The following is a 56,174-nucleotide window of genomic DNA, read 5'->3' as shown; positions in this document are numbered from 1 at the left end:
CGACATGGAAGCGCTTGCCGCCCAGCGGGCCAATGACGAGGCGCTCGACCACGATGATCCGGTGGAGGAAGTTTTCGAGGATCAGGTCGCCTGCGCCGATCTTATCGTGTTGACCAAGGCCGATCTTCTCGATGATGCCGGTCTCGACAAGGCGAAGGCCCATATCCTTGAGCATCTGCCGAAGGCGGCGAAGATCGTCGTCGCTTCGAATGGCGCCATCGACCCTGCCGTGCTGATCGGCCTGGGTCTTGCGGTGGAAGAGGATATTGAAAACCGCCGCACGCATCATGATGGCGCGTTTGACCATGAACACGACGATTTCGACAGCTTCGTCATCGACCTGCCGGCCGTGAGCGATCCGGAAGCGCTGGCGGCCCGCATCGCCGAGACGGCGGCTGCGGAAAATGTTTTGCGTATCAAGGGTTTCATCGAGGTTTCCGCCAAGCCGATGCGCCTGCAGGTGCAGGCTGTCGGTAGCCGCGTCAATCATTATTACGACCGTCCATGGGCGGTGGGTGAGGAGCGCCGCAGCCGGCTCGTTATCATTGGTGAAAAGGGCATCAACCGCGAAAAGATCGAACGGATGCTGGCCGCCTGACACTTTTTAATGGAAATGCTGTAGATGCATATTCTCGCCACCACATCCTCGTCTCTGGACGATCTGATCGAGCCGGTTGATCTCAACCAGCCCCGCTCGGATGTGGTGGTGCTGTCTTTTTCGGCAAGCGATCTTGCCGGGCTGGAGCGGGCGTGGCGGGAAGCTGGAGATACTCTCCCTGCGCTCTCCGCCGCCAACCTCTCCGAGCTTCGCCACCCCATGTCGGTCGATCTGTGGATCGAAAAGACGGCGGAGCACGCCCGCGTTATCCTTATCCGGATTCTCGGCGGGGCGGATCGATGGCGCTATGGCGTCGATCAGCTTGCCATTATGGCCCGCCGGCGCGGCTTCAAGCTTCTATTTTTGCCGGGCGAGTGCAGCGATAGGGACGAAAAACTCGAAGCGGCGTCGACCGTGGACATTCAGATACTGGCCTCTGCCCTTTCCTTTTTTCGTGAAGGGGGAAGGGCGAATATGGGCAGCCTTGCAGCTGGTCTTGCGGCTCTCGCAAAGGATAGCGCGTGGCCGGATATCCAGGCTGAACCATTGCCGAAGGCCGGATTTTACCGGCCCGGGCATGGCGTCGTCAGTCAAGCGGAGGCCAGTGCCGCTTTTGCAGCCGATACAGTCAGACTGCCCATTCTCTTTTACCGATCGATGCTGCTGGCAGATGATGCAGCACCCGTTGATGCGCTCTTCCACGCCCTTTCCGGGCGCGGTTTTGCGCCAATGCCGATTTTCGTCAGCGGCCTGAAGGATGGCGAGGCCATCCGCTTTCTCGAAACCGTGTTGCCTGACCTCCAGCCTGCCGCCATCATTGCCGCCACCGCCTTTGCCAGTCAGACGGATGAAGTCGGAAAAACAGTGTTCGACCGCCTTGGCGTGCCGGTGTTTCAGGTGGCCATGGCAACGACCCGGCGAGATGGCTGGGCGGAAAATGCGCGCGGCCTCAACCCGTCCGATCTTGCCATGCATGTGGTTCTGCCGGAATTGGATGGCCGGATTCTCGCCGGTGCGATCTCGTTCAAACAGGCGCGGGCGGATGGCGGGGCCAGCCTCCTGAACGTGCCGGAGGTGGATCGTGTCGAGCAGGTGGCGAACCGCATCTCCGCCTTCCTGCGAATGAAACAGGCACCGAAACAGGATCGCCGTGTCGTCATTCTGATGCCCGATTACCCGGGCGCCGCGCCGGGGCGCACGGGTTACGCCGTCGGTCTGGATGTGCCGCAAAGCGTGCTTGAAATGTTGCGCGATCTTGCCGATGCGGGATATGCGGTGTCGGATATTCCAGACACGGCTCGGGCTCTGCTGGATTGTGTCGAGCGCCAGGAAGCGGCGATTGGTCTTTCCGCTTATCGAGATTTTCTTGAGGCTTTGCCGGAAACGGCCACCGCATCCGTGAATGCCACGTGGGGAACTGCGGAAAGTGACAATGCGCTTGCCGATGGCGCATTCCGCTTTCGCGTTGCCCGCTTTGGCAATGTGTTCGTGGCGCTCGCACCGGACCGTGGGCGAAACGAGGATCGACGGGTGGACTACCACGACCCCGCCTTGCCACCCCGCCATGCACTTGTCGCCTTCGGCGCGTGGATGCAGCGGGTCGCGGCGGCGCATGCCATCGTGCATGTCGGCGCACATGGCACGCTGGAGTGGTTGCCGGGCAAGACGGTCGCGCTTTCGCGCAATTGTTTTCCCGAAATCGTCACCGGCCCGCTGCCGGTAATCTATCCGTTTATCGTTTCCAATCCAGGCGAGGCAGCGGTGGCCAAACGGCGGATTGCGGCCATCACCATCGGTCATATTCCGCCAATGCTGGTGAATGCCGGGCTTTCGCCGGAACAATCGGCGTTGGAACAGCTGGTTGACGAATATGCGCAGGCGGATGGGCTGGATCGCCGCCGTCGCGATCGGCTGGCGAAACTCATCGTCGAAAAGGCGCTGGAAACCGGGCTTGCGGCGGAGGCAGGCGTAGGGGCGAAGGACGATGCCGACGCGGCCCTGTCGCGCATCGACGCCTTTCTCTGCGACCTCAAGGATTTCGCCATCAAGGATGGTCAGCATATTTTCGGCCGTTGCCCGGAAGGTGAAGCCGATCCGTTGAGGCTTGAAAGTGCGAAAGCGGAGAAAGCCGCGCTGCTCGCCGCGCTCGACGGTTGCCACATTTCCCCCGGCCCTTCCGGCGCACCCGCGCGCGGAAGGCTGGATGTGCTGCCCACAGGGCGTAATCTTTATGCCGCCGATCCACGCACCATGCCGACGCCGACGGCCTTCGAGCTTGGCCGCATGGCGGGCGAAGAGGTACTTCGCCACCATCTGCAAAGCCATGGAGACTGGCCGAAACATCTGGTTTTCGATCTCTGGGGCAGCGCCAGCCTGCGTAATGGTGGCGAGGATGTGGCGCAGGCGCTGCATCTGATGGGGGCGAGACCGATCCATGACCCTGCTACCGGCCGCGTCACCGGCATTGAGGTTCTGCCGCCGGCGAGCCTCGGGCGGCCACGTGTCGACGTCACTTTCCGCATTTCCGGTCTATTTCGCGACATGTTCCCGGCGCTGATCGCGCTCCTTGATGCCGCCGCCAAGGCCGTGGCGCGGCGGGACGAAGCACCGGGTGATAACCCGCTGGCAGAAGAAGCGGCTGCGCTGGGGCACATTCCGGCGCGCATTTTCGGTTCCGCGCCCGGCACCTATGGCGCGGGTATCGAAGAAAAACTCGCCAGCGGAAAATGGGACGAACGCGAAGAACTGGGGCAGGCCTATCTCGACGCCGCAAGCCATGCTTTTGGCGGCGCGGACGGGCTGGAGATTTTCGAGGATGCCGGTTTTGTGGAACTGTTGCGCCGGGCCGATCTTCTTGTCCATACCGGCGATGATCCCGGCCGTGATCTTCTCGACGGTTCTTCCGATGTCGCCTTTATCGGTGGCTTTTCTGCCGCGAAGGCCGCACTTGGCGGCGTGGCGGATATTGTGGCGCTGGATACGACAGATCCGGCACGCCCGCGTGCAAGGTCGATGACGCAGGCGCTGACGCGTGTGGTGCGCGCACGCGCCGTCAATCCGCGTTTCATTGCCGGCCAGATGCGGCATGGCCCACGCGGAGCGGCGGAATTTGCCGAGACGGTGGACAGGCTGGTCGGTTTTGCCGAAACCACCCATTCGGTTTCCTCTTCGCTGATCGAGGCGCTTTATGATGCCTATTTCGGCAATGAGGAGGTGCGCGATTTCATCCTGCGGGAAAACCCGAGGGCAGCCCAGGTGATGGCCGAGCGCTTCCTCTCCGCTCGCCGTCGTGGCCTGTGGCACAGCCGGCGAAATGCGGTGGATGCGGAGCTGGAAATGCTGATCCTGCCCCGCACAGAAAGGGTGGGCGCGTGATGGCTGCTGCTGCCGATCCCGTTCAGCCATTCGGTCGCCGCGGTCTTTGCCCGGCGCTCTCAGCACCCATGCGGACCGGCGATGGCTTTCTGTCCCGGGTAGCTTTCGAAGCGGATATCTCGCCCCGTGCGATGGCGACACTTTGCGATCTGGCCGAGCGGTACGGCAATGGGTTGCTCGATATCACCGCACGCGGCAGCCTCCAGTTCCGTGGCCTGACGCTGGAAAGCGCATGCGCCTTGGAAAAAGATGTTCTGGCGCTCGGGCTGCCGCTGCGCGAGGGCATGGCAGTAGAGACTTCGCCTCTCGCCGGCCGGGATGATGCGGAAATCGCTGATGGGCGGTTTCTTGCCGAGCAGATTCGGAAAGCGGCCGACAGGCTCGCTCTTCATGAAAAGCTCGCCGCCAAAATTTCTGTCGTCATCGATGGCGGCGGACATCTCTCCATGGGGGATTTGCTGGCGGATATTCGCCTGAAAGCGATCCGGCTGGACGGCAGGATCTCCTGGCAATTGCTTGTCAGTGGGCCGGAAAGCAAGGCGCTGAATGCGGGATTGGTCGAGACGGGTGTGGCGGCGGATGTCGTTCTGTCGCTTCTCCTTTATCTCGCCGGCAAGGGGCCGCTTGCCCGTGGCCGCGATCTGGACCAATCGACCATCAAAGCGGTTTGTGGTGACCTACTGCTGGATCGGGTGATAAAGACCGAGGCCGTCCGGGCACCTTCTTCGCCGCTGGGATTGATGGCAGCGGGCACGGGTTTTTTTGCCGCCGGTGCCGCGCCTGCCTTCGGGCAGGTCCGAGGCTCTGATTTATCGCGTCTCTGCCAGGACGCCGATATGCTCGGCATCAAGGCCTTACGGCCGTCACCAAACCATAGCATGCTATTTTTTGGATCGAAATCCGATTGCGATGCACTGCTTGAGACTGCGGGCGCGTGTGGTTTCGTTACCGAAGCGGGTGATGCGCGATCTTCCATCGCCGTCTGTCCCGGCGCGCCGGGCTGCGCATCGGCTTTTCTCCCCACCCATGAATTGGCGGCTTTTGCTTCCCGGGAATGCGCCTCATTGCTCGACGGCTCTTTCACGCTGCATATTTCCGGCTGTGGCAAAGGTTGTGCGCACCCTGCCCCGTCGCTTCTGGCCTTTTGCGGCACGGCGGATGGCCTTGCCTTTTCCGTTTCCGGCCGCGCCGGCGACCCGCCGGACGGCATTTTACCTTTCGCGCAGCAGAGGACGGCGCTTTCGCGGCTTGCCCGTCTTTACGAAAAAGAACATAAGCCCGGGGAAAACGGTGCCACCCTGCTTGCCCGTCTTGGCAGGCAAGCGATTGGTGCGGCGCTTCGACAGGATGACCGATGACCGACTATGACTATATTCGCGACGGCAACGCGATCTACGAGCGCTCCTTTGCTATTATCCGCGAAGAAGCGGATTTATCCGGCTTTACCGAAGAGCAGGCGGATATCGCCATTCGCATGATCCATGCCTGCGGGCAGGTGGAAGCGGCCGGCCATTTCCGTTTCTCGCCCGATTTCGTTGCCGCTGCGCGGGGTGCGTTGCTGGCGGGAAAGCCCATCCTCTGTGATGCGCAAATGGTTGCCCATGGCGTGACCCACGCCCGGCTTCCGACTGACAATGCCGTCATCTGCACATTGCGTGATCCACGCACACCGGAGCTTGCGAAAAAGATCGGCAATACCCGTTCCGCTGCCGCACTCGATCTCTGGGCGGAAAAACTGGACGGCGCTCTTGTTGCCATCGGCAATGCACCGACGGCACTGTTCTATCTTCTCGAGATGCTGGAAAAGGGTGCGCCGCGCCCCGCCGCCATCATCGGCATGCCTGTCGGGTTCGTCGGCGCGGCGGAATCGAAGGATGCGCTGGAGGCAAGTACACTCGGCATTCCCTATGCCATCGTCAAGGGACGTATGGGCGGTTCGGCCATGACGGCCGCCGCCATCAATGCGGTTGCGAGGGCAGGCCTGTGAGTGCGGCTCTTTTTGAACATGCCAAGGGTAAACTGGTTGGCGTCGGCACCGGTCCCGGTGATCCGGAGCTTCTGACGCTGAAGGCGGTGCGCGCCATCGAAAATGCCGATGTGCTTGCCTTCTTTTGCAAGAAGGGCGGCAGCGGTAATGGTCGCGGCATCGTTGAAGCTTTCATCCGCCCCGGCACGCTGGAAATGCCGCTGGTCTATCCGGTAACCGTTGAAAGCGACAAGGACGGCGAGGATTATCGCGGCGCGATCACCGCATTCTTCGACCAGTCGGCGAAGGACATCGCCACCCATCTTGAAGCTGGGCGCAATGTGGCCGTGCTTTCGGAAGGCGATCCGCTGTTTTACGGCTCCTATATGCACCTTCATCTGCGGCTTTCACCGTCCTATGATGCAGAGGTGGTTGCGGGCATCACCGCCATGTCCGGCTGCTGGTCCATGGCCGGGCTGCCGCTGGTGCAGGGTGACGACATATTGAGCGTGCTTCCTGGAACGCTGGCGGAAGATATTCTCGCGGAACGTCTTTCCGGCACGGACGGAGCCGTGATCATGAAAGTCGGGCGCAATCTGCCAAAAATCCGCCGGGCGCTGGAAAGGGCCGGCAAGCTCAGCGAGGCGCTTTATGTGGAGCGCGGCACCATGGCAAACAGCCATGCGGTGCCGCTTATCGAGCGTGACGCATCGCCGGCACCCTATTTTTCGCTGGTTCTGGTTCCCGGCTGGAAAACCAGACCCTCTGCAGGGGAAAAGCCATGACGGGTAGGCTTGTCGTCGTTGGCCTCGGCCCCGGCAGTGCAGCGCAGGTAACGCCGGAAGCGCTGGCTGCAGTTGAGGTTTCGGAAGATTTCTTCGGTTATATTCCCTATCTCGACCGCCTGTCGCTTGGTCCTCACCAGCGCCGCCATGCCTCCGATAATCGTGAGGAAATTTCCCGCGCCGAACAGGCGCTGCGGCTTGCCGCCGAAGGTGGCAAGGTCTGCGTGGTTTCCGGCGGCGATCCCGGTGTTTTCGCGATGGCGGCGGCCATCTGCGAGGCGATTGAAAATGGCCCGTCTGAATGGCGCGACATCGATTTTTCCGTCGTACCGGGTGTGACCGCGATGCTGGCCGTTGCGGCAAAGGCCGGCGCGCCGCTAGGCCATGATTTCTGCGCCATTTCACTGTCGGACAATCTCAAGCCGTGGGGCATCATCGAAAAGCGGCTGATCGCGGTGGCGGAAGCCGGATTTGTGATGGCTTTCTACAACCCCGTCAGCAAGGCGCGGCCGCACCAGCTCGGCACCGCTTTTGATCTTTTGCGCGCGCATCTGCCCGGCTCGGTGCCGGTGATCTTCGGTCGCGCCGCAGGCCGGGCAGACGAGCGCATTCGGGTCGTGCCCCTGTCGGAAGCATCAAGCGATATGGCTGACATGGCCACCTGCGTCATCGTCGGTTCGGTGGAAACCCGTCTGATCGAGCGTTCCGGCAAGGAGCCGATCGTTTATTCACCGCGGTTTTCAAAAAGGGAGAGCTGATGGCGGATGGCGGTGAGCGCAGTCGCTATGTCCGACACCGTCGTGCCTTTCAGGCGCGCGACGCCGAGAGTGCGTGGCCGCTCGATCATGATGACCGGCAGGCCAAGCCGTCTCGCCGCTTCGATCTTGCCGTAACTGGCGCTGCCACCGGAATTCTTGGAAACCACCGTCTCGATCCGGTTTTCCTCCAGCATGCGGATTTCGTCATCGAGCGCAAAGGGGCCGCGCGCGGTGATGTAGCGCGCATCCGGTACTTTCAGCGGCGGCTCCACAGGATCGACGCTGCGGATAAGATAGCTGTGCCGGTGTGCGGCTTCGAAGGGAAGCAACTCCTGACGGCCAAGAGCCAGAAATACACGTCTGCTTTCATCTCCGAGCGCGGCAACGGCCTGTTCGATGGTGTCGACGCTCTGCCACCTGTCACCCAGCTGGTGCTGCCAGACGGGGCGCGAAAGCGCGACAAGCGGAATGTCGGCCAGCCTTGCCGCTTCAACCGCGTTGGCGGAAATTCTCGCCGCATAGGGATGGGTGGCATCGACCAGAATATCGAAACCCTCGGAGCGGATGAAATCCGCCAGCCTTGCCGCGCCGCCAAACCCGCCGCTGCGCATCGGTACCGGCTGTTCGACCGGCGAGAGCGTGCGGCCCGCCATGGACAGCAGAATTCGGTAGCCGGAGTCCTCCGCCAACCTGCCGGCCAGAATGCGGGCATCCGCCGTGCCGCCAAGGATGAGTATGGAGCGTGTCATGACGTCTGAATATTCCGGAACGGCCAGTTCTTCTACTGAAAAGATAGCTTCTACTGAAAAGAGCGTTTCCGCTGAAAAGAAAAAAGAGCCGTGGCTTTCCATCGTCGGCATAAGCGAGGACGGGCTTGAAGGGCTCGGCAAAAATGCTCTACGGGCGATCGAAGCGGCCGATGTTGTTTTTGGCGGCAAACGCCATCTGGAGTTGGCCGCTGTGGCCATTCAGGGCGATGCGCGTCCCTGGCCGGTGCCGTTCGATGTGGAGATGAGCGATGTTCTCTCATTGCGCGGATGCCGGGTGTGCGTGCTCGCCTCCGGCGATCCATTTTTTTATGGTGTCGGCGTTACGCTTCTTCGGCGGATTCCGTCGGAGGAAACAGTCTGCTATCCCTCGCCTTCCGCCTTTTCTTTGGCTGCAGCGCGGCTTGGCTGGGCGCTGCAATCGGCTGCATGCGTTTCGCTGCACGGGCGCTCCATCGATCTTTTGCGGCCGCATCTGCATCCCGGCGCGCGCATCATTGCGCTGACCTCGGATGAGCGCGACCCGGCCTTGATCGCGGGGTTGCTGGCCGAGTCCGGCTTTGGTCGGTCGGAATTCATCCTGCTCGAGGCATTGGGCGGAGCGCACGAAAGGCGGCGGCAAGCCAGGGCGGCTGGTTTTGCCTTTGAAGATATTGACCCGCTGAATGTTGTGGCGATTGATGTCGTGGCGGATGAGGATGCGCGTGTCCTGCCGTTTACGCATGGGCTCGATGACAGCCTGTTCGAACATGACGGACAGATAACCAAACGTGAAATCCGGGCTGTGACGCTCTCCTCGCTGGCGCCCCGGCGTGGAGAACTGCTGTGGGACATCGGCGCGGGCTCCGGCTCGATCGGCATCGAATGGATGCTGTCGCATCCTTCGCTGCGCGCCATCGCCATAGAGCAACATCCGGAAAGAGCGGAGCGAATTACCCGCAATGCCGATGCTTTTGGCGTTCCGGGGCTGGAGGTCATGATCGGCGTGGCCCCGGCGGCTTTTGAAGGCTTGCCCACGCCGGATGCTATTTTTGTTGGTGGTGGCGGCAGCGAAGCAGGTGTGTTCGAGGCTGCCATGGAGGCTCTGAAACCCGGGGGTCGGCTGGTCGCCAATGCGGTGACGCTGGAAATGGAAGCGGTGCTGCTGGCCGCTCATGCGCGGCTTGGCGGTTCGATGATCCGGCTGGAGGTGTCCCGCGTAGTGGCTGTCGGTTCCATGTCAGGCTGGCGTCCGGCCATGCCGGTAACTCAGTGGAGCTGGGTCAAGCCATGGTGACCGTGGCCGGTATAGGCTGCCGCAAAGGTGTTGCTTCGGATGCAATCATCGCGGCTATACGCGCCGCCGAGCGGAACTTTGGCTTGACGGTCGACTCTTTGGCGACTGCACCGCTCAAGGCCGGGGAAGCCGGCCTTGCGGAAGCAGCAAAAGCCCTGTCGCTGCCGCTTGAAATCGTAACGCAGGAGCGGCTCGAAGCGGTTGCCGCGGAGACAATGACATTTTCACGGGCCAGTCTCGATCACGCCGGAACGCCAAGCGTCAGTGAAGCTTCGGCGCTTGCGGCAGCTGGAGTAGGTGCACGGCTGGTTGGGCAACGACTCGTCGTCGGTGATGTAACTGTGGCTATCGCAACGACGAGCAACGCGCCACGTGGTAGCGACTGCGCCATTGAATACGGAGAAGAAGAATGACGGTTCATTTCATCGGCGCCGGTCCGGGTGCCGCAGATCTCATAACGGTGCGCGGGCGCGATCTCATCGCTGCCTGCCCTGTGTGTCTTTATGCCGGTTCGCTGGTTCCGAAGGCCTTGATCGATTATTGCCCGCCGGGTGCCCGCATCGTCGATACGGCTGCTCTTTCACTTGATGAAATCGAGGCGGAATTTGTTGCGGCGGCAAAGGCAGGCAAGGATGTGGCGCGGCTGCATTCCGGCGACCTTTCCGTCTGGAGCGCCATGGGTGAGCAGATCCGCCGTCTGGAACGGCTGGGGCTTGATTATACCGTCACGCCCGGCGTGCCCTCCTTCGCTGCCGCTGCCGCCACCTTGCAGCGGGAACTGACGGTGCCCGAAGTGGCGCAGAGCCTCGTGCTGACCCGTATCTCCGGTCGCGCATCGAAGATGCCTGACGGTGAGACGCTGAAGGCTTTCAGTGCGACTGGCACGACACTCGCCATTCACCTCGCCATCCATGCCATCGGCAAGGTGGTGGAGGAGCTGTCGCCGCTTTATGGGTCCGATTGCCCCGTTGCCATCGTGGTACGTGCGTCCTGGCCGGATGAGCGGGTCATTCGCGGCACACTGTTCGATATTGAGGGCAAGCTTGCGGCCGAGCCGGTGGAGCGCACGGCGCTGATCTTTGTCGGTCGCGGGCTTGCCTCGACGGATTTTCGTGAGAGCGCGCTTTATAGTACCGACTATGTACGCCGGTTCCGTTCTCCGAAAGAAGATGCGGCGGGTTGATGCGACGGCGTGGAGGCGGTGCGCCCCTTGAGCGCACCCTGACGATCGAAAACCACAATATCGAGCGCGATGGCCGGCGTGTTCAGCGCCGCCGCGGCGGTTACCCAGGCTTTTTTCGCAACGATTGCCCCGAGGTCTATCCCCGCGTCTTCGGCCAGCTGAAAGGCGTGCGCGACCATGTTGGCCTGACGGATGGCAGTGGCGAGATTGTCATCCCCTCCCGCCTCCGCGGCCAAAGCCGCCAACGCTTCAAGGTCGGCAAGGCCTTTCTTGGAATGCACGTCGAGCATGCCCTGGGCGAGTTTGGTCATTTTGGCGACACCGCCGGCGATCGTTACCCGCTCGACTGGATGGCTGCGCAGATATTTCAGCATGCCGCCGATAAAATCGCCCATGTCGATCAGCGCCGTCTCAGGCAGGTCATACAGTGCTTGCCCGGCCTTTTCGGAGGTGTTTCCGGTCGCGCCAAGCACGTGGGCGCAGCCAGTTGCCCGCGCCACATCGATGCCGCGCCAGATGGAGTGGATCCAGGCCGAGCAGGAAAAGGGAATGACGACGCCGGTGGTGCCGAGAATGGAAATGCCGCCGAGAATGCCGAGCCTGCCATTCAGGGTTTTTTCCGCCAGTTTTTCGCCGTCACGGACGGAAATCTCGACTTCGAAATCGGTCTGCGCGCCAGCCACTTCGCGAATGGCGGCCTCGATCATCTTGCGCGGCACCGGGTTGATGGCGGGTTCTCCCGGCGGCAGCGGCAGGCCCGGCCGGGTAACGGTGCCGACGCCCTTGCCGGCCTTGAAAGTGATGCCGCTTCCGGGTTCTCCCCGTCTGACCGTGCTTTCAATCAGGGCGCCATGGGTGACGTCGGGATCGTCTCCGGCATCCTTGACGACGCCAGCGCGGGCGAAGTCCTCACCTTTTTCTTCCGTTGCGAGGGAAAATGCCGGCCTTGCGCCGCTTGGAAGTTCGACCTCGACAGGGTAAGGAAATTCCCCGGTCAGAAGGGCGGCGCAAGCCGCCTTCGTGGCGGCCGCCGCGCAGGTACCCGTGGTCCAGCCGCGGCGAAGGGTCTTTCCATCTGTTTCCATATGAATTCCTATAGCCGGGACGGCTTTTTCCGTCATCGTTAAAAAGCAGCCAAAAAGAATGTCGATACCGCAGATTTTGAACAGCATTGCCGCAAAAGGTCCGGTCTTTGAGGCCGGTCACGTCTGGCTCGCGGGCGCAGGGCCGGGCGACGTGCGTTATCTGACGCTGGAAGTGGCGTTGGCGCTTTCTGAGGCCGATGTCATCGTTCGCGATGCTCTGGTCAGCGACGATGTTGTTGCCCTTGGTCCGCAGGCTGAAATCGTCTTTGCCGGCAAGCGCGGCGGCAAGCCTTCCGCGACGCAGGATGACATTACCGCCTCGCTGATCGATTTCGCCCGCCAAGGCAAAAAGGTGCTGCGGCTAAAGGGCGGTGACCCCTTCATCTTCGGGCGCGGGGGTGAAGAGGCGGAGGCGCTTGTCTGCGCCGGTATTCCGTTCCGGATTTTACCGGGCATGACCTCGTCACTCGCTGCTCTTGCTTCAGCGCGAATTCCCGCCACCATGCGCGGCATCAGCCGCGCCGTGACCCTCGCCACTGGCCATGCGGCGGGCACGGAGGAGGATCTCGACTGGCTGGCGCTCGCGAAAACGCAGGAACCCATCGTCGTTTACATGGGGCTGAAGAATATCGGGTCGATTGCAACGCTGCTGATGCAGGGCGGACGTTCGGGCACGACGCCGGTTGCGGTTATCATGTCAGCGACCACTGAGCAGGAGCGCATTTTCATCGGTAAGCTGGAAAGCATAGCCGACGATGCAAAGCGGGAAAACTTCGAAGCGCCGGCTTTGATCGTGATCGGTGAGATTGTTTCGATGCGAAGCCGTCTCGGTGGGGTCGGTTCATGACGGCGCGGGCGATCATCATCGGCGCACCGCGCTCGGGGTCGGGCAAGACCAGCGTGACCATCGGTCTGCTCAGGGCCTTTGCCCGTCGAGGGATTAAGGTGCGCGGCATCAAGACGGGACCGGATTATATCGATCCCGGTTTCCACGCCTTCGCCACCGGCACGCCCGGCCTTAATCTGGATAGCTGGGCCATGCAGCCGGATTTGCTGCGGCATCTGTTTTCGCAGCAGACCGAGGCTGCGGAACTCGTTCTGATCGAAAGCGCCATGGGCCTGTTCGATGGCATTCCGGTGGCGGAAAACCGCACCGGTTCGGCGGCGGATCTGGCGCGGCTATTCGGCATTCCCGTGCTGCTGGTGCTGGATGTGTCGGGCCAGTCGCAGACGGCCGCCGCTGTTGCTCATGGTTTTGCCCATTACGACCCTGACGTCACCATGGCGGCAGTGGTGCTGAACCGGGCCGGCAGTGAAAGACACCGGACATTGTGTACGGAAGCCATCGAAAAAATTGGCCTACCCGTTGCCGGCTGTGTCCTGCGCGATCCCTCGCTTATCCTGCCAGAGCGGCATCTGGGGCTGGTGCAGGCCAGCGAACACCCGGAAATCGATGCGCATATAGAACGGCTGGCGGATGCGATGGAAAAATCCATCGATCTCGACGCCTTGCTTTCACTCGCGGCGCCCGTGCAGGTGCCTTCCGGTTCGGTGGACGCGGCGATTGCACCGCCCGGCCAGCGCATCGCGCTGGCGGAAGATGCCGCCTTCACCTTTCTTTATCCGCATCTCAGGAAGCATTGGCATGCGGCGGGGGCCGAAATCGTGCCGTTCTCGCCGCTGGCTGATGAGGCGCCGGACGAGAGCTGCGATGTCTGCTGGCTCCCGGGCGGGTATCCCGAACTTTTTGCCGGAAAGCTTGCGGATGCGGCCGGTTTCAAGGCGGGCATTGCCCGTTTTGCCGCGACAAGGCCTGTTCATGGCGAGTGCGGCGGTTACATGGTGCTTGGCGAGGCGCTGGAAGATGCCGATGGGGTGACCCATGCCATGACCGGGCTTCTGTCGCATGCCACCAGTTTTGCGACACGCAAGATGAACCTTGGTTACCGGCAGGCAACGATCACGGCAAGTGGTCCGCTCGGCTCGGCGGGAGATGTTCTGCGCGGCCATGAGTTTCACTATGCGCGGGTCATCAATCCCGGCCATGATGCAGCTTTTGCCGAGATCGCCGACGGTCAGGGCCGTCCGCTCGGGCCATCGGGCGGTAGAAGGGGTTTCGTGTCTGGCACTTTCTTCCATGCTATCGCGAGAGGCGGTTGAGTGTTCTGCATCATCGCCATTCCACGGGATGTGCGGCAAAGTGGAGCAAGCTGCGAAAGTTTGTAGGCTCTGGCCAGGGGAAAGTGCTATAGATCGCGTCAGGGAACATGGAAAAGCGGAAATAACTCCTGCGATCCATGTTCCGTGAAGTCTGGTCGGATTGAAAGCTGTTTCATATTTTCCGGCCAGAACCTGCTATCGCGCATTTTGTCTCGAGCGTGCCTACCGATGATAAAGCCCCGAATTTTTCTCTCTGCCGCTCTTGCCGCATCCATTCTGCTGGCTCCCTTCGGTGGGAACGGCACGTCCGCTCATGGCGGTGAAGATTATGCGACGCTGGAAAAGCTGGGCGCAGCGCTGTTCGACGATCCCAATCTTTCGATGAACCGCACCATGGCCTGTTCCACCTGCCATATGCAGGCGGCCGGTTTTTCCGATGCGCGGGAGAGCGAGAAGGTCGGGCGGGATGTATCTCTGGGTGACGACGGCATTTCGCTCGGCGACCGCAATGCGCCGACGGCGGCCTATGCGAGGTTCACGCCGCCTTTCGGCAAGAATGCGACGGGTGAGTATGTCGGCGGCCAGTTCTGGGATGGCCGGGCCTCGCTGCTGGAAGATCAGGCGGGCGGCCCGCCGCTTAATCCGCTTGAAATGGGCATGCCGGACAAGGCCTCTGTCGTAAAACGGCTCAGGGAAAACCCGGATTACGTTGCAGCCTTCGGCACGCAATTCGGCAATGATGTCTTTCAGAGCGATGAAACCGCCTATGCCGCGATGACCAAGGCGCTGGCGAGTTTCGAGCGTTCGGACGAATTCTCAACCTTCGATTCGAAATATGATCGCTTCCTGCGCGGCGAGGAAAAGCTGACGGATCAGGAAGAACTGGGCCGGGTTCTGATTTCCTCGACGCAGTTCACCAATTGCAATACCTGCCATGAAATCCGCGGCGCCAGGGGGCTGGAAGACGGCCTCTTCACCAACCACAAATATTTCAATATCGGCGTTCCCGCCAATACGGCTGTCAGGGCGGTGAATGGCTCGAAGCCCGGTGCGGTCGATCTGGGTTTGGCGCAAAATCCTGACGTGGGCGGCGATCCCGCCCAGCGCGGCAAGTTCAAGGTGCCGACCCTGCGTAACGTCGCCGTTACCGGTCCTTATATGCACAATGGCGTGTTCAGGGATCTGCGCACGGTGGTGCTGTTTTACGTGAAATATAAGAGCAAGAAGCCCAGCCGTCAGATCAATCCGGAAACCGGCAAGACATGGGATGCGCCTGAGGTGCCCGAGAATATCGCCATGACGGAGCTGACATCCGCGCCGGCGCTGGATGACAAGCGAGTGGATGCCGTCGTGGCTTTTCTGAAAACGCTGACCGACCGGCGGTATGAGCATCTTCTACCCAAGGAGGCTGGGCAGGTGGCGGTGCCGCCTGCCCAGCCGGTTCCTGTCAACGTTACGCCGAAAGCGCCTTGAATTCGGCGAGAACCGCGTCGCCCATTTCACCGGTGCCGACCTGACGGCAACCGTCGGCCATGATATCGGCGGTGCGGATGCCCTGGTCCAGCACGTTTGCGATTGCCGCTTCGAGCTTCGTCGCCTCGTCAACCATGTTGAACGAGTAGCGCAGGCACATGGCGAAGGAGGCGATCATGGCGATGGGGTTGGCGATGCCCTTGCCGGCAATGTCAGGTGCCGAACCGTGCACCGGCTCATACATGGCCTTGCGCTTGCCGGTCTTGGCATCAGGTGCGCCAAGCGAAGCGGAAGGCAGCATGCCGAGCGAACCGGTGAGCATGGCCGCAACGTCGGAAAGCATGTCGCCGAAGAGGTTGTCGGTCACGATCACGTCGAACTGCTTGGGCTTGCGCACCAGCTGCATGCCGCCGGCATCAGCCAGCATATGCTCCAGCTGCACGTCCTTGTATTTGGCGGCGTGGGTTTCGGTGACGACCTGGTTCCACAAAACGCCTGATTTCATGACGTTGCGCTTTTCCATCGAGCAGACGCGGTTATCGCGGGTGCGGGCCAGTTCGAAGGCGACGCTGGCGATGCGCTCGATCTCGAAAGTGTCGTAAATCTGCGTGTCGATACCGCGCTTCTGGCCGTTGCCGAGATCGATGATCTGCTTCGGTTCACCAAAATAGACACCGCCCGTCAGTTCGCGAACGATGAGGATATCCAAGCCTTCGACCAGCTCCGGCTTTAGCGAGGAAGCGGCGGCAAGTGCGGGATAGCAGATGGCAGGGCGCAGATTGGCGAAAAGTTCGAGGTCCTTGCGCAGGCGCAGCAAGCCGGCTTCCGGGCGATGTTCATAGGGAACGCCATCCCACTTCGGGCCGCCAACGGCGCCGAACAGGATCGCATCGGCGGCAAGCGCCTTTTCCATGTCCGCATCGGAAATCGCCACGCCGTGGGCGTCGTAAGCAGAGCCGCCGACGAGGCCTTCCGAAACGGTGAAGCCGGAATTTTGCGCGCTGTTCATATAATCGATCAGCTTGCGGACCTCAGTCATGGCTTCAGGGCCGATACCGTCACCGGGCAGCAGGAATAGCGAACGGACTGTCATGAGAACCCTCCTTGGGCGGCGCGCCGGAAAACATCACGAAGGGTTTTCGATGGCGGCGCGCGCGGCGTCAAACTCGTTTCCGTCCTTGCCAAGTCTATCACCAGCCGGACGGATCGAGGGCTTCTTATCTCCGCCTCAAGGGCTTTTCAAGCAAAGCAAAAGCCGATCCGGTACGGTTTGGTACGGGATCGGCTTTTTTTGAAGAGCGTAAATATGATCAGGCCCAGGGACGGACCGAGGCGTTGGCCTTTTCGAAAGTGTCGATGGCGCCGGAATGCTCCATGGTCAGGCCGATGTCATCGAGGCCGTTCAGCATGCAATGGCGCTTGAATTCATCAATCTCGAAGGTGATGGTGCCGCCATCGGGACCACTGATTTCCTGGCGTTCCAGATCGATGGACAGAACGGCATTCGATCCGCGCGAGGCGTCATCAAGCAGCTTTTCGAGGTTCTCGGGGCTGACGACAACAGGCAGGATGCCGTTCTTGAAACAGTTATTGTAAAAGATATCGGCAAAGCTGGTGGATATCACGCAGCGGATGCCGAAATCGAGAAGTGCCCATGGCGCATGTTCGCGCGAGGAGCCGCAGCCGAAATTGTCGCCAGCCACCAGAATCTGGGCGTTCTGGTACGCGGGCTTGTTCAGAACGAAATCCGGATTGGGCGAGCCATCCTCAAGGTAACGCGACTCGGCGAAGAGGCCCTTGCCAAGGCCCGTGCGTTTGATGGTCTTCAGATAGTCTTTCGGAATGATCATATCGGTGTCGATATTGACCACCGGCATGGGCGCGGCGACGCCCGTCAGCTTGGTGAATTTTTCCATCTGTCGCTTCCCGTGTTTCCCTTGAACAAATCCGGCGCGGGCAAAGCCTGCCGGATGTTCCCGTTCGGGAAATACTGCAAAACTTGGCGCTTTAGAAGCGCAAACCCGCGTTCTTCGGTACGCCTCGTGCAGCGTCCTCGCATTTTGACCCGATTAAAACGATCTCAGAGATCGATAATCGTGCCTTTGCCATCGTTCCAGACGCGCATATCGCGCTGGTGGCGAGGCTTGACGGGGATGGGGGCCGGCTTAAGGCGCGCGGAAAGCATACGGGCAGCGCTGAGAACGGCGAGCACGCCGATAAAAGCGACCGTGAGCGACGCCGTGAAAAGAGCAGCCATGGCCAGAATTGCTATGCCAGAGGCGGCGATGAAAAATGAACGGATGCCTTGCATGATTCAACCTTTCTTTCCAGACGAATGTGGGCCTTCTTCTTCCGGCTTGCAAGAGGATTCAGTGGATTGTCAGCTTGCAGATGTCACAAAAGCTTGACACAAGTGCGGCATGGTCAATTTTTCTGAAAATATTCTTGTGAGACCGCGCCGTTCGCTGCTGTCGGTTCCGGCCATAAATATCCGAGCACTCGAAAAAATCCGTGATCTCGATTGTGACGGCGTGATCCTCGATCTTGAGGATTCCGTCGCGCCCGACATGAAGGGCAAGGCGCGGGAAAATCTCGAAAAGCTGTTTTTAGACGCACCCTTTGCCGGGCGCGAGGCGATTATCCGCATCAACCCGCTCTCCACTCCGGATGGAAAGGCGGATTTGCAGCTCGTGCTTTCCTGCCGACCGCAGGCGGTTCTTCTGCCGAAGGTGGAGCAGCCCGCCGATATTCATGAAGTGGCCGACCTTCTGGCGGAGGCGGACGCGCCGCAGGCAATGAAAATCTGGGCTATGATCGAAACGCCGCTCGGTGTTCTCAACGCTGCGTCGATCGCCGATGCCGCCCACACGCCGGATGCCCGGCTTACCGCTTTCGTCATCGGCCTCAACGATCTGCGCAAGGAAACACGTGTTCCTGCCTTGCCCGGTCGCGCCTATCTTGTGCCATGGATGATGCAGGTGGTGCTGGCCGCCCGGGCCTATGGCCTCGATGTCATTGACAGCGTCTCCAATGATTTTCGCGATATCGCGGCTTTTCAGGTCGAATGCGAACAGGGACGCGCGATGGGCTTTGACGGTAAGATGCTGATCCATCCGGCCCAGATCGAACCGGCCAACCGGCATTTCGGCCCGGATGAGGCGTCGGTTGCGGAAGCCCGCGAGATTATTGCCGCTTTCGCAAAACCGGAATCTGTGGAATTGAACGTCATCAACATGAACGGGCGGATGATTGAGCGGCTGCATGTGGTTGAGGCCGAACGGCTGGTCGCCATGGCCGATATCATCGCCCAAAGAAAGGCAGAAAAGACGTGAAGGTCTATCGTTTCATAACCGGCCCCGATGACTCAAAATTCTGTCACCGGGTCACAGAGGCGCTGAACAAGGGATGGGAACTTGCCGGCTCACCGAGCTATGCCTTCAACGCCGCAAGCGGCGTCATGCATTGCGGCCAGGCCGTGACCAAGGTGGTCGAGGGCAAGGAATATCATCCGGATATGAAGCTCGGCGAACAATAAGACGCGCCGCGGCGGGGCTATCGCTCCGCAGCGGCCTCGTCGGCGCTTTCCTCGATCCGCTCCATGTCATCATCCGACAGGCCGAAATGATGGCCGATTTCATGGATGAGGACATGGGTGATGATGTCGCCAAGCGTTTCCTCATTCTCGGCCCAATAGTCGAGAATGGGGCGGCGATAGAGCGTGATGCGATTCACCATCTCGCCCGTTTCCATGGTGAAACGTTCGGAGATGCCACGACCCTCGAATAGTCCGAGAAGATCGAAGGGCGTTTCGAGCGCCATGTCCTCGAAGACTTCGTCGGTCGGAAAATCCGCGATCTCGATGATGAGATCCTTCGTCAGTGCGCGGAATTCTTCTGGCAGGTGGCCATATGCCTCGATCGCAAGCGACTCGAAGGCGGAAATTGTCGGCGCATGGCGGTCCCGCCAATCGTCGGTCTGGTCTATGCGGGCCATTTCTGCTCCTTGTTGGTAGGCCCATATAAACACTTGCTGCGCAAATTTCGAGACCTGACTGCTTCACCCGCCGAAAAAGCATGAAATTCTTGGCGTTACAGTTACTTTTCAAGCCGTCGTCATCTTGACATAAACCGGCGGCTCGCGTAATCGGCACCCAAATTGATGGCGTAGTGCGCCTTCCGTTTATTCCGTCCTTAAAAAGGCGGCTTCACCGGCAGACATTCAAAGGGACAGCCTGTCCCGACGGGTTTCTACCAAATTCCGACTGATAAAAAGACGGCCAGCTTGCTTTGGCGGGCAGAGCCGGAACGAACATGAAAGGATAACAAATGTTCGCAGTCATCAAGACCGGCGGTAAGCAGTACCGCGTAGCAGCCGACGCCGTGCTGACCATCGAAAAGCTGGAAGCAGAGGCAGGCGCAACTGTAGAATTCACCGAAGTTCTCGTTGTTGGCGAAGGCGCCGACGCCAAGTTCGGTGCACCCTTTGTCAAGGGCGCCATCGTCAAGGCTGAAGTTGTCGAGCACAATCGCGGCAAGAAGGTCATCGCCTTCAAGAAGCGTCGTCGTCAGAACTCCAAGCGTTCGCGCGGCCATCGTCAGCATCACACTGTCGTCCGCATCACGGACATCGTTGCTGCCTGATCGGCGCGACACGGGAAACAAGGTTTAAAGGAGAACTCCAATGGCACACAAAAAAGCTGGCGGTTCCTCGCGTAACGGTCGCGATTCCGAATCCAAGCGCCTTGGCGTGAAGAAGTTCGGCGGCGAAGCCGTCATTCCAGGCAACATTATTCTGCGCCAGCGCGGCACGCAGTGGCATCCGGGCGCCAACGTCGGCATCGGCAAGGACCACACGATTTTTGCGCTGACCGCAGGCAATGTAAACTTCCGCACGAAGGCCAACGGCCGCGTGTTCGTATCCGTGGCTCCGAAAGCGGAAGCCGCAGAATAAGCCGGTAAGCGTCATATGCAGCCGGTGTCCCATCGACCCGGCTGAGACGTATCAGGTTCAGTCAAGAAAACAGGGGAGATGGGGCACCACCCAACTCCCCTTTTTCTTTAACCTCATGGAGGGACTGAACCATGCAAGCTGAATTGTTAAGGGATGACCAATCACGGTCACCCGAGGAACGGCCGAGGCCCGATCGGTCGAGGAGCGATTGCCCCGTTTTACTGTCGCAGAGGCTGGTTTTACGCAAGCCTCACGAAGAAGACATCGACGCCCTTGCCCATCTTGCCAACAATGCCAATATCGCGACCATGGTGTCGCGTATGCCGCACCCTTACACGGCCAAAGACGCCGCGGATTTTGTGCGACGCTCCAAAGCTGGCGAGATTGGCAAGTGCGTCTATGCGATTACCCGCATGGACAATGGCGAGTTTCTGGGCTGCTGCGCGCTGGAACCCCAGGAAGATGAAAAGACGCTGGAAATCGGTTACTGGCTGGGGGAACCCTACTGGAACCGGGGTTACATGACGGAAGCAGCGCATGCGCTGATCGACATGGCCTTCCGCACGCGTGAAATCGACCAGATCGATGCCCGTTGCCGGGTCACCAACATCGCTTCGCGCCGCGTCATCCAGAAGTGCGGTTTCCAGTTCCAGGGGTCCGGCATGGTCGGCTCGCTGGCGCTCGGTGGCATGGTGCCGGTCGAATGGTACAGGCTGGACCGCAAGACCTGGGTTTCGCTGAAGAGCTGGGGGGACATGGGATGAGTGCGCTCGAACTGACCCGCCGCCGGGCCACCACCGCCGCAGCGCCGCCCGGCCCCTGCCCCGTCATCGAGACGCGGCGTCTGGTGTTGCGGCCGCAGCGGCTTTCCGATGCTGGCAGCATTGCGGAATCGCTTGGCGATTTCGCCGTGACGAAGATGCTGGCCCGCGTTCCTGCGCCCTACCATAAGCAGGATGCGCTGGAATGGTTGGTGCTGCGTACCTCCGGCACGCTGCCCGACTGGGATTTCGCCATCACCAGTGGCGACGATACCCTGATCGGTGTGGTCTCGGTGGAGTTGCGGCACGGCGAGTGGCATCTCGGCTACTGGCTCAACCGTTTCTACTGGGGCAAGGGTTACATGACCGAGGCGGTGGCCGCCGTGGTCGAGCGGTTTTTCCGCCGTATGCCGGGGGTGATCCTTCATTCCGGCGTGTTTGCGGATAATCCCGCTTCGCTGCGTGTCCAGGAAAAACTCGGCTTCCGGGTGACCGGCTGCCACCAGATCTACGCCACGGCACGCGCCGCCATGGTGGCGCATATCGATACGATGATCACGGCTGAGGATTTCATCCGGCCGCACCGCTGACACTTAAGGAGCATCGGGTTTTCCGAAAACCGCTATACACTTTTCGGCCCGATGCTTTGAACAAGACCGGTTTGCCCCAAACCGGCCTTGTCTCACGCAGGGGCTTCCCGCACGATAGTCTTTGACCTCGTGACGAAGCGCTTGTATTCGAAACGACGATATTTTTGTTTGACGCAACGCCATGATTGTTGCGTCCGCAAACCGATAGAACGGCAGTCCGATGAAATTTCTCGATGAAGCAAAAGTCTATATCAAGTCCGGTGATGGTGGTGCTGGCGCCGTTTCCTTCCGGCGTGAAAAATTCATCGAGTTCGGCGGCCCTGACGGTGGTGACGGCGGACGCGGTGGCGACGTCTGGGTCGAAGTGGTCAATGGTCTCAACACGCTGATCGACTTTCGCTTCCAGCAGCATTTCAAGGCCTCGATTGGACAGCACGGCATGGGCAAGACCCGCACCGGCGCCAAGGGTTCGGACGTGGTGCTGAAAGTCCCTGTTGGCACCCAGATTTTCGAAGAAGACAATGAAACGCTGATCATGGACCTCACCAAGGAGGGCCAGCGTTTTCGTCTTGCCGCCGGTGGCAATGGCGGTTTCGGCAATGCTTACTTCAAGTCCTCCACCAATCAGGCGCCTACCCATGCCAATCCGGGTCTGGCTGGTGAAGAAAAGACGATCTGGCTGCGGCTTAAGCTGATTGCCGATGCTGGTCTGGTCGGTCTGCCAAATGCGGGTAAATCCACATTTCTTGCGACGGTTACGCGCGCGCGTCCGAAGATCGCCAATTATCCCTTCACCACCCTTCATCCGAACCTCGGCGTGGCGACCATCGATGGTCGTGAATTCGTACTGGCTGATATTCCGGGCTTGATCGAAGGTGCGCATGAGGGCGTCGGCATCGGTGACCGGTTCCTCGGCCATGTGGAGCGTACCCGTGTGCTTCTGCACCTCGTCTCCGCACAGGAAGAAAAGGTCGGCAAGGCCTATAAGACTGTCAAGGCCGAGCTGGATGCTTATGGTGGTGGCCTGACCGACAAGCCGGAAATCGTGGCGCTGTCGCAGATCGACGTGCTTGATGAGAAAGAACTGAAGAAAAAGGCCAAGGAACTGGAAAAGGCCTGCGGTCGTCCGCCGCTTCTTCTGTCGGCTGCCGCGCATATCGGCATGACGGAAGCGCTGCGCGCCCTTCGCGATATCATCGTTTCGGCAAGCAATGGCGGCGATACCGCCCTTCCAGACCGGTCGATGCCGCATGAGAGCGAGGTCGAGGAAGAGGACGACCGCCTATGAGCCTGACGCGCAAGCCGCTGGGCAGCCACCACCGGATCGTCATCAAGATCGGGTCGGCGCTTCTGGTGGACCGTAAAACCGGCCTCAAGAAAGACTGGCTGGATGCCATCTGCGAGGATATCGCTGCGCTGAAGAAAAACGGCGCGGATGTTCAGGTCGTGTCTTCGGGCGCCATCGCGCTTGGCCGCACCGTGCTCGACCTGCCCTCCGGTGCGTTGAAGCTGGAAGAGAGCCAGGCGGCGGCGGCCGTCGGCCAGATCGCGTTGGCGCGGGCATGGTCGGAAAGCCTGTCGCGGCATGAGATCGTCGCTGGCCAGATTCTGCTGACGCTCTCCGATACCGAAGAGCGTCGCCGTTATCTCAATGCGCGCGCCACCATCAATCAGTTGCTGAAGATCGGCGCCATCCCGATCATCAATGAAAACGATACCGTGGCAACCACCGAAATCCGTTATGGCGACAATGACCGTCTGGCCGCACGCGTGGCGACCATGACGGGTGCTGATCTGCTGGTGCTGCTGTCGGACATTGACGGACTTTACACGGCTCCGCCGCATCTCGATCCCGATGCGAAATTCCTGGAGACGATCGCCGATATTACGCCTGAAATCGAGGCCATGGCAGGCGGTGCGGCATCCGAGCTTTCACGTGGCGGCATGCGCACCAAGATCGATGCAGGCAAGATCGCAACCGCTGCCGGTTGCGGCATGATCATCGCTTCCGGCAAGACGCTCAATCCGCTGAAGGCGATCGAAAACGGCGCTCGTTCCTCGTGGTTTGCTCCTTCTGGCACGCCGGTGACGGCGCGCAAGACCTGGATTGCCGGGCAATTGCAGCCGGCCGGCGAAATCCATGTGGATGCCGGCGCGGAAAAAGCCCTTTATGCCGGCAAGAGCCTGCTTCCCGCGGGCGTACGGGTGGTGAAGGGCAATTTCGGCCGCGGCGATGCAATCGCCATTATCGGTGTCGAAGGCCGGGAGGTCGCGCGCGGTCTTGCGGGTTATGACGCGGATGAGGCGCGTCTTATCATCGGCCACAAGTCCAATGAGATCGAGGCTATTCTCGGTTATGTCGGGCGGGCGGCGATGATCCATCGCGACGACCTTGTGATGACCGGCGCCGCCGTCAAAATTAAGAGTGCAAAAAAGGATGAGGTCCATGCCTGAACAGGCCGTGAAGCAGAGCCATGATATTGACGCGCTGATGATGACCATCGGCGCTCAGGCAAAAGCTGCTTCGCGACCGTTGTCCATTGCAGGGACGGACCAGAAAAACCGTGCGCTTCTTGCCATGGCATCCGCCATCGAGGCGTCGAGGGATGTGATCCTTGCCGCCAATAAGAAAGATCTGGCGGCTGCGGACACTGCCGGGCTTGCCGCTTCCTTCGTGGACAGGCTTACCCTCAACGAGGTGCGGATTGCCGGTATTGCCGAAGGCATCCGCTCCGTTGCTGCGCTGGCCGATCCGGTTGGCGAGGTCATCGCTGCCTGGGATCGTCCCAATGGGCTGAAGATCGAGCGCGTGCGTACGCCGCTCGGCGTCATCGGTGTTATCTACGAAAGCCGCCCGAATGTGACGGCGGATGCCGGTGCGCTCTGCCTGAAGGCCGGTAATGCCGTCATCCTGCGCGGCGGATCGGATTCGCAACATTCATCGCGTGCTATCCATGCCTGCCTTGTGGAAGGTTTGAAGATTGCCGGTCTGCCCGAACATGCCATCCAGCTGGTGCCGGTGACGGACCGCGCCGCCGTTGGCGCGCTTTTGGGTGGACTGAACGGCACCGTTGACGTGATTGTGCCGCGTGGCGGCAAAAGCCTGGTTGCCCGGGTGCAGTCGGAAGCGCGGGTGCCGGTCTTTGCGCATCTGGAAGGCATTTGCCACATCTATGTCGATGCATCGGCCGATCTCGATATGGCGAAACGCATCGTCGTCAACGCCAAGATGCGCCGCACCGGCATTTGCGGCGCGGCCGAAACCCTGCTGGTGGATGCCGCTGCTGTTTCCACACATCTGGCGCCACTCGTGAATGACTTGATCGCAGCCGGTTGCGAGGTGCGTGGTTCGCAGGCGGTTCGTCATGTGGTTGAGGGCCTGAAGGCCGCGACGGAAGAGGACTGGCGCACCGAATATCTCGATGCGATCATTTCGGTTACTGTCGTGGATGGCATTTCCGGTGCGATCGACCATATCGGCACCTATTCCTCCAACCATACCGAAGCGGTGATCGCTGAGGACCCTCAAGTGGTCGAACGCTTCTTCAATGAGCTCGATTCGGCCATTCTGCTGCATAATGCTTCGACGCAATTTGCCGATGGCGGCGAATTCGGCATGGGTGCGGAAATCGGCATCGCCACCGGCAAGATGCATGCGCGCGGCCCCGTTGGCGTCGAGCAGCTTACTTCGTTCAAATACCGTGTGCATGGCACCGGCCAGACACGGACCTGATATTTGCCGACTGAGAAGCGCCTTGACCGACGTTATCTCACCATGCCGCATGCGGAGCGCGGCATGGTCGTCGGGCTGTTCGGCGGCTCTTTTAATCCGCCGCATGCCGGCCACGCGCTTGTTGCCGAGATTGCGCTGCGCAGGCTCGGTCTCGACCAGCTCTGGTGGATGGTCACGCCGGGCAATCCGCTGAAAAGCCGTTCCGAACTGGCGTCCCTTGAAGACCGTATCGCCGCCTGCGAAAAACTCGTGAGCGATCCGCGCATCAAGGTGACGGCTTTCGAAAAATCGCTGGGCATCAGCTATACGGCCAATACGCTTGCCAAGGTGAAGGCGAAAAATCCGCATGTTCGCTTCATCTGGATCATGGGCGCCGACAATCTGAAAAGCTTTCATCGCTGGCAGAAGTGGCGCACGATTGCCGAAACCTTTCCGATTGCCGTGATCGACCGTCCCGGCTCCACCCTGTCTTACCTCTCCTCCACCATGGCGCAGGCTTTCAGCCAGGCGCGGATAGACGAGGATGATGCGGGGGTTTTGTGGAAAAAACGGGCTCCCGCCTGGGTCTTCATCCATGGTCCGCGTTCGACGCTCAGTTCCACGGCGCTGCGCAATAATCACAAATGATGTATGCGGCGGTCGTTGAAGGCTCCATATCTTGAAAAGTTAATGCTTTGATGCCACCTTTATTGTGTGACGCAGAGAATCGCGTCGCGCAGTATCTGTTTTGTCATTCTTGGAAAGGGAAAACCTCTGACAACAGTACACAGCAAGGGAAAAGCATTTGTTGCTATCCCGAAGGGCCAGGACAGTGGCGACGATGCCGCCGATCATGCCCTCGAAACCGTCCTCGCAAGCCTCGAGGACTCCAAGGCTGAAGATATCGTATCTCTCAACATTGCCGGAAAATCGGCGCTTGCGGACTACATGGTCGTAGTCTCCGGGCGATCGAACAGGCATGTTTCGGCGATTTGCGAGCATCTTCTCAAGGATATGAAGGATGAGGGGTTCGGCAACGCCCGCGTCGAAGGTCTGGAGACCGGGGACTGGGTGCTGATCGACGCCGGCGATGTCATCGTTCATGTGTTCCGTCCGGAAATCCGCGCCTTCTACAACATTGAAAAAATGTGGGCGACGCCGGAAATGTCGGAAGAAACGCTGCATTGATGCGGTGAGCCTTTGATCGAGTGCATCGTGTTTGCCGAAGGTCATCTTTGCCTTCGGCACGATGTCTCTGGCCGGAAATCGAACCGGCCGCATAGGAATCCGCATTCTATGCTGTTAAGAGCGTGACCCTGTTTGTCACGACAGTCACAGGTTTGCGATGCGGATTTCGATTTTTGCGGTGGGACGGCTTAAAACCGGCCCTGAAAAGGATCTTGCGACCCGTTATATCGAACGTCTCGCGAAGACCGGCCCGGCAATCGGGCTGGAGTTTTCGCGGGTGATCGAGGTTGCGGAAAGCCGGGCGTCGAATGCGGAGACGCGCAAGCGCGAAGAAGCGGCGATGCTCGAAAAACATCTGGCCGACGGTTCAGTGCTGGTGCTTCTCGACGAGCGCGGCAAGGCGCTGGATAGTCCGGCTTTTGCCACGTTTTTTGGCGACCTGCGCGATAGCGGCAAGCGCGAACTCATCATTGCCATTGGCGGGGCTGACGGTCTCGACCCCGCGCTTTACGACAGGGCGGCGGCCGTTCTCAATCTGGGAAAGCTCACCTGGCCGCACCAGATCGTTCGTATTCTGATCGCCGAACAGCTTTACCGCGCCGTCACAATCCTTTCCGGTCACCCGTATCATCGGGTTTGAGCGGGTTTTGGTGTAAAAATCGTCTCAATTTTAACATGAAGCTCCGCGACACGAAAAGGCGCAGATGGCTTTGCCGTTGCCCTCTTTCAAGCCTCTTGGAAGATCGCAGCAAAATCCCTAATATCGGCGCTTCTGCTTCGGCATCAAAGAAAGTTCAAATGGACAAGAGGTCTCAACGAAAACAGCGCGCTGCCCTTGCGGGCGCGGTTATTGCTGCTTTCGTCATGGGGGCCGGTCCAGCCTATTCGCGGGACGATGCGGGCGCGGCTCCGGCCGAGAACGGCGATTCATCGCCGGACGCGTTGCAGACGCTGGAGAAGCGCCGTGATCAGAACCGGCAGGATCTGGAGGAACTGGTCGACAGTATCGGCCTTTCGGAAGACAAGACCCGCAATCTTGAGGAAAGCATTGCTTCCCTCAATCAGGACAGCGCCCGCATCCGGGAAGAGCTGATCGCGTCTGCTGCGCGGCGCAAGGCACTGGAAACCAAGATCAGCGACGGTGAGGATCGCCTCGCCAAGCTGTCCGTTCGCGAAGACGGTGTCAAAGCGTCGTTACGTGAAAGGCGGGGTGTGCTGGCGGAAGTTCTGGCCGCATTGCAGCGCATGGGCAGAAATCCGCCACCTGCCCTTCTCGTTTCGCCGGAGGATGCACTTGCTTCCGTGCGTAGTGCTATTCTTCTTGGTGCGGTCGTTCCGGGCATTCGTGGTGAAACCGACAAGCTGATTTCCGCTCTCAAAGAATTGACCGATCTCAGGCAGGCAATCGCTCGCGAAAAGGACGATCTTACGGGTATGATGACGGCAAGTCTGGAAGAGGAAAAACGCCTCGACCTGTTGATTGCCGAAAACGACCGTAAGAATACCCAGACGGCGTCGGAGCTTGAGGCTGAACGCAAACGATCCGAGGAACTGGCGAGCAAAGCGACCAGTCTTGAAGGTCTGGTCAGTTCGCTTGAAGGCGAGATTACGTCGGTGCGGGAAGCCATGGAAAAGGCGCGGGCGGAAGAGCAGCGCGTGGCCCGTCTTTCGGAAGCGGAACGTGAAAAGGAACGCGCTGCGGCAGCGGCTGGAATGCCTGATAAAAACCGCATTGCGCCCGCATATCCCTTCGCGAGTTTGAAGGGAAAACTGGAGGTTCCGGTTGCGGGCGAGGTGCTCAGGCGCTTTGGTGATGCTGACGGTACTGGCCATTTTTCCAAGGGAATTGTCGTTGCGAGCGGACCCGAGGCCATCGTGACGGCGCCTGCAGACGGCTTTGTGGTGTTTGCCGGAGATTTTCGCAGTTACGGCCGGATGATCATCCTCAACACGGGTGATGGATATCATGTGGTGATGACGGGCATGGACAATGTGAGGACACGGCAGGGAATGTTCGTGTTCTCCGGAGAGCCCATCGCCTCCATGGGTGCAAAAAGAGTAGCGAGTGCAGCAGCATTGGCGCTGGAAACCGACAGGCCAACGCTTTACATTGAGTTCAGGAAAGATGGTGTGCCGGTTGATTCCCAACCTTGGTGGACCGCAAAAAATACCGGAAGGGCGCACAATGATTCGTAAGGTTTCGCTTCTCCTTATCGGTGGGCTTATGGGCGCCACGGCGATGAGCGTGATTTATTCGGCGAGCATGCCGGCACAGGCGGCCGGGCCTTCGACCTACAAGGAGTTGTCGATATTCGGCGACGTGTTCGAGCGCGTGCGCGCGCAATATGTGACGCCGCCGGATGACGAGAAGCTGGTGGAAAATGCCATTAATGGCATGCTCAGCTCGCTCGATCCGCATTCCAGCTTCATGAATGCCAAGGATGCCACCGACATGCGCACCCAGACCAAGGGTGAGTTCGGCGGTCTCGGCATCGAAGTGACCATGGAAAACGAACTGGTCAAAGTCATCTCGCCGATGGATGATACGCCGGCTTCCCGCGCGGGTATTCTTGCTGGCGACTTCATTTCGGAAATTGACGGTACACCGGTTCGCGGCCTCAAGCTGGAGCAGGCTGTTGAAAAGATGCGTGGTGCGGTCAAGACGCCGATCAAGCTGACGGTCATCCGCCAGGGCGCGGACAAGCCGCTTGAAATCACCGTTGTACGTGATGTGATTGCCGTTCGTGCGGTGAAGTCTCGCGTCGAGGGCGACAATGTCGGTTATCTGCGTGTCATCTCCTTTACCGAAAAGACCTATGACGATCTCGAAAAGGCGATCAAGAAGATCAAGGCGGATGTGCCTGCTGACAAGCTGAAGGGTTACGTGCTAGACCTGCGCCTTAATCCGGGCGGTCTGCTCGATCAGGCGATCAATGTCTCCGATGCTTTCCTTGAGCGTGGCGAAGTCGTTTCGACCCGCGGCCGTAACCCGGATGAGACCCGCCGCTTCAACGCGACGGCCGGCGATCTGACCGATGGCAAGCCGGTGATCGTGCTCGTCAATGGCGGCTCGGCTTCGGCTTCTGAAATCGTTGCCGGCGCGTTGCAGGATCTGCGCCGTGCGACCGTGGTCGGCACGCGCTCCTTCGGCAAGGGGTCGGTTCAGACGATCATTCCGCTCGGCGAGGCGGGTGCGCTGCGCCTGACCACGGCGCTTTATTACACGCCGTCGGGCAAATCCATCCAGGGTACGGGCATCGAGCCTGACATCAAGGTGGAGCAGCCATTGCCGCCGGAACTGCAAGGCAAGGTGACCACCGAAGGTGAATCCGGTCTTTCCGGCCACATCAAGGGCCAGAGTGAAACCGACGAAGGTTCGGGTTCCTCCGCCTATGTTCCGCCGGAAGCCAAGGACGATATCCAGCTTAACTATGCGCTGGATCTGCTGCGCGGTGGCAAAACTGATCCGTCTTTCCCGCCGAACCCGGACAAGGCTGTGGTCAACAAGCAGTAAGATAGATGCGCCGGCCAGCCGGCGCATTTTTTCGATTGCTTAAAGCGGGTCGCGATTTCCAGATTGGCTGCTTTTGCTTTAAGTCCCTGTTTTTCCGCATGTCGTTATCGCAAACCACCGCGTAGTTTTGTGTGACATGCTTCGACCGTTTGGACGGACCGTTCATTGCCTTCGGACCTGCGAAAACCGCTTCTGGGTCGTCAGAAAAAAAGCGTCGGTATCAACCGGCGCTTTTCCGTCATTATGGTTTTGTCCGTGCTTGCGGTTTTCTCTATCGGCGGGCTCTCCGTCTATACGGCGCTTTCGCCAGGCAATCTGCAGAAGACGGCCCCCGGGCCGGATGTTCAACCGCAGCCGCCCCACAGCACGCCTGAAACGGCGGTTGCCGATGGGGCCGGTTCTGCTGAGACGGCCGGCCTGAAACCGGAAGGCGGCCGGTCTGGCGCCAATATCAACCGGGAAACCATGCCGGACGGCAATGTCGTATCGGTCTATTCTCCGAGACCCCGCGATGGCAATGGGCCGGTGTTGATGAGTGGCCAGACCTATGGTCAGGACCCGCGCATGGCCACTCGTCCCAATGAGGAGTTGCTGGAAGAGTCCGCATTCGGACGGCTGCCGGTCGTTGGCGCCGATGGCCTGCGGCCGATGGAGCAATATGCAAGGCCCTGGTCGGGTGCCCGTGGCACTCGGGTGGCAATCGTCGTCGGCGGTCTTGGCCTTAGCCAGACGGGTTCGCAAAAGGCCATTCGCGATCTGCCACCGGAGGTGACGCTTGGTTTTGCCGCAAGCGGCAACAGCCTGCAGCGCTGGATGCAGGAAGGGCGCCGAGAGGGCCATGAAATCCTTCTGCAGATACCGCTGGAGCCTTTCGGTTATCCTGGCACCAATCCCGGACCGGACACGCTGCTGGCCGGCGATCCTGCGAAGGTCAACATCGACCGGCTGCATCGCTCCATGGCAAAAATCACCAATTACACCGGCATCATGAACTATCTTGGTGGGCGTTTCCTTGCTGAACAGGCGGCGCTGGAGCCGGTGATGCGCGATATCGGCAAGCGCGGGCTGCTGTTTCTGGATGATGCTTCATCGGCACAGTCGTTGAGCGGCGGGATTGCCAAGGCGATCTCCGCGCCGCAGGGTTTTGCCGATGTTCTGCTTGATGGCGAAGTGACTGAAAGCGCCATCCTGCGTAAGCTGGATGAGCTGGAGCGAATTGCACGCCGCAACGGCCAGGCGATCGGTGTGGCTTCGGCTTTCGACGAAAGCATCGCCGCCATCTCCAAATGGTCGCGGGAAGCGGGCGGGCGCGGTATCGAGATCGTTGGCGTTTCTGCGCTTGTTTCGCAGCAGGCGGGGCAGTAAACCTTCTGCGCGGCCATTTCATGCGCTTTTGCGGCGCTCAGCAATGCGGGTTTCCTATGACAATCAAAGCAGAAGATTTGCCTTACCGCCCCTGCGCGGGAATAATGGTTCTCAACGCCGAAGGCCTTGTCTGGGCCGGCCGGCGCATCAGTGAAGGCAATTCCGAATATGACGGCTCACCGCAATTGTGGCAGATGCCGCAGGGCGGCATCGACGATGGTGAGCGGCCCTTGACGGCCGCCATTCGTGAACTTTACGAAGAAACCGGAATGAAGACGGTGACTCTGCTTGCGGAAGCGAGTGACTGGATCAACTACGATCTGCCGCCCGAACTGATCGGCATCGGTTTAAGGGGCAAATATCGTGGGCAGGCGCAGCGCTGGTTCGCTTTCCGTTTCGAAGGCGACGAAAGTGAAATCCAGATTGACCCGCCGCCGACGGGCCATACGGCAGAATTTGATGCCTGGGGCTGGAAGCCGATGGAAAGCCTTCCGGAATTGATCGTGCCGTTCAAGCGCGGGGTCTACGAGCAGGTGGTGGCAGAGTTCCGGCACCTCTCCGGCAAATAAATAAAAAGGCGGCCAATGGCCGCCTTTTCCTTGTCCAATGTCGAAAGCTTATTCTGCTTCGTTGGCGGAATCGGCGTTGAGCTGACCATATTTTTCCACGCCGATCTTGCCGAGCAGATCGAGCTGGGTTTCGAGGAAGTCGATATGGCCTTCTTCGTCGATCAGCAGGGCTTCAAACAGCTTCATGGAGACGTAGTCTCCGGCCTCGGAACAGATGTCACGCGACTTCTTGTAAGAGGTCCGTGCGTCGTATTCGCCCGCCAGGTCTGCTTCCAGTACTTCCTTGACGTTCTGGCCGATGCGCAGCGGAGCCAGTGTCTGAAGGTTGGGATGGCCTTCGAGGAAGATGATACGATCGATGATCTTGTCGGCGTGCTGCATCTCTTCGATGGATTCAGCGCGCTCCTTCTTTGCGAGCTTGGTGTAGCCCCAGTCGTTCAGCAGCCGGTAATGAAGCCAATATTGGTTCACCGCACCGAGTTCGAGAAAAAGGGCCTCGTTAAGCCGCTCGATGACTTTTTTGTCGCCTTTCAATGTCCGCTCTCCTGTTCTCTTCATGGAATCGCTTCAGGCGGGACATAAAATCAAAAACATCGGCCTCAGTCGAGTGGCGACGGGCGTGATATTCTTCGGTGGTCTTGATGATCAGGTCGACAACGGTCGGGAAACAGCCGCAGCAGCGACCACGTTTTTCCATGGCGTGATACACTTTCGCCGGAACGATCAGCTGCCAACAGTCCTCGTCGAGGAGTTCGTTGATAACGTCCCGGATATCGTGATCAGTGATGTAATTGCAGCTGCAAACCAGCATGATGGACTGCCTGTATGACGCAACACGTTGTTTTCGTTCTTAAACCAAAACAGGACACCAAATGTCAAGAAAAACCTCTTTTTTGAATCGGCGTGGAATTTCTAGACTCATTCTAAACTATACAAAAACTATCGTATTTTCATTGGTTTAGCGTGTGATACTTTCCAGTGTTTCGTGCTCAAGTTTTTGTGCTTGGCAATATTACCGGAGTAATCATCACGAAAAGTTTACTGATTTAGCTGTCGCCTAAGTGAAGAGCAGCCGATCTCAGGCGAAATATTGCCCGCCATTGGCCGTCATGGTGGAACCGGTGATGAAGCCCGCCTCGTCGGAAACGAGAAACAGGACGCAACGGGCAATTTCTTCCGGTTCGCCCAGCCGCCCGACCGGAATCTGCGGGACGATCCGTTCGGCAAGTACTTTTTCCGGTATCGCTCTCACCATCTCGGTGCCGATATAGCCGGGGCAGATGGCGTTGACGGTGATGTTGCGGCTGGCGCCTTCCTGGGCGAGCGCCTTGGTGAAGCCGATATCGCCTGCTTTGGAGGCGGAATAGTTGGCTTGCCCCGCCTGGCCCTTCTGGCCATTGATGGAGGAAATGTTGACGATGCGGCCAAAGCCGCGATCTCGCATGCCCGGCCAGACCGGATGCGTCATGTTGAAGACGCCGGTGAGATTGGTGTCGATCACCTCGCGCCATTGCTGCGGCGACATCTTGTGAAACATCGCATCGCGGGTGATGCCGGCGTTGTTGACAAGAACCTCGACGGGACCGAAGGTCTCTTCCACCTTTGCAATGCCGTCGACGCAGGCGTCGTAATCTCGAACGTCCCACTGAAAAGCAGGGATGCCGGTTTCTTTCTGGAATGCTTCCGCCCTGTCGGTCGTGAAGGCATAGTTGACGGCCACGCGATAGCCGGCCGCCTGCAGGGTGCGGGCGATTGCAGCACCTATGCCGCTCGTCCCGCCGGAAATCAAAGCAACCCGGCTCATATCGGCCTCCATGACCTGTCAACGAAGCGTCTCAATATGCGAGCGCTCCCAACTATTGCAGAACTCGTTCGTCGTGCTCAACGGCCATAGAAATGCGGCCAATGGGAGGCTGCTTCTACCCTATTGTGCACTGAACCGGAATTGCTTTTTGGCAAGTCGTGCGGCGGTTTTCAGAGCGCTTCGATGCACATGGCGACACCCATGCCGCCGCCGATGCAGAGCGTTGCGAGACCCTTCGACACGTTACGGCGGCGCATTTCGAAAATCAGCGTATTCAGGACGCGTGCACCGGAAGCGCCGATCGGATGGCCGATGGCAATCGCCCCGCCATTGACGTTGACGATATCGGGATCGAGGCCCAGTTCGCGCACGACCGCGCAGGATTGGGCTGCAAAGGCTTCGTTGGCTTCCACAAGGCCAATATCGCTGATCGACCAGCCGGCCTTGGCCAGCGCCTTGCGGGAGGCGGGGATGGGGCCGGTGCCCATGATCTGCGGATCGACGCCTGCCGTCGCCCAGGAGGCGATACGGGCGAGCGGCCTAATGCCACGCTTTCCTGCTTCCTGTTCCGACATCAAAAGCGTGGCGGCGGCGCCATCGTTCAGACCGGAGGCGTTGCCGGCCGTGACCGTCCCTTCCTTGTCGAAGGCGGGGCGCAGCTTGGCCATGGTTTCCAGCGAAGCCCCGGCGCGGATATGCTCATCTGTATCAATGACGATATCGGCCTTACGGCCCTTCACCGTGAAAGCCACGATCTCGTCTGCAAAACGGCCGGCGCTTTGCGCGGCTTCGGCCTTGTTTTGCGATGCGACGGCGAATTGGTCCTGCTCGTCGCGGGAAAGTTGCCATTGGCGGGCAATGTTTTCAGCAGTGATGCCCATGTGGTAGCCGTAAAAGGCGTCGGTGAGGCCATCTTTCAGCATGGTGTCGATCATCTTGAAATCGCCCATCTTCACACCGCCGCGTAAATGAGCGCAGTGAGGCGCCATGGACATGGATTCCTGCCCGCCTGCAATGACGATGGCTGCATCGCCGGTCACGATCTGCTGCATGCCCAGCGCCACGGCGCGCAGGCCGGATCCGCAGAGCTGATTGATGCCGAAGGCGGTCGCTTCCTGCGGTATGCCGGCTTTCATGGCCGCCTGCCGCGCGGGGTTCTGCCCTTCGCCCGCCGTCAGCACCTGACCGAGAATGACTTCATCGATTTCATTTGCCGCAACACCCGCGCGTTCCAGCACGGCATTGATGACGGTTGCCCCCAGCTCGTGGGCAGGCGTGTTGGCGAAGTGGCCATTGAAGGAACCGACGGCGGTGCGCGCGGCGCTGGCAATCACGATTGAAGGCAGGGTCATCTCTATTCTCCTCACATGCGGGCGGAGACTGGCAAAGCTTTCAATACAAGTCAAATGCCGAAAGTTGCTTTAAAAGATGTTGCTAAATCACTCGGGAATCTTGCGGAAAATTGCTGCGCAAAAAACAAACTGTTGCGATGCACAAAACATTTGTCAGAGGGCTTGTTTTGCGCATACACTTTGCGACGGGAAGAGCAAGAACACCAAAAAACAAGAAAATACCATCATCGCGAGGAGGCGGGCATGGCGAAACACGACGGCGAAACAATCATTAAAAAATACGCCAACCGGCGGCTCTATAATACCGGCACCAGCACTTATGTGACGCTCGACGATCTGGCGCAGATGGTCAAGCGCGGCGAGGACTTCAAGGTTCAGGACGCCAAGTCGTCCGAAGACATCACCCATGCGGTTCTGACGCAGATCATCGTCGAACAGGAAGCCAAAACCGGTAATACGTTGCTGCCGACGGCGTTTCTGCGGCAGTTGATCTCCTATTACGGCGACCAGATGCAGATGGTCGTGCCGACATTTCTCGAACATTCGATGAAGACATTCTCGGATCAGCAGAGTCAGATGCAGGAACATATGTCCAAGGCGTTTGGCGACGGTTCGCTTGCCCGCAATTTTCAGGCACCGCTGCAAATGATGGAAGAGCAGATCCGCCGCAACACGGAACTGTTCCGACAGGCGATGCAGGGTTTTACGCCTTTCGCAATGCCGCAGGCGCCGAAGGAAACCCGCAAGCCGAATGCGTCCGAAATCGATGAGCTGAAGGCGCAGCTGCGCGCATTGCAGCAAAAACTGGATCAGCTCTGATTCTGCGTCATTCTGGCCGATGCTGGACTTGACCACCGCATCGGCTGCTGCTTCTGGCTTTCAGCCTGCCGTTCTTTCCGGCACGCGCAACAGGAGCAGGAAACCTGCCCCCAGAAATAAGATGAGTGTGGCCATGCCTATATGGGCGGAGCCGCTTATAGTGGTTGCTATGGAAAACGACAGCGTTGCCATGAAACTCGTGGCGCGCCCGGAAAGCGCGTAAATGCCGAAGTAACGGCCCGCTTCTGCCACGGTGATATTGCGGGCGAGATAAGAGCGCGACGAGGCCTGAACGGGGCCGAAGGCGAGGCCGATCAACACGCCATACAGCAGATAGGCTTTTTCCGCGCCTGTCGCGAAGATGCCGCCATTATCCGCTGTCGATAATTGTATCCAGCCAAACAGGGTCGAGCCCTTTTCCGTGGAGACGATGCCGAGCGTGGCGAGCAGTAGCAACACCAGACTGACAAGGATAGTGATGCGCGATCCGAGTTTCTGATCGACCCGCCCGGCCACAAAACAACCCGCGATGGCGACGATGTTGAGGAGAATGCCGAAGAGGCCGATTTCCATTGTCGCCCAGCCGAACATGCCGGCGGCGAAGGCCCCGCCCAGTATGAGAACGCCATTGACGCCATCCTGATAGAGCATCCGTGCAATCAGGAACCGCAACAGCGCAGGGCGGTAACGAAGCTCGCGGAGCGTGATCTTCAGCTCCCCAAGCCCCGAGCGGATCGCTGCTGCGAAGGGCAGGCCCTTGTCGGCGTCCGGGGTCAACAGAAACATCGGCAGAATGAAGATGAGGTACCAGAGGGCGGCGAGGGGGCCGGTTATTCTGGCGTCCTCACCGGTTGCGGGATCGAGGCCGAAAAGCGGCTTGATACCGGCGATGGTCACCCCGGTTTGTGGATTGGCGGCCAGAAGCGTCACCACGGCAATCAGCATCACCATGCCGCCGAGATAACCCAGCCCCCAGGCGAGATTGGAAATGCGCCCGACATTTTGCGGGTTGGTCAGTCGCGGCATCATGGAGTCGTTGAAGACAATCGAAAATTCCGCCGCGATGGAGGCAAGGATCATACAGATGATCGGCAGGACAAGCGGTGAGCCCGGCGCTGCAAACCAGAGGAAAAACAGGCTGGCGATCTTGATGACGGCAAAAAAGGCGATCCACGGCTTGCGTGCGCCGGACTGGTCGGCGATGGAGCCAAGGATGGGGGAGAAGAGGGCGATGATGATCGAAGAGACCGTCGCCATATTGCTCCATGTCGCCTGCGCCGAAATCGGATCATCGGTGAGACGGGCGACGAAATAAGGCCCGAAAACGAAAGTGGTGACGACGGTGAAAAAAGGCTGTGCCGCCCAGTCGAACATGACCCAGCCCCAGATGCCGCGTTTGGCAACCACTGTTTCCGCGTTTTGGGAGGGGACAGTCATTCATCGTCCTATCGGATAATCGGGAGGATAGAGTGCGGGATGCCGGTCATCCGCTTCGTTTGTCGCCATCCGGGTCGATAACCCGGATGGCGTTTTTAAGACTGCCGATCAGCGCGCCTGAACGATATCGCCAAGCAGCCCCGCCGCCACGGTCAGGCGGGCAAGGTTGGTATCGCCGCTTTCGCTGAGCGCACCCAGCTCGGAGACGATGCGGTTCACCCGCACGCGGTCGGCGGCATACCAGGCCTGAACCGGATCTTTCTCCTTTGCATATTCCGTCAATGCAGAGATGACGATCCGGCGTCTGGAGGAGGAAATCTGGTCCTGACTGCGCAGAAGAGCCAGGCTCTCGTAATGATCGGCCGGTGCGATGCGCTGGCTGGCGTCCAGCAGGCGTGCCACACGGAAGGTCGAGGAAACGGTGGCATAGCTTTCGGCGGCACGGGCAAGTGTCGTGCCCGCACTTTCGGCGATACGCATGATCTCCGGTACATAGACCAGCAGGGAAAGCGTATCCAGCTCTTCCAGAAGTGCGGAAGGAATGCCGTCGATTTCCGTTACGCCCAGCTCGCGGCGATATTTTGCCGCTGCCGGCGACAGCGTCTTGATGGCGGTTTTCAGCCGCTCGATCTCGGTCGCCATGTCGTCTGTTGCGGCACCTACGCTTCGGGTCTGCAGGTAAAGCCTGCTTGCATCGGAGAAGATGCGGGCGATGGTGGCATAGAGCCCGTTCTGGACTTGCCCCCCGATCTTGCCATCAAGCGCGTCGACCTCACTCCACAGACGTTTGAGGCCGAAACCATCCTCGACGATGACGGCCGCCTTGACGACGTCAGCTGCCAGAAGACCGCTTGCATCGCCAAGTTTCTGCACGAAGCCCGGGCCACCGCGGTTGACCACGGCGTTGGCGAGTGCGGTTGCAACGATTTCACGGTGCAGACGATGCGCCTTGATATCGTCCGCATAGTTCTTCTGCATCTTGGCCGGGAAATAATCGACCAGAAGATGCTGGAGATAAGGCTCATCCGGCAGCGGGCTTGCCACCAGTGCGTCGAACAGCGTCAGCTTGGCATAGGACAGAAGCACACCGATTTCCGGTCGGGTCAGCGGCTTGCCAGAGGCATATCTTTCGCTGAATTCGGCATTGCTGGGCAGGGTTTCGACCTTGCGGTTCAGCTGTCCGGTTGCCTCCAGCGCGCCCATCAGGCGGCCAAGCTCTTCGCGGTTTGCGAGCCCCAGCCGTTCCGTCAGCGAGATCGCCAGCGATTGCAGGTAGTTGTTGCGCAGTACCAGCTGCGCCACTTCCGGCGTCATGGAGGCAAGAAGCTGATTGCGCTTCGGCATCGTCAGGCGACCGCTATTGACGGCGGAGGCGAGCGCGATCTTGATGTTGACCTCGACGTCGGAGGAGTTCACGCCGGCCGAGTTGTCGATGGCGTCGGAATTGCAACGCCCGCCAGAAAGCGCATAGGCGATGCGGCCCTTCTGGGTGATGCCCAGATTGGCGCCTTCGCCGATGACCTTGGCGCGCAGTTCGGTGGCGTTGACGCGGATGGGGTCGTTCGCCCTGTCACCCACCTCGGCATTGGTTTCCACCGCCGCCTTGATATAGGTGCCGATGCCGCCGAACCAGAGGAGATCGGTCGGCGCCTTCAGAATGGCGGTCATGATCTCGAAGGGCGTGGCGACTGACTTGTCGATGCCGATGGCAGACACGGCTTCCGGCGTCAGCGTCACCGATTTTTCGGAGCGCGAAATGATCATCGCGCCGGCGGAGAGGGTCGATCGGTCATAATCCTGCCAGCTGGAGCGCGGCAGTTCGAAAAGCCGTTTGCGCTCAGCGAAGGACTTGTCGGTATCGGGGTCCGGATCGATGAAGATATCGCGGTGATCGAAGGCGGCGATCAGCCTGATCTTTTCCGACAGCAACATGCCGTTGCCGAAAACGTCACCGGACATGTCGCCCACACCCGCCACTGTAAAGGGGGTCGTCTGGATGTCGGTATCCATTTCACGGAAATGGCGCTTTACCGTTTCCCAGGCGCCACGCGCGGTGATGCCCATCTTCTTGTGGTCATAACCGGCGGAACCACCCGAGGCAAAGGCGTCGTCCAGCCAGAAGCCGGCATCATGGGCGAGGCCATTCGCCGTATCGGAAAATGTCGCCGTTCCCTTGTCGGCGGCAACGACGAAATAGGGGTCGTCACCGTCGAGCCGCAGCGTATCGGCTGGCGGTATGATGGCGTCATCGACGATATTGTCGGTGATGGAGAGCAGGGTGCGGATATAGGTCTTGTAGGCCTCGCGGCCGGCATTAAAGACCTCATCGCGGGAGCCGCCGGCGGGCAGGTTCTTCGGGAAGAAGCCGCCCTTGGCGCCAACCGGTACGATCACCGCGTTCTTCACCTGCTGCGCCTTGACGAGACCGAGCACTTCTGTGCGGTAATCCTGGCCGCGATCCGACCAGCGCAGACCGCCGCGTGCGACCTTGCCGAAGCGCAGATGCACGCCTTCGACCTCGGTTCCGTAAACGAAGATTTCGCGGAAGGGACGCGGATCGGGCAGACCGTCCAGATGTTTCGGATCGAACTTGAACGCCAGGAGATCACGTGGCGTGCCATCGGCATTTTTCTGGAAGTAGTTGGTGCGCAGCGTCGCGTCGATGGCGTTGACGTAACGCCTCAGCGTGCGGTCCTCATCGAGATTGGGGACGCCACTCAATGCCGCTTCGATCGCCTTGTGTATTTCCGCGAGTTTCTTCAGCCGCTTCTTTTCGTCGACAGACGGGTCGAAGCCAGCCTTGAACAGCGCGAAAATATTGCGGGAAATGGCCGGATATTTGAAGAGCGTTTCGGAAATATGCTCCTGCGAATAAACAATGCCGGTTTGACGAAGGTAGCGTGCATAGGCGCGCAAAACGGAGACTTCGCGCACGGACAGACCGCAGGCGAGGATCAGCCGATTGAAGTTGTCATTATCAACCTTGGCTGAGAAGGCGGCAAGGAAGGCCTCCTCCAGTTTCGGTCCGTAATGCGGCAGGTCGAGTGTCGTGCCCGCCGCGACGGATAGCTCCATGTCGTGCAGCACGATGTCGCGCTTTCCGTCATCTGAAACGACACCGATATCGAAGGTACGTTCGCTGATGACGTTGAAGCCCAGATTTTCGAGCAGCGGTACGCGGCGCGAAAGCGGCAGGTGGCCGTCGCGGTGGAAAATCTTCAGGGACAGCGTGTCGGCCGACTGGCCTTCCTGCTGGTAGAATTCAATGCGGACCGGCTCACCATTGGCGGCGGCCAGAATGTCCGGCATGTCACCGATCGCTTCTTCAGGCGTAAAGGCTTCCTGATAGGCTTGATCGACTTCCAGCACCGGTGCGCCCGGTTCGGACAGGGTGACGAGGTGGTCTATCCAGCGTGCTGCAATATCGCTGACGGCGTCTTCCAGCCTGTCCTGAGCGATGCGCGGCGTCTTGCCTTCCGTTCGGCCGACGATGAAATGAACGCGGGCAACGGCGCCTTCCGGGAAGGCGGGATAATAGGCGGAAATATGCCCGTCATAGACCTTGCTCAGATAATCGCCGATCTTCTCGCGGACATAAGAATTGTACTCTTCACGCGGCACGAAGATGATCGCCGAAACGAACCGGTCGAACCGGTCGATACGGGCGAGGACGCGTACACGCGGTCGGTCGCTCAGTTCCATGATCTGCTCGATGAAGCGGATCAGAAGGTCCGTCTCGATCTGGAAGAGATCGTCACGGGGATAGGCTTCCAGCGTGTTCTGCAGGATGCGGCCGGAGTGGCTGTTCGGATCGAAGCCGAAATGCCGCTCGACATCCGCGACCTTGGCGCGCAGCAACGGGATCTGCTTGACCGAACGTGTATAGGCGGTGGCGGTGAAAAGGCCGACGATGCGCAATTCGCCGATGACGTTGCCGTCCTCGTCAAAGCGCTTGATGCCGATGTAATCCATATAGGCACGGCGGTGCACGATGGACTTCACATTGGCCTTGGTGACGATGAGGAAATCCGGACCATCAAGGAAGGCAAGGATTTCAGGCGTCGTCGTCACGGCATTCTTGCCGAGGCGCAGCACGCGCACATCCGGATCGCTCAGGCTGCCCAGGCCGACGCCATCACCGCGTTCGATCTTGGCGTTCTTCCCCTTGCCGGAATAGGTGTAATCCCGCATGCCGAGGAAGGTGAAATTGTCGTTGCGAAGCCAGTTGAGGAATTCAACTGCTTCCGTACGCTCGGTCTTGCGCCGCGAGGAGCCGCGCTTCGACAATTCGTCCAGCGCCTCGTCAAGCTTCGCGAGCATGGGCCGCCAGTCACGATAGGCGGATTGCACCTGTGTGAGGACAAAGCGCAGCCGTTCTTCCAGCGTTGCGGCGGCCTGCTGTGTCAGTGGCGCAATATGCAACTGGATGAGGCTGATATTGTCAGCGGGATCATCCTCGGGTTCCGCAAGGCGGTAACCTGCCTGCGCGTCGTCATCGCGCACGAGGATGGGATGCACAGCAAGGTAAAGGCCGCGATAGGTGCTGGTGACCTCGCCCATGACGGAATCATAAAGGAAAGGCATGTTGCGGCCGATAATGGTCAGGACCGTGACCGGAATCTCACGCGGCGAAACACCTTCTACCTGAGTGATGCTGATGTGGGGCGTCTCTCCGGACCAATGCGACAGCGCCTGGAAACTGTGAGCCGCGCTCGCCGCCAGCATCTCGGCGGAATAATATTCTATATCGTCGGCACTTGCCCTTCCATAAAGAATACCTGGATCAAGAAATTGGACATTTTCGGCAATTGCCTGCTGGCGCGCTTTTTCGATCTGTTTTTCGCGTTTTGGATTATTTCTGTAGCCCATTTGACGTGGATTCCTCCAAAAATCACACTTTAATATAAAAAAGCACCGTCAATTTACGGATTTTGCCTTTTCAGTCGAATCGGATATTGGCGTGGAATTACGAAGAGTTTAAGAGGCTTTCGTATTTCTTTGGTCGGTAAGTGAAATTTTTTTGCTTCTTTTGCCATGAGGGTCTGTCGCGAAGCATTTGACAGTATTTTAGCGGCTAATTTTTAGGCGGTTATTGAGCCGCCATGTGATGTTGCGGCCACGGTCGAAGCAAATTATTGATTTGCGCCTATTTTTGTGGTACACCAACGACACTGATCCACAGCGTGGCATTTGTGTGCCCAAAAACACCACGAAAGCAACACCTCTTTTGCACGCGGTTTCCGTGACATATCGAGCGTTTACGTTATCGAACCCCGCAAGACGGGAAGGTGTTTTTTTGCGTGCACGGCTGGACCAGTGCGGAGTCACCTGACGGTTCCCCCGTCTCATCAGGGCCTGACCGACCCAACCCCGGCATTGCCGGGTATGTAACAGGGAGTTTTTAGAACGAATGACGACCCAGCAGAAGAAATCTCCAGCACATCACGGTTTCAAGACCGGTGAAGCGATTGTGTATCCCGCTCATGGTGTCGGTACCATTTCTGCAATCGAGGAACAAGAAGTCGCCGGCATGAAGCTTGAGCTTTTTGTCATCGATTTCGAAAAAGACAAGATGCGTCTTAAAGTTCCCGTCGCCAAGGCTGTCAGCATCGGCATGCGCAAGCTTTCCGAAGGCGATTTTGTCGAGCGGGCGCTGAAAGTGGTGCAGGGCAAGGCACGTGTGAAGCGTACCATGTGGTCGCGCCGCGCCCAGGAATATGATGCGAAAATCAATTCCGGCGATCTTATCGCGATCGCGGAAGTGGTACGCGATCTTTACCGTGCCGAAAATCAGCCGGAGCAGTCCTATTCCGAGCGTCAGCTTTATGAAGCTGCTCTCGATCGCATGGCGCGCGAAATTGCCGCCGTCAACAAGATGTCCGAAACCGAGGCTGTTCGCCTGGTGGAAGTCAACCTTGCCAAAGGCCCCAAGCGTGGCAAGGCTGTTGAAGAGGACGATTCTCAGGACGAAGCCGCTTAATATCAGGCTTTCTCCTTTCTAAAAAAACCCGCCAGAATGGCGGGTTTTTTGTTGCCTGATTGCAGGATGCGTCTCACAGGATGCGAATTTTCGTACCCTTGCGCATATGCGGCAGAATGCGCCGCATATCTGTGGGGTGCAGGGCGACGCAGCCAGCGGTCGGCTCATATCCCGGGCGGATCAAATGCATGAAGATCGCCGAGCCGCGGTTGCGACTTCTCGAGGTGATGTTCCAGTCAAGCACCAGGCAAACGTCGTAGAGACCATCCTTGCGCATCATTTCCTCATGGCTTGGCGAAAACGGCGCTTTGACCAGCCTGTTGTAATTGGCGTTACGGGGGTCGTCGCACCACAGCATGGACCCGCGCGTCCGCTGCATCGGCAATGTTGTGGTGATGCCGGTATTGCGGTCGCCGCGATAAAATCCGTACAGCAGGCGGGTAAGGGAAATGGGTGATTTGCCGTCTCCCTCGCGTTTTATCGCGGTGCGGCCATTGCGTCCGATTGCGGCGGGAAAGGTAAGGTGCCCTAGCTGGACGATGGCACGGCTGTTTTTTGACGGAGCCGGCCGAACCATGAGCGTTGATGCGCGTTTACGTTGTCTTGGTGAGGGTTTGCTCATGTTTTTCACGAGATTTTGCTTTGCAGGTTATTTAACGTGAAGTCATAGCACTTCGTTATATCATGGCAATGGGTTGACCTTTTACCGGCAAACCGCTGAATTGGCTGATAATTAGAGCGCCGCGCATTATTATCGATGCACGGCGAACGCTCTAACTCTTTTAAACTAGGCATCGTGCTTCCCTAAAATCGAGTCCGATTTTTTGAGCCGAGGCGCTAAAGTAAGAAAGGCTGAGAATCCGAATGACGGCTCGCACTATCCTTCTGGTGGACGATGACGACGATCTTCGGGAGACGCTGACCGAGCAATTGTCTCCCTATGAGGAATTCTCACTGTTGAGCGGTGCAAATGCCGCGCAGGCGATGCAGACCGCCAAGACCGCCCAGGTTGACCTCCTCATCATGGATGTCGGCCTTCCGGACATGGACGGCCGAGAGGCCGTGAAGCTGTTGCGCAAGGGCGGCTTCAAAGCGCCGATCATCATGCTGACCGGCCATGACACCGATTCCGACACGATCCTCGGGCTTGAAGCGGGCGCCAATGATTATGTGACGAAGCCGTTCCGCTTCGCGGTGCTTCTGGCGCGCATCCGGGCGCAGCTGCGTCAATATGAACAGAGTGAGGATGCGGTTTTCACCGTTGGCCCCTATCAGTTCAAGCCCAGCCAGAAGCTGCTAACGACCGAAGACGGCAAGAAAATCCGGTTGACGGAAAAGGAAGCGGCGATCATCCGTTATCTCTACCGCGCCGGCAGCGCCGTGGTTACCCGCGACGTTCTGCTGGAAGAGGTCTGGGGTTATAATTCCGGTGTAACGACGCACACGCTCGAAACACATGTGTATCGTCTGCGTCAGAAGATCGAGCGGGATCCTTCCAATGCCGAGATTCTGGTCACCGAGAATGGTGGCTACAAGATCGTTCCCTGAACAGGGATCTGATGGCTAAGAGCCTGCCGGGTGCATCTGAAAAATCGCACGGCGCTCTAACGTCTTGTATTTTGAAGGCCGATATTGGAAAACCGCTATAGTGATGCAGGCGGTTTTCCGGAGTAACGAACGACATGGCCTTGACGGATGATATCATGCTGCTGGGGCAAGTGCCGTTGTTTGCGGGGTTCAGCGACGACCAGTTGCGGCTCATCGCCTTCGGTGCGGAACGCCGTCGGGTATCGGCGGGCCAGACATTGTTCCGGGAGCATTCGCCGGCGGAATGCGCCTTCGCGGTGACATCAGGCCATTTCGAGCTCTTTACGGCGGGGCGGGATGGAAAACCCGAACTGCAGGCGACACCCGGAAAGGGAGCGCTGCTTTCGGAACTTGCCCTTTTCACCCTCTGCGAAAGGAAATTCACCGCCGTTGCGGCGGAGGATTCCGAAGTCATCCGGATAACGCGCATCCTCTTTCACCGGCTGGTGGAGGAGTTTCCGGAAGTTGCCGATATCGTGTCGGCACGCATCCGTGACAATATCGCCGCGCTCGCGGCGGGTGCGGCCCGTTTACAGAACCGCTTCGTTTGAGGCTGCCTGGAAAACGCTGCTTCAGAACCGGAAATGGGCTGTAACCGGAACGTGGTCCGATGGCCGGTTCCAGCCGCGGGCCTCCTGCAATATGTCGATTTTTTCCAGCGAAGCGCCGAGATCCTGCGACGACCAGATATGATCGAGACGCCGGCCACGATTGGCCGCCTCCCAATCCTTGGCGCGGTAGCTCCACCACGTATAGATCTTTTCCGTCTCCGGCACGTTCAGGCGCATCAGATCAAGCCAGTTGCCCTGCTTCATGATATCAAGCATGCCTTCGGTTTCGACAGGCGTGTGGCTGACGATCTTAAGAAGTTGTTTGTGTGACCAAACGTCGTTTTCAAATGGCGCGATGTTGAGATCGCCGACAAGGATGGACGAAGTGCCGGGTACGCCATCGGCGCGCAGCGCCTTCATTTCCTCAATGAAATCGAGTTTGTGGCCGAATTTCGGATTGATCGACCGATCCGGCTCGTCGCCACCGGCTGGAACGTAGAAATTATGCAGCCGCACGCGGCGAGATCCGACCTGAAAAATCGCGGAGATGTGACGTGCATCGCCAATACCGCAATAGTCCTGTCGGTGATCTTCGGTCAGCGGAATTTTCGAGGCGATCGCCACACCATGATAGCCCTTCTGGCCGTGGATGATGACGTGCTCGTAACCCAGTGCCTTCAGCGGTTTCATCGGAAACTCGCCATTCGGGCATTTCGTTTCCTGCAGACATAGAATGTCGGGTTTGTAACGCACCAGAAACTGCTCAACGATCGGCATTCTCAGCCTGACAGAGTTGATGTTCCAGGTGGTTATCGAAAACGACATGCATGTGCTCCGCGTTTGCTGCCCCGAACTCCGTTGTTTCGAGACATGTTTCCGGGGCGCAGGCTTATAACATCGCGATGAAAACGGGAATGTATTTTAGCGGCAAAATGAAAAAGGCGACCGCAAGGCCGCCTTCGAACCGTTTTTCAAAAAGAGAGGGTGCTCAGCCGCGCTTGCGCACTTCCTCATAGTTGATGCTGAAGACGCGCTCATCGAGGTTCACGCCCGTCTGCACGTTGAAGATCATGACGGTGGTGTCCTTGTTCTGCGCGTCGGTCGTCGTCCATTGCCGTAGATCGAAGGTTTTCGGGTCGAACATCAGGGTGATGGTGGAATCGCCGAAGATGCTCTTGTCGCCCAAAACGATGGTGGTCAGGTCCGATTCTTCCTTCACGTTCCGGACCTTCTGGTTACCGAGATCGATCTTGTCGGACAGAAGCAGGCTGAGAGGGGTCTTGGACAGCGGATAAAGATCCCAGGTCTTCAGCTTCATGTTGCCGATAACGACATTCTTGCCATCGGCGATGACCCGCATGGGCGAGGGGTCTTCATAATTGAAGCGAAGCTTGCCCGGCCGTTCGATGTAAAATTTGCCGCCGGTCTGTTCGCCGCGCGGGCCAAACTGCACAAATTCGCCCATCATGGTTTTGACCGACGAGAAGTGATTGGCGATTTTCTGCGCGGTTGCGCCATTGCCGGCTGCCTGGGCAAAAGCGTCAAGCGGCGACAGGCCCGCCATGACCGCGGCCATGGAAAATGCCGTCAGCACGCCACGCCGCGTCATCCCGTTTTCAGGTGCGCTTGCAGTGGCCGTTTCGCCGGTGGTGAGGTCGTTCATTCTGTTCTCCTTCATCGCAGCGATTGTCCGCATAAAAGGCGGCGGCTTCATGACGTTGGAAGCGTGTAATAACGCTTCTTGGCCCCGCTTGGTTGCCCGACGCGTCGGGCCTTTGCTTTATGCATGTCGTTATCCCGAAACCGCCAAGCACTTTCGGGCGACATGCCATTACCGCTCGATGATGTCTGCTTCCGTTGGCACGAGGATTTCGCGTTTTCCGGCATGATTGGCGGGGCCGATGATGCCCTCCTGCTCCATGCGCTCGATCAGCGAGGCGGCGCGGTTATATCCGATCCCGAGACGCCGCTGTACGTAGGAGGTGGAAGCCTTGCCGTCCCTCAGCACGACAGCCACGGCCTGGTCATAGGGGTCTTCGGAATCGGAGAAGTTACCGGTGCCGGCCGGGCCGCCGCCTGCGCCATCCTCGTCGTCTTCCTCGGTGATCGCCTCCAGATATTCCGGCGAGCCTTGTGTCTTCAGATAGGCGACGATTTCCTCCACCTCGTTGTCGGAGACGAAGGGGCCGTGTACGCGCTGAATACGTCCGCCGCCCGCCATATAGAGCATGTCGCCCATGCCGAGCAGCTGCTCGGCGCCCTGCTCTCCAAGAATGGTGCGGCTGTCGATCTTCGATGTCACCTGGAAGGAGATACGGGTGGGGAAGTTGGCCTTGATGGTGCCGGTGATAACATCGACGGACGGACGCTGGGTGGCCATGATGACATGGATGCCCGCGGCGCGGGCCATCTGCGCCAGGCGCTGCACCGCGCCTTCGATGTCTTTGCCGGCCACCATCATCAGGTCGGCCATTTCGTCGATGATGACGACGATATAGGGCAGGGGCTTCAGATCGAATTCTTCCGTTTCGTACATCGCTTCGCCGGTCTGGCGGTCGAAGCCGGTCTGTACCGTGCGGGTGAGGATTTCGCCCTTGTCGAGCGCCTGCTGCACGCGGCTGTTGAAGCCGTCGATATTGCGCACGCCGATCTTCGACATCTTCTTGTAGCGTTCCTCCATCTCGCGCACCGTCCATTTCAGGGCCACGACGGCCTTTTTCGGATCGGTGACGACAGGAGAGAGCAGATGGGGAATGCCGTCATAGATCGACAGTTCGAGCATCTTAGGGTCGATCATGATCAGGCGGCACTGTTCCGGCGACATGCGGTAAAGCAGTGACAGGATCATGGTGTTGATGGCGACCGACTTGCCCGAGCCGGTGGTGCCGGCGACGAGAAGATGCGGCATCTTGGCGAGATCGGCGATGACGGGTTCGCCACCGATTGTCTTGCCGAGCGCCATTGCGAGCTTGGCCTTGCTGTTTTCGAAATCGCGGCTGCCAATCAGTTCGCGCAGGAACACGGTTTCGCGCGTCTGGTTCGGCAGTTCGATGCCGATGGCGTTGCGGCCAGGAACAACCGCGACACGGGCGGCAATCGCGCTCATGGAGCGGGCAATGTCATCTGCAAGGCCGATGACACGCGAGGATTTGATGCCGGGTGCCGGCTCCAGTTCATAGAGCGTGACGACGGGGCCGGGGCGGACATGAATGATCTCACCCTTGACGCCGAAATCCTCAAGGACGCCTTCCAGAAGGCGGGCATTCTGCTCAAGCACTTCTTCGCTCAGCATATTGTCGCGCACGACATTCTTCGGTTCCGCCAGGAGATGAACTGTGGGCAACTGGAAGCCGTCTGCCGCGATAAACGAGGCCTGCGCTTCCCTTGCCACACGTTCACTAGGTTTGGGGCGTGCGGAAGCAGCGGTTATTCTGGGCTGCCCGCGTCCCGGTGCCTGTCTGGGGGTGAATTTCTGATCGGTCTCGTCGGCATTGTCGTCGTCCGAGAGGATGCCGCTCGGCAGACGGTGTCCGTCCGCATCGAAAGACGGTTCGTCATCCATGTCGCCATCATGATCGAGCGCGATGGAAGGAGGCGACATCTGCCGGCGCGATGCGGCACGTTCCTCGAAAGACGGTTCGGCGCGCTGGTCGAGGCGGTTGATCGCGGTCTTCAGGCGGGAGGGTTCGTTCAGGGTGCCGAATTCATATTCGTTGAAATCGTAAGGATGTTCGAATTCATCGTGCAGGGACTTCGACTTCAGGCCGAACAGGCGGCGAAAGCGCGCCTGGGTGGTGTACCAGTAATGCGTGAGCGCGCCGAAGGCAAGAATGTTGGCGAAGAAACCCTCACCGTCGTCTTCGTCATCCTCTTCGACCTCACGCGCGGCGCGAGCCTTGCTTGCAACCGGCGCCGGTTCTTCCCGCTCGAGTTCATCATCCAGGCCGCCGACAACGCCTGCGGCAAACAGCATCAGCCAGGCGGCGGGCACTGCGAATATGGCGCCCAGCACGGTGGCAATGGTGCCGGTTGGGTAAGCGCCGATGAAAAGGGCGGGAAAGCGGAGAATCATGTCACCGATGACACCGCCGATGCCGTTTGGCAGCGGCCAGGTGATGGGGGCGGGAAAACAGCCGAGCGAGGCGGCGCAGACGATGGTGCCTGCAACCCAGGCAACGAGGCGGGCGGGTATCCGGCTGAATTTGCGGCCGGCGATCAGGGTGATTGCCCAGGCGATGACCGGCAGAAGGGAAATGATTGCGGAAAGCCCGAGGAACTGCATGACGATATCGGCGAAGATGGCGCCGCCGTAACCCAGGAGATTGGTGGGCTGGTTCCCCGTGGCATAGGACAGGCTTGGATCGGCGACATTCCATGTGGCGAGAGCGGCAATGCCCAGCGCGATCGTCGCAAGCAGGGCAAAACCGGCCAGAGCCATGATCTGACGTACGAAAAACGCCGTCAGCACGAAGCGCGTGTGACGACCATCGAATGTCGGAGATTGCATTCTGCCCATGTCCCTGAACCCGTCGTTTTTGTGGTTTCGGCAAGATCCGGCAGTTGACCTGATCCCGGATTGACAGGGAAAACTAACCGCTTGCTGGTTAATGTCGTGTTAACCATGCGGTTTTTGATATCGCTTTCGGATTTACGGCAAAGAAAAAGGCCCGTCGAAACGGGCCTTTCTTTTGGGAAAGGGGATGGAGAACCCCTTTTCCCGATATCAGGAGTGGTAAGCGGCTTCGCCGTGGGTCGCGAGGTCGAGACCTTCGCGTTCGGCTTCGACCGGAACCCGCAGACCGACGATCACGTCGACGATCTTGTAGAGGATCGCCGAGACGATGGCGCACCAGACGATGGTGATGGCGACGGCGACGAACTGCGTCCAGAGCTGCGAGGCGATAGAGAAGTCTTCCTTGCCCGTGCCGCCGAGCAGCGGCGAGGTAAAGATGCCGGTGCCGAGAGCGCCGATGATGCCGCCAATGCCGTGGACGCCGAAGACGTCGGCCGTGTCGTCGTAACCGAACTTGTTCTTCACCACGGAGACGAAGAAGTAGCAGATCGGCGAGACGATGAGACCGAGAACGATGGCGCCCATCGGGCCGACGGAGCCGGCGGCGGGGGTGACGGCGACGAGGCCGGCGATCATGCCCGAAGCGGCGCCCAGCATGGAAGCCTTGCCGCGGGTGAAGCTCTCAACCAGCGACCAGGAAACGATGGCGGCTGCCGTTGCGAGGAAGGTGTTCATGGTTGCGAGAACCGCACCGCCCGATGCTTCGAGGTTGGAGCCGGCGTTGAAGCCGAACCAGCCGAACCACAGCATGGCCGCGCCGACGAGCGTCAGCGTCATGGAGTGGGGAGCCATCATGTCTTTGCCGAAGCCGGTACGCTTGCCGACCATGATCGCGCCGATCAGGCCTGCGACGCCGGCATTGATGTGAACGACCGTGCCGCCGGCGAAGTCGAGAGCGCCCATGCCGAAGATCAGGCCGTTTGCGTCCCAGACCATGTGTGCGATCGGGAAGTAGACGAAGGTGGCCCACAGGATGGTGAAGAGGATGACGGCGGAGAATTTGACGCGTTCCGCAAACGCACCAACGATCAGCGCCGGTGTGATGGCCGCAAAGGTCATCTGGAAGGCGATGAAGGTATATTCGTAGATCACCACGCCTTCGGAGAAGGTTGCCGAGGTGCTGTCAAGCGAAACGCCCGAGAGGAACAACTTGCCGAAGCCGCCGAAATAGGGGCCGGTGCCGCCGCCGAAGGCGAAGGAATAACCGTAGATCACCCAGACGAGCATCATGACCGCGCCGACGACCGTGCACTGCATGAGAACGGAGAGCATGTTCTTGGTGCGGACGAGGCCGCCGTAAAACAGGGCGAGGCCCGGAATGATCATGAACAGCACGAGGATCGTCGCGACATACATGAAGGCTGTATCGGCTTTTTCAGGAACGGGTGCCGCTGCTACTGCCGGCGCAGCATCCTGGGCAAAGGCGATGGCCGGGGCCATCAGGGCTGCCGCACCGGCGCCCAGTTTGCCGAGTGTTGAAAACTTGTTGAATTGCATAGCGAGAAAACTCCCCTGTCAGCCGTGCTTCAAAGCGCTTCTGTGTTGGTTTCGCCGGTACGGATGCGCACGGCCTGTTCGATAGAGTAGACAAAGATCTTGCCGTCACCGATCTGCCCGGTCTTTGCCGCAGATGCGATCGCCTCGACAGCCTTGTCGACGACGTCGGATGCGACCGCGATCTCGATCTTCAGCTTGGGAAGGAAGCTCACCGCATATTCCGTGCCGCGATAAATCTCGGTATGCCCCTTCTGGCGTCCGTAACCCTTCACTTCGGTCACGGTCAGGCCCTGGATGCCGACGCCGGTGAGCGCTTCGCGCACCTCATCCAGCTTGAACGGCTTGATAATGGCCATCACAATTTTCATCTGGTTTCCCATCCTTTGTTTGTCCTCGGCACGGAGCCGACTCTCCTTGCCGCTGGCAGATCAGTAACAGCGACTGCGGACATACATTCAAAGGGCGTGCCAGTTTTGGATGGTGCGTCTAACGTATTGAAATATAAAATTTATATGACGGGCGTCTGAAAAACGGGCACGAAGACGCACAATTTTCGTCTATTAAATGTGCGGTTTTTGAAAAAAGCGCATTATTTAATCAATTGCCCTTTTGCGGATCAGGCCTTCCTGCGCCACGGAGGCGACCAGTTCACCCTGTCTGGTGAAAATATTGCCACGGGTCAGGCCGCGGGCGCCTGAGGCGCTGGGGCTGTCCTGCGTATAGAGCAGCCAGTCGTCCAGCCGGCAGGGCCGGTGGAACCACATTGCATGATCGAGGCTTGCCACCTGAATGGACGGATCGAAGATCGTCGTGCCGTGGGCATAGAGCGAGGTGTCGAGCAGTGTCATATCCGAGAGATAGGCGAGAATGGCCGATTGCAGACGCGGATTGTCAGGCACGTCACCGACGGCGCGGACCCAGATGTCTTGCTGCGGTTCCAGCTTTTCCTTCGAAATATAATGGGTCAGCGAAACCGGACGTATCTCGATCGGCCGCTTGTTGCTCCAGTAGTTCCGGATCGAAGCCGGCGCCTTGGCCAGAAAGGCTGCCTGCATCTGCTCCTCGCTCATCAGTTTTTCAGGCGGCGTCACATCAGGCATTTTTATCTGATGGTTAAAACCGTCCTCGAAGATCTGAAACGACGCGGACATGGAAAAAATCGCCTTGCCATGCTGGATGGCGACCACGCGGCGGGTACAGAAGCTCGCGCCGTCGCGGATACGCTCCACCTGGTAGACGATAGGCACCAGCGGATCGCCGGGGCGCATGAAATAGGAATGCAGCGAATGCACCTGGCGGTTATCATCCACCGTTCTTTGCGCCGCAATCAGGGCCTGCGCGATGACCTGGCCGCCGAAAACGCGTTGCCAGCCGATTTGCGGGCTTTCGCCTCGGAACAGGTTCTCTTCCAGCTTCTCGAGATCGAGCGTGGCGATGAGGTTGGCCATCGGGTCGGACGTTTGCGAGGGATGCGACATTTTTTTCGACCTGCTCCGGCTGTAGGAAGATGTCATATGGTCTATAGTGCGCCGATGATGCGTGCACAAGATTTGAGGAGAAGCGCGATGCTGGACGTGGTGGTGGCAGGCGGCGGATATGTCGGCCTTTCGGTTGCTGTCGCAATCAAGCAGGCGGGCCCACACCTCAATGTGCAGGTGGTCGAGGCTGCTCCGGAGGATGTCTGGAAGAAGGATGTCCGCGCTTCCGCCATTATCGCGGCGGCCACGCGCATGCTCGATGTTTTCGGCATATGGAACGAGATCGAATCCGAGGCCCAGCCGATCAACAGGATGATCGTCACCGATTCGAAGACCGCCGATCCTGTTCGTCCGGTGTTTCTGACCTTCGATGGAGCGGTGCAGGAGGGCAGGCCGTTTGCCCATATGGTTCCGAATGTTGCGATGGTCGGGGCGCTGAGGGGACTGTGTGATCGCCTCGGCATCGAAATCCGCCATGGCCTCAGCGTTTCCGGCTTTACCGCAGGTGCGCAATCGACGGCAATCAGCCTTTCCGACGGCTCGTCGCTCGACGCGCGATTGCTGATTGCCTGCGACGGGGTTCGCTCAGCGCTGAGAGATATGGCCGGCATCAAGACCGTGCAATGGGATTATGACCAGGCTGGTATCGTCACCACCGTCGAACATGAGCGGCCGCATGAGGGCTGTGCGGAAGAACATTTCCTGCCGTCAGGACCTTTCGCCATCCTGCCGCTGAAGGGAAACCGGTCGTCGCTCGTCTGGACCGAACGCAAGGCTGACGCCGACAGGTTGGTGGCCTCCGATGATCTGGTGTTTGAGGAAGAACTCGAGCGCCGGTTCGGCCACAAGCTCGGGTCTATCCGTCCTGTCGGCCCCCGCCGGGCCTTTCCGCTCGGTCTGACGCTGGCGCGCTCCTTCGTCGCCCCGCGCTTTGCGCTTGCCGGAGATGCGGCGCATGGTATTCACCCGATCTCGGGACAGGGTCTCAATCTCGGCTTCAAGGACGTCGCGGCTCTCGCCGAAACCGTGGTTGAGGCCGACCGTCTTGGCCTCGATATAGGCTCTCTCAATGTTCTGGAGCGTTATCAGTCCTGGCGACGTTTCGACACGTTGCGGATGGGCGTGACGACGGATGTGCTGAACCGGCTTTTCTCCAATGATGTCGGTCCCATCCGCATCATGCGCGATTTCGGTCTTGGCGTGGTCGATCGTTTGCCGGGTCTGAAATCCTATTTCATCGGGCAGGCCGCCGGAACGACGGATGCAAATGCGCCGCGCCTGCTTGTCGGTCAGACGCTCTGATCCGGCCCTTTCCGCAGGTTCTGGCTCGGCTTTTCCGCGATTGCCGCTTGACAGTCGATTCCGGTATTTTCTGTCTGAAGGTTTTTCCATAAAGCTGAATCCGGCCAAGGACTTATCCGGATTCATAATCTGGTATGAGCTGCTCCTTCGCCAACCAGATGTTGCGGAGAACAAAAGCTGAATCACGCTGAGTCAGCGATTCGTATTCGATTCGTTCGCAGACTGTTCTTTGCCCCTCACGATTCCGTTTTCGCCGGATTCTTTTTTCTCCATTAACCGGCTGAATCTGCAGGTAAAATTGCAGGAAAAAGGCATCTTGCATCAGTTTGCAATCAAGCCCTATTGCCTTTGCCGGCAGGCATTGCCATGTGTGGTGCGCGTGACCATGTCCATGATGACAGCGGGACACGGCAAGCAGATGAAGTCGATTCGCGGATAGTACGTTGAATTTTCGCCCCATGATCCTGAGCGGCCGCGGTGTCACGGCCGTTCTCGGCCCCACCAATACCGGCAAGACCCACTACGCGATCGAGCGGATGGTCGCCCATGGCAGCGGTGTCATCGGCCTGCCGCTGCGTCTTCTGGCGCGGGAGGTTTATACCCGTCTGGTGGAGAAGGTGGGCGCGCCGAATGTGGCGCTGATTACCGGCGAAGAAAAAATATCTCCTCCCAAAGCCAAATATTCCGTCTGTACGGTGGAGGCCATGCCGCGCGAGACGACCGCCGCATTCGTCGCCATAGACGAGGTGCAGCTGGCCGGAGATCTGGAGCGCGGCCATATCTTCACCGACCGTGTGCTGCATCTGCGCGGGCGGGAGGAGACGCTGCTTCTCGGTGCCGGCACAATGCGTCCGATCCTCGAAAAACTGCTGCCGGGAATTACCGTGGTCGAGCGACCGCGTCTGTCGCAGCTCTTTTATGCAGGGCAGAAAAAGATTACCCGTCTGCCGCAACGCACGGCAATCGTCGCCTTTTCCGCCGATGAGGTTTATGCCATCGCTGAACTCGTGCGACGCCAGCGAGGCGGTGCGGCCGTAGTGCTTGGCGCGCTTTCGCCACGCACGCGCAATGCCCAGGTGGGGCTCTACCAGTCCGGCGATGTTGAATATCTGGTGGCGACCGACGCCATCGGCATGGGCCTTAACCTCGACGTCGATCACGTCGCCTTCGCGCAGGACCGCAAATTTGACGGTTACCAGTTCCGCAATCTCAATCCCGGGGAAATCGGCCAGATTGCCGGCCGCGCCGGCCGCCATCTTCGCGATGGAACCTTTGGCGTAACGGGGCGCGTCGATCCGTTCGACGACGAGCTGGTGGAGCGGATCGAAACCCATCAGTTCGATGCGGTGAAAGTGCTGCAGTGGCGGACGAAAAATTTCGATTTCTCCTCCATCGCCAATCTGCGTGCGAGCCTTGACGCCGCTCCTGCTATCCAGGGACTTTCCCGTGCCCTGCCGGCAATCGACCAGCAGGCGCTGGAATATCTGTCGCGTTACCCCGAAATCATCGATGTGACGACGAGCGAGGCGCGGGTGGAAAAACTCTGGGAGGCCTGCGCGCTTCCCGACTATCGACGTATCGCGCCCGCCCAGCATGCCGACCTCATTTCGACACTCTATTTCGATCTTGTGAAACGTGGCGCGGTGAACGAAGATTTCATGGGTGAGCAGGTGCGCCGGGCCGACCGCACGGATGGAGAGATCGATACCTTGTCTGCGA

Annotated in this window: 54 protein-coding genes (2 of these 54 running past the window's edge); 35 read left to right on the top strand and 19 right to left on the bottom strand. The window is 59.2% G+C overall.

The features are described 5' to 3' along the window. The 6 genes in view from cobW to CFBP6623_RS13455 are tightly spaced (at most 24 nt apart) and all read left to right on the top strand, a layout consistent with a single transcriptional unit that may run on beyond the window. Positions 1-598 carry the 3' portion of a cobalamin biosynthesis protein CobW gene (gene cobW, locus CFBP6623_RS13480; RefSeq protein WP_046799675.1) on the top strand. It extends 440 nt beyond the left edge of the window, so 598 of the gene's 1,038 nt are visible here — the last part of the coding sequence; its start codon lies beyond the left edge, outside the window; the stop codon is at positions 596-598. A gap of 24 nt (positions 599-622) precedes the next feature. Continuing rightward, positions 623-3,973, top strand: a complete 3,351-nt coding sequence (cobN, locus tag CFBP6623_RS13475) for a cobaltochelatase subunit CobN (protein ID WP_080841821.1) — start codon at positions 623-625, stop codon at positions 3,971-3,973. Further along, complete coding sequence (gene cobG, locus CFBP6623_RS13470) at positions 3,973-5,331, top strand: precorrin-3B synthase (protein ID WP_046799765.1); 1,359 nt, start codon at positions 3,973-3,975, stop codon at positions 5,329-5,331. Before cobN ends, cobG begins: the two co-directional genes overlap by 1 nt. Next, positions 5,328-5,960, top strand: a complete 633-nt coding sequence (locus CFBP6623_RS13465; RefSeq protein ID WP_046799673.1) for a precorrin-8X methylmutase — start codon at positions 5,328-5,330, stop codon at positions 5,958-5,960. The genes cobG and CFBP6623_RS13465 overlap by 4 nt, the downstream gene beginning before the upstream one ends. Beyond that, positions 5,957-6,724: a precorrin-2 C(20)-methyltransferase gene (locus CFBP6623_RS13460; RefSeq protein WP_046799672.1), complete on the top strand. Its 768-nt coding sequence runs from the start codon at positions 5,957-5,959 to the stop codon at positions 6,722-6,724. The genes CFBP6623_RS13465 and CFBP6623_RS13460 overlap by 4 nt, the downstream gene beginning before the upstream one ends. Next, on the top strand, positions 6,721-7,482 hold the full coding sequence (locus CFBP6623_RS13455; protein ID WP_046799671.1) for a precorrin-3B C(17)-methyltransferase: 762 nt from the start codon (positions 6,721-6,723) through the stop codon (positions 7,480-7,482). The genes CFBP6623_RS13460 and CFBP6623_RS13455 overlap by 4 nt, the downstream gene beginning before the upstream one ends. Here the strand turns inward: CFBP6623_RS13455 and CFBP6623_RS13450 are convergent. After that, positions 7,449-8,231 carry a cobalt-precorrin-6A reductase gene (locus CFBP6623_RS13450; protein ID WP_062654430.1) on the bottom strand — a complete coding sequence of 261 codons (783 nt, stop codon included), beginning with the start codon at positions 8,229-8,231 and terminating at the stop codon, positions 7,449-7,451. The genes CFBP6623_RS13455 and CFBP6623_RS13450 overlap by 34 nt on opposite strands. Between CFBP6623_RS13450 and CFBP6623_RS13445 the strand changes: the two genes are divergently transcribed. From CFBP6623_RS13445 to cobM, 3 genes are read left to right on the top strand one after another with little or no spacing between them, the layout of a single operon-like run. Then, positions 8,230-9,525 (top strand): bifunctional cobalt-precorrin-7 (C(5))-methyltransferase/cobalt-precorrin-6B (C(15))-methyltransferase, encoded by a 1,296-nt coding sequence (locus tag CFBP6623_RS13445; RefSeq protein ID WP_046799764.1) that lies wholly within the window; start codon positions 8,230-8,232, stop codon positions 9,523-9,525. The two genes, CFBP6623_RS13450 and CFBP6623_RS13445, sit on opposite strands and share 2 nt — an antisense overlap. After that, complete coding sequence (locus CFBP6623_RS13440; RefSeq protein ID WP_046799669.1) at positions 9,519-9,938, top strand: cobalamin biosynthesis protein; 420 nt, start codon at positions 9,519-9,521, stop codon at positions 9,936-9,938. Before CFBP6623_RS13445 ends, CFBP6623_RS13440 begins: the two co-directional genes overlap by 7 nt. Further along, on the top strand, positions 9,935-10,708 hold the full coding sequence (gene cobM, locus CFBP6623_RS13435) for a precorrin-4 C(11)-methyltransferase (protein WP_046799668.1): 774 nt from the start codon (positions 9,935-9,937) through the stop codon (positions 10,706-10,708). The genes CFBP6623_RS13440 and cobM overlap by 4 nt, the downstream gene beginning before the upstream one ends. Here cobM and CFBP6623_RS13430 read toward each other — a convergent pair. Continuing rightward, complete coding sequence (locus tag CFBP6623_RS13430; RefSeq protein ID WP_046799667.1) at positions 10,663-11,793, bottom strand: cobalt-precorrin-5B (C(1))-methyltransferase; 1,131 nt, start codon at positions 11,791-11,793, stop codon at positions 10,663-10,665. The two genes, cobM and CFBP6623_RS13430, sit on opposite strands and share 46 nt — an antisense overlap. 58 nt (positions 11,794-11,851) lie before the next feature. On the opposite strand from CFBP6623_RS13430, the gene cobA reads away from it, so the two are divergent. The 3 genes from cobA (at position 11,852) to CFBP6623_RS13415 (ending at position 15,426) form a co-directional block, all read left to right on the top strand. Continuing rightward, complete coding sequence (cobA, locus tag CFBP6623_RS13425; RefSeq protein ID WP_046799666.1) at positions 11,852-12,640, top strand: uroporphyrinogen-III C-methyltransferase; 789 nt, start codon at positions 11,852-11,854, stop codon at positions 12,638-12,640. Then, positions 12,637-13,953, top strand: coding sequence for a cobyrinate a,c-diamide synthase (locus CFBP6623_RS13420; RefSeq protein ID WP_046799665.1), 1,317 nt, complete (start codon positions 12,637-12,639; stop codon positions 13,951-13,953). Before cobA ends, CFBP6623_RS13420 begins: the two co-directional genes overlap by 4 nt. 228 nt (positions 13,954-14,181) lie before the next feature. After that, positions 14,182-15,426 (top strand): cytochrome-c peroxidase, encoded by a 1,245-nt coding sequence (locus tag CFBP6623_RS13415; RefSeq protein ID WP_046799664.1) that lies wholly within the window; start codon positions 14,182-14,184, stop codon positions 15,424-15,426. On the opposite strand, the gene leuB is transcribed toward CFBP6623_RS13415, so the two are convergent. The 3 genes from leuB to CFBP6623_RS13400 form a co-directional block, all read right to left on the bottom strand. Then, on the bottom strand, positions 15,407-16,519 hold the full coding sequence (gene leuB, locus CFBP6623_RS13410) for a 3-isopropylmalate dehydrogenase (RefSeq protein WP_046799663.1): 1,113 nt from the start codon (positions 16,517-16,519) through the stop codon (positions 15,407-15,409). The genes CFBP6623_RS13415 and leuB overlap by 20 nt on opposite strands. A gap of 217 nt (positions 16,520-16,736) precedes the next feature. Further along, positions 16,737-17,342: a 3-isopropylmalate dehydratase small subunit gene (gene leuD / locus CFBP6623_RS13405; protein WP_046799662.1), complete on the bottom strand. Its 606-nt coding sequence runs from the start codon at positions 17,340-17,342 to the stop codon at positions 16,737-16,739. A 164-nt stretch (positions 17,343-17,506) separates the two neighbouring features. After that, positions 17,507-17,737, bottom strand: a complete 231-nt coding sequence (locus CFBP6623_RS13400; protein ID WP_046799661.1) for a hypothetical protein — start codon at positions 17,735-17,737, stop codon at positions 17,507-17,509. On the opposite strand from CFBP6623_RS13400, the gene CFBP6623_RS26830 reads away from it, so the two are divergent. The 3 genes from CFBP6623_RS26830 to CFBP6623_RS13390 are packed head-to-tail and all read left to right on the top strand — an operon-like array spanning position 17,682 to position 18,961. After that, positions 17,682-17,834, top strand: a complete 153-nt coding sequence (locus CFBP6623_RS26830; RefSeq protein ID WP_162249031.1) for a hypothetical protein — start codon at positions 17,682-17,684, stop codon at positions 17,832-17,834. The two genes, CFBP6623_RS13400 and CFBP6623_RS26830, sit on opposite strands and share 56 nt — an antisense overlap. Positions 17,835-17,846: 12 nt before the next feature. After that, positions 17,847-18,758 carry an HpcH/HpaI aldolase/citrate lyase family protein gene (locus CFBP6623_RS13395; protein ID WP_046799660.1) on the top strand — a complete coding sequence of 304 codons (912 nt, stop codon included), beginning with the start codon at positions 17,847-17,849 and terminating at the stop codon, positions 18,756-18,758. Then, positions 18,755-18,961, top strand: coding sequence for a DUF1737 domain-containing protein (locus CFBP6623_RS13390; RefSeq protein WP_003492695.1), 207 nt, complete (start codon positions 18,755-18,757; stop codon positions 18,959-18,961). Before CFBP6623_RS13395 ends, CFBP6623_RS13390 begins: the two co-directional genes overlap by 4 nt. A gap of 17 nt (positions 18,962-18,978) precedes the next feature. Here CFBP6623_RS13390 and CFBP6623_RS13385 read toward each other — a convergent pair whose 3' ends face one another. Next, the gene (locus CFBP6623_RS13385) at positions 18,979-19,419 is read right to left on the bottom strand and encodes a metallopeptidase family protein (protein ID WP_046799659.1); all 441 of its coding nucleotides are present in this window, start codon (positions 19,417-19,419) and stop codon (positions 18,979-18,981) included. 332 nt (positions 19,420-19,751) lie between these two features. On the opposite strand from CFBP6623_RS13385, the gene rplU reads away from it, so the two are divergent. The 14 genes from rplU (at position 19,752) to CFBP6623_RS13315 (ending at position 32,075) form a co-directional block, all read left to right on the top strand. After that, positions 19,752-20,066: a 50S ribosomal protein L21 gene (rplU, locus tag CFBP6623_RS13380; protein ID WP_003492690.1), complete on the top strand. Its 315-nt coding sequence runs from the start codon at positions 19,752-19,754 to the stop codon at positions 20,064-20,066. A 40-nt stretch (positions 20,067-20,106) separates the two neighbouring features. Further along, positions 20,107-20,376, top strand: a complete 270-nt coding sequence (gene rpmA, locus CFBP6623_RS13375) for a 50S ribosomal protein L27 (protein WP_003492686.1) — start codon at positions 20,107-20,109, stop codon at positions 20,374-20,376. 131 nt (positions 20,377-20,507) lie between these two features. Then, a complete protein-coding gene (locus CFBP6623_RS13370; protein ID WP_046799658.1) occupies positions 20,508-21,140 on the top strand; it encodes a GNAT family N-acetyltransferase in 633 nt (210 codons plus the stop codon). Next, the gene (locus tag CFBP6623_RS13365; RefSeq protein ID WP_046799657.1) at positions 21,137-21,727 is read left to right on the top strand and encodes a GNAT family N-acetyltransferase; all 591 of its coding nucleotides are present in this window, start codon (positions 21,137-21,139) and stop codon (positions 21,725-21,727) included. The genes CFBP6623_RS13370 and CFBP6623_RS13365 overlap by 4 nt, the downstream gene beginning before the upstream one ends. Positions 21,728-21,947: 220 nt before the next feature. Further along, positions 21,948-23,015 (top strand): GTPase ObgE, encoded by a 1,068-nt coding sequence (obgE, locus tag CFBP6623_RS13360; RefSeq protein ID WP_006310970.1) that lies wholly within the window; start codon positions 21,948-21,950, stop codon positions 23,013-23,015. Beyond that, entirely contained in the window at positions 23,012-24,181 is a 1,170-nt protein-coding gene (proB, locus tag CFBP6623_RS13355) for a glutamate 5-kinase (protein ID WP_046799656.1), read from the top strand. The genes obgE and proB overlap by 4 nt, the downstream gene beginning before the upstream one ends. Then, complete coding sequence (locus CFBP6623_RS13350) at positions 24,174-25,460, top strand: glutamate-5-semialdehyde dehydrogenase (protein WP_046799655.1); 1,287 nt, start codon at positions 24,174-24,176, stop codon at positions 25,458-25,460. The genes proB and CFBP6623_RS13350 overlap by 8 nt, the downstream gene beginning before the upstream one ends. A gap of 3 nt (positions 25,461-25,463) precedes the next feature. Further along, positions 25,464-26,087 (top strand): nicotinate-nucleotide adenylyltransferase, encoded by a 624-nt coding sequence (locus tag CFBP6623_RS13345; protein WP_162249033.1) that lies wholly within the window; start codon positions 25,464-25,466, stop codon positions 26,085-26,087. Positions 26,088-26,153: 66 nt separating this feature from the next. Continuing rightward, positions 26,154-26,627 (top strand): ribosome silencing factor, encoded by a 474-nt coding sequence (gene rsfS, locus CFBP6623_RS13340; protein ID WP_225244891.1) that lies wholly within the window; start codon positions 26,154-26,156, stop codon positions 26,625-26,627. Positions 26,628-26,784: 157 nt separating this feature from the next. After that, positions 26,785-27,267 carry a 23S rRNA (pseudouridine(1915)-N(3))-methyltransferase RlmH gene (rlmH, locus tag CFBP6623_RS13335; RefSeq protein WP_046799653.1) on the top strand — a complete coding sequence of 161 codons (483 nt, stop codon included), beginning with the start codon at positions 26,785-26,787 and terminating at the stop codon, positions 27,265-27,267. Positions 27,268-27,425: 158 nt separating this feature from the next. Then, complete coding sequence (locus tag CFBP6623_RS13330) at positions 27,426-28,823, top strand: murein hydrolase activator EnvC family protein (protein WP_046799652.1); 1,398 nt, start codon at positions 27,426-27,428, stop codon at positions 28,821-28,823. Next, positions 28,813-30,141, top strand: coding sequence for a S41 family peptidase (locus tag CFBP6623_RS13325; RefSeq protein WP_046799651.1), 1,329 nt, complete (start codon positions 28,813-28,815; stop codon positions 30,139-30,141). The genes CFBP6623_RS13330 and CFBP6623_RS13325 overlap by 11 nt, the downstream gene beginning before the upstream one ends. Positions 30,142-30,306: 165 nt before the next feature. Then, positions 30,307-31,506: a divergent polysaccharide deacetylase family protein gene (locus CFBP6623_RS13320; protein ID WP_046799650.1), complete on the top strand. Its 1,200-nt coding sequence runs from the start codon at positions 30,307-30,309 to the stop codon at positions 31,504-31,506. 56 nt (positions 31,507-31,562) lie between these two features. Beyond that, complete coding sequence (locus tag CFBP6623_RS13315) at positions 31,563-32,075, top strand: RNA pyrophosphohydrolase (RefSeq protein WP_080841823.1); 513 nt, start codon at positions 31,563-31,565, stop codon at positions 32,073-32,075. A gap of 48 nt (positions 32,076-32,123) precedes the next feature. Here CFBP6623_RS13315 and bfr read toward each other — a convergent pair whose 3' ends face one another. From bfr to CFBP6623_RS13295, 4 genes are all read right to left on the bottom strand, one after another. Then, a complete protein-coding gene (gene bfr / locus CFBP6623_RS13310; protein WP_046799648.1) occupies positions 32,124-32,609 on the bottom strand; it encodes a bacterioferritin in 486 nt (161 codons plus the stop codon). Next, complete coding sequence (locus tag CFBP6623_RS13305; RefSeq protein ID WP_080600126.1) at positions 32,575-32,886, bottom strand: (2Fe-2S)-binding protein; 312 nt, start codon at positions 32,884-32,886, stop codon at positions 32,575-32,577. Before CFBP6623_RS13305 ends, bfr begins: the two co-directional genes overlap by 35 nt. A 267-nt stretch (positions 32,887-33,153) precedes the next feature. Then, the gene (gene phbB / locus CFBP6623_RS13300) at positions 33,154-33,879 is read right to left on the bottom strand and encodes an acetoacetyl-CoA reductase (RefSeq protein WP_046799762.1); all 726 of its coding nucleotides are present in this window, start codon (positions 33,877-33,879) and stop codon (positions 33,154-33,156) included. Positions 33,880-34,049: 170 nt separating this feature from the next. Beyond that, positions 34,050-35,231, bottom strand: a complete 1,182-nt coding sequence (locus CFBP6623_RS13295) for an acetyl-CoA C-acetyltransferase (protein WP_046799646.1) — start codon at positions 35,229-35,231, stop codon at positions 34,050-34,052. 243 nt (positions 35,232-35,474) lie between these two features. Here CFBP6623_RS13295 and phaR point away from each other — a divergent pair, with 243 nt between their 5' ends. After that, positions 35,475-36,050 carry a polyhydroxyalkanoate synthesis repressor PhaR gene (gene phaR / locus CFBP6623_RS13290; protein ID WP_046799645.1) on the top strand — a complete coding sequence of 192 codons (576 nt, stop codon included), beginning with the start codon at positions 35,475-35,477 and terminating at the stop codon, positions 36,048-36,050. A gap of 60 nt (positions 36,051-36,110) precedes the next feature. Here the strand turns inward: phaR and CFBP6623_RS13285 are convergent, their stop codons facing one another. After that, the gene (locus CFBP6623_RS13285) at positions 36,111-37,487 is read right to left on the bottom strand and encodes an MFS transporter (RefSeq protein ID WP_046799644.1); all 1,377 of its coding nucleotides are present in this window, start codon (positions 37,485-37,487) and stop codon (positions 36,111-36,113) included. A 108-nt stretch (positions 37,488-37,595) separates the two neighbouring features. Then, complete coding sequence (locus tag CFBP6623_RS13280) at positions 37,596-42,356, bottom strand: NAD-glutamate dehydrogenase (protein WP_046799643.1); 4,761 nt, start codon at positions 42,354-42,356, stop codon at positions 37,596-37,598. 541 nt (positions 42,357-42,897) lie between these two features. Between CFBP6623_RS13280 and CFBP6623_RS13275 the strand changes: the two genes are divergently transcribed. Continuing rightward, positions 42,898-43,467: a CarD family transcriptional regulator gene (locus CFBP6623_RS13275; RefSeq protein WP_004444078.1), complete on the top strand. Its 570-nt coding sequence runs from the start codon at positions 42,898-42,900 to the stop codon at positions 43,465-43,467. A 73-nt stretch (positions 43,468-43,540) separates the two neighbouring features. Here the strand turns inward: CFBP6623_RS13275 and CFBP6623_RS13270 are convergent, their stop codons facing one another. Continuing rightward, a complete protein-coding gene (locus CFBP6623_RS13270; protein WP_046799642.1) occupies positions 43,541-44,044 on the bottom strand; it encodes a L,D-transpeptidase family protein in 504 nt (167 codons plus the stop codon). 287 nt (positions 44,045-44,331) lie between these two features. Between CFBP6623_RS13270 and CFBP6623_RS13265 the strand changes: the two genes are divergently transcribed. After that, on the top strand, positions 44,332-45,015 hold the full coding sequence (locus CFBP6623_RS13265; protein ID WP_003492637.1) for a response regulator transcription factor: 684 nt from the start codon (positions 44,332-44,334) through the stop codon (positions 45,013-45,015). Between the two features lie 134 nt (positions 45,016-45,149). After that, positions 45,150-45,605, top strand: coding sequence for a cyclic nucleotide-binding domain-containing protein (locus tag CFBP6623_RS13260; RefSeq protein ID WP_046799641.1), 456 nt, complete (start codon positions 45,150-45,152; stop codon positions 45,603-45,605). 21 nt (positions 45,606-45,626) lie between these two features. Here the strand turns inward: CFBP6623_RS13260 and CFBP6623_RS13255 are convergent, their stop codons facing one another. The 6 genes from CFBP6623_RS13255 to tesB form a co-directional block, all read right to left on the bottom strand. Continuing rightward, on the bottom strand, positions 45,627-46,430 hold the full coding sequence (locus tag CFBP6623_RS13255; RefSeq protein WP_046799640.1) for an exodeoxyribonuclease III: 804 nt from the start codon (positions 46,428-46,430) through the stop codon (positions 45,627-45,629). 163 nt (positions 46,431-46,593) lie between these two features. Further along, positions 46,594-47,319: an outer membrane lipoprotein carrier protein LolA gene (locus CFBP6623_RS13250; protein ID WP_046799639.1), complete on the bottom strand. Its 726-nt coding sequence runs from the start codon at positions 47,317-47,319 to the stop codon at positions 46,594-46,596. A 117-nt stretch (positions 47,320-47,436) separates the two neighbouring features. Then, on the bottom strand, positions 47,437-50,112 hold the full coding sequence (locus tag CFBP6623_RS13245) for a DNA translocase FtsK (protein ID WP_046799761.1): 2,676 nt from the start codon (positions 50,110-50,112) through the stop codon (positions 47,437-47,439). Between the two features lie 216 nt (positions 50,113-50,328). Continuing rightward, complete coding sequence (locus CFBP6623_RS13240; RefSeq protein WP_046799638.1) at positions 50,329-51,675, bottom strand: ammonium transporter; 1,347 nt, start codon at positions 51,673-51,675, stop codon at positions 50,329-50,331. Positions 51,676-51,704: 29 nt separating this feature from the next. Further along, positions 51,705-52,055, bottom strand: coding sequence for a P-II family nitrogen regulator (locus CFBP6623_RS13235; protein WP_019565993.1), 351 nt, complete (start codon positions 52,053-52,055; stop codon positions 51,705-51,707). 213 nt (positions 52,056-52,268) lie between these two features. After that, positions 52,269-53,153 (bottom strand): acyl-CoA thioesterase II, encoded by an 885-nt coding sequence (tesB, locus tag CFBP6623_RS13230; protein WP_046799637.1) that lies wholly within the window; start codon positions 53,151-53,153, stop codon positions 52,269-52,271. Between the two features lie 87 nt (positions 53,154-53,240). On the opposite strand from tesB, the gene CFBP6623_RS13225 reads away from it, so the two are divergent. Both CFBP6623_RS13225 and CFBP6623_RS13215 read left to right on the top strand, forming a co-directional pair. Beyond that, positions 53,241-54,455: a ubiquinone biosynthesis hydroxylase gene (locus tag CFBP6623_RS13225; RefSeq protein ID WP_046799636.1), complete on the top strand. Its 1,215-nt coding sequence runs from the start codon at positions 53,241-53,243 to the stop codon at positions 54,453-54,455. Between the two features lie 458 nt (positions 54,456-54,913). Next, positions 54,914-56,174, top strand: partial view of a helicase-related protein gene (locus CFBP6623_RS13215; RefSeq protein WP_046799634.1) — the start only. Its footprint extends 1,832 nt past the window's final position; only the first 1,261 of its 3,093 coding nucleotides appear in the window; it begins with the start codon at positions 54,914-54,916; its stop codon lies beyond the right edge, outside the window.

The sequence above is a fragment of the Agrobacterium tumefaciens genome (assembly GCF_005221385.1).
GTDB classification, from domain to species: domain Bacteria; phylum Pseudomonadota; class Alphaproteobacteria; order Rhizobiales; family Rhizobiaceae; genus Agrobacterium; species Agrobacterium tomkonis.
Note: the sequence above shows the minus strand (reverse complement) of the source record. Positions and strands in the feature narration are given on the sequence as shown.

Excerpts from the sequence above, each read along its gene's own strand:
- cobN (WP_080841821.1), top strand. The coding sequence starts at position 623 with ATGCATATTCTCGCCACCACATCCTCGTCTCTGGACGATCTGATCGAG.
- cobG (WP_046799765.1), top strand. The coding sequence starts at position 3,973 with ATGGCTGCTGCTGCCGATCCCGTTCAGCCATTCGGTCGCCGCGGTCTT.
- CFBP6623_RS13465 (WP_046799673.1), top strand. The coding sequence starts at position 5,328 with ATGACCGACTATGACTATATTCGCGACGGCAACGCGATCTACGAGCGC.
- CFBP6623_RS13455 (WP_046799671.1), top strand. The coding sequence starts at position 6,721 with ATGACGGGTAGGCTTGTCGTCGTTGGCCTCGGCCCCGGCAGTGCAGCG.
- CFBP6623_RS13445 (WP_046799764.1), top strand. The coding sequence starts at position 8,230 with ATGACGTCTGAATATTCCGGAACGGCCAGTTCTTCTACTGAAAAGATA.
- CFBP6623_RS13450 (WP_062654430.1), bottom strand. The coding sequence starts at position 8,231 with ATGACACGCTCCATACTCATCCTTGGCGGCACGGCGGATGCCCGCATT.
- CFBP6623_RS13440 (WP_046799669.1), top strand. The coding sequence starts at position 9,519 with ATGGTGACCGTGGCCGGTATAGGCTGCCGCAAAGGTGTTGCTTCGGAT.
- cobM (WP_046799668.1), top strand. The coding sequence starts at position 9,935 with ATGACGGTTCATTTCATCGGCGCCGGTCCGGGTGCCGCAGATCTCATA.
- CFBP6623_RS13430 (WP_046799667.1), bottom strand. The coding sequence starts at position 11,793 with ATGGAAACAGATGGAAAGACCCTTCGCCGCGGCTGGACCACGGGTACC.
- cobA (WP_046799666.1), top strand. The coding sequence starts at position 11,852 with ATGTCGATACCGCAGATTTTGAACAGCATTGCCGCAAAAGGTCCGGTC.
- CFBP6623_RS13420 (WP_046799665.1), top strand. The coding sequence starts at position 12,637 with ATGACGGCGCGGGCGATCATCATCGGCGCACCGCGCTCGGGGTCGGGC.
- CFBP6623_RS13415 (WP_046799664.1), top strand. The coding sequence starts at position 14,182 with ATGATAAAGCCCCGAATTTTTCTCTCTGCCGCTCTTGCCGCATCCATT.
- leuB (WP_046799663.1), bottom strand. The coding sequence starts at position 16,519 with ATGACAGTCCGTTCGCTATTCCTGCTGCCCGGTGACGGTATCGGCCCT.
- leuD (WP_046799662.1), bottom strand. The coding sequence starts at position 17,342 with ATGGAAAAATTCACCAAGCTGACGGGCGTCGCCGCGCCCATGCCGGTG.
- CFBP6623_RS26830 (WP_162249031.1), top strand. The coding sequence starts at position 17,682 with ATGGCCAGAATTGCTATGCCAGAGGCGGCGATGAAAAATGAACGGATG.
- CFBP6623_RS13400 (WP_046799661.1), bottom strand. The coding sequence starts at position 17,737 with ATGCAAGGCATCCGTTCATTTTTCATCGCCGCCTCTGGCATAGCAATT.
- CFBP6623_RS13395 (WP_046799660.1), top strand. The coding sequence starts at position 17,847 with ATGGTCAATTTTTCTGAAAATATTCTTGTGAGACCGCGCCGTTCGCTG.
- CFBP6623_RS13385 (WP_046799659.1), bottom strand. The coding sequence starts at position 19,419 with ATGGCCCGCATAGACCAGACCGACGATTGGCGGGACCGCCATGCGCCG.
- rplU (WP_003492690.1), top strand. The coding sequence starts at position 19,752 with ATGTTCGCAGTCATCAAGACCGGCGGTAAGCAGTACCGCGTAGCAGCC.
- rpmA (WP_003492686.1), top strand. The coding sequence starts at position 20,107 with ATGGCACACAAAAAAGCTGGCGGTTCCTCGCGTAACGGTCGCGATTCC.
- CFBP6623_RS13370 (WP_046799658.1), top strand. The coding sequence starts at position 20,508 with ATGCAAGCTGAATTGTTAAGGGATGACCAATCACGGTCACCCGAGGAA.
- CFBP6623_RS13365 (WP_046799657.1), top strand. The coding sequence starts at position 21,137 with ATGAGTGCGCTCGAACTGACCCGCCGCCGGGCCACCACCGCCGCAGCG.
- obgE (WP_006310970.1), top strand. The coding sequence starts at position 21,948 with ATGAAATTTCTCGATGAAGCAAAAGTCTATATCAAGTCCGGTGATGGT.
- proB (WP_046799656.1), top strand. The coding sequence starts at position 23,012 with ATGAGCCTGACGCGCAAGCCGCTGGGCAGCCACCACCGGATCGTCATC.
- CFBP6623_RS13350 (WP_046799655.1), top strand. The coding sequence starts at position 24,174 with ATGCCTGAACAGGCCGTGAAGCAGAGCCATGATATTGACGCGCTGATG.
- rlmH (WP_046799653.1), top strand. The coding sequence starts at position 26,785 with ATGCGGATTTCGATTTTTGCGGTGGGACGGCTTAAAACCGGCCCTGAA.
- CFBP6623_RS13330 (WP_046799652.1), top strand. The coding sequence starts at position 27,426 with ATGGACAAGAGGTCTCAACGAAAACAGCGCGCTGCCCTTGCGGGCGCG.
- CFBP6623_RS13325 (WP_046799651.1), top strand. The coding sequence starts at position 28,813 with ATGATTCGTAAGGTTTCGCTTCTCCTTATCGGTGGGCTTATGGGCGCC.
- CFBP6623_RS13315 (WP_080841823.1), top strand. The coding sequence starts at position 31,563 with ATGACAATCAAAGCAGAAGATTTGCCTTACCGCCCCTGCGCGGGAATA.
- CFBP6623_RS13305 (WP_080600126.1), bottom strand. The coding sequence starts at position 32,886 with ATGCTGGTTTGCAGCTGCAATTACATCACTGATCACGATATCCGGGAC.
- phbB (WP_046799762.1), bottom strand. The coding sequence starts at position 33,879 with ATGAGCCGGGTTGCTTTGATTTCCGGCGGGACGAGCGGCATAGGTGCT.
- CFBP6623_RS13295 (WP_046799646.1), bottom strand. The coding sequence starts at position 35,231 with ATGACCCTGCCTTCAATCGTGATTGCCAGCGCCGCGCGCACCGCCGTC.
- phaR (WP_046799645.1), top strand. The coding sequence starts at position 35,475 with ATGGCGAAACACGACGGCGAAACAATCATTAAAAAATACGCCAACCGG.
- CFBP6623_RS13285 (WP_046799644.1), bottom strand. The coding sequence starts at position 37,487 with ATGACTGTCCCCTCCCAAAACGCGGAAACAGTGGTTGCCAAACGCGGC.
- CFBP6623_RS13280 (WP_046799643.1), bottom strand. The coding sequence starts at position 42,356 with ATGGGCTACAGAAATAATCCAAAACGCGAAAAACAGATCGAAAAAGCG.
- CFBP6623_RS13275 (WP_004444078.1), top strand. The coding sequence starts at position 42,898 with ATGACGACCCAGCAGAAGAAATCTCCAGCACATCACGGTTTCAAGACC.
- CFBP6623_RS13270 (WP_046799642.1), bottom strand. The coding sequence starts at position 44,044 with ATGGTTCGGCCGGCTCCGTCAAAAAACAGCCGTGCCATCGTCCAGCTA.
- CFBP6623_RS13265 (WP_003492637.1), top strand. The coding sequence starts at position 44,332 with ATGACGGCTCGCACTATCCTTCTGGTGGACGATGACGACGATCTTCGG.
- CFBP6623_RS13260 (WP_046799641.1), top strand. The coding sequence starts at position 45,150 with ATGGCCTTGACGGATGATATCATGCTGCTGGGGCAAGTGCCGTTGTTT.
- CFBP6623_RS13255 (WP_046799640.1), bottom strand. The coding sequence starts at position 46,430 with ATGTCGTTTTCGATAACCACCTGGAACATCAACTCTGTCAGGCTGAGA.
- CFBP6623_RS13250 (WP_046799639.1), bottom strand. The coding sequence starts at position 47,319 with ATGAAGCCGCCGCCTTTTATGCGGACAATCGCTGCGATGAAGGAGAAC.
- CFBP6623_RS13245 (WP_046799761.1), bottom strand. The coding sequence starts at position 50,112 with ATGCAATCTCCGACATTCGATGGTCGTCACACGCGCTTCGTGCTGACG.
- CFBP6623_RS13240 (WP_046799638.1), bottom strand. The coding sequence starts at position 51,675 with ATGCAATTCAACAAGTTTTCAACACTCGGCAAACTGGGCGCCGGTGCG.
- CFBP6623_RS13235 (WP_019565993.1), bottom strand. The coding sequence starts at position 52,055 with ATGGGAAACCAGATGAAAATTGTGATGGCCATTATCAAGCCGTTCAAG.
- tesB (WP_046799637.1), bottom strand. The coding sequence starts at position 53,153 with ATGTCGCATCCCTCGCAAACGTCCGACCCGATGGCCAACCTCATCGCC.
- CFBP6623_RS13225 (WP_046799636.1), top strand. The coding sequence starts at position 53,241 with ATGCTGGACGTGGTGGTGGCAGGCGGCGGATATGTCGGCCTTTCGGTT.